This is a genomic window from Neobacillus niacini (assembly GCF_031457145.1).
Lineage (GTDB): Bacteria > Bacillota > Bacilli > Bacillales > Cytobacillaceae > Neobacillus > Neobacillus niacini_J.
The window spans coordinates 115,343-173,013 of sequence record NZ_JAVDVZ010000009.1 but is presented as its reverse complement, the minus strand read 5'-3'; the positions used below and the strand labels follow the sequence as shown (position 1 = coordinate 173,013).

Annotated in this window: 44 protein-coding genes (2 of these 44 running past the window's edge); 31 read left to right on the top strand and 13 right to left on the bottom strand. The window is 38.4% G+C overall.

Features of this window, described 5'->3' with window-relative positions; all coding sequences use genetic code 11:
- The 16 genes from J2Y03_RS19875 to J2Y03_RS19800 all read left to right on the top strand — a co-directional run.
- Nucleotides 1-827: the 3' portion of an ABC transporter substrate-binding protein gene (locus J2Y03_RS19875; protein ID WP_310197256.1), read on the top strand. Its footprint begins 412 nt before the window's first position; 827 of the gene's 1,239 nt are visible here — the last part of the coding sequence; the start codon falls outside the window, past its left edge; it ends in the stop codon at nt 825-827.
- 128 nt (nt 828-955) lie between these two features.
- On the top strand, nt 956-1,903 hold the full coding sequence (locus J2Y03_RS19870; protein WP_310197254.1) for a carbohydrate ABC transporter permease: 948 nt from the start codon (nt 956-958) through the stop codon (nt 1,901-1,903).
- On the top strand, nt 1,900-2,721 hold the full coding sequence (locus J2Y03_RS19865; RefSeq protein WP_310197251.1) for a carbohydrate ABC transporter permease: 822 nt from the start codon (nt 1,900-1,902) through the stop codon (nt 2,719-2,721). Before J2Y03_RS19870 ends, J2Y03_RS19865 begins: the two co-directional genes overlap by 4 nt.
- A 22-nt stretch (nt 2,722-2,743) precedes the next feature.
- Nucleotides 2,744-5,806, top strand: coding sequence for a glycoside hydrolase family 2 TIM barrel-domain containing protein (locus tag J2Y03_RS19860; RefSeq protein ID WP_310197248.1), 3,063 nt, complete (start codon nt 2,744-2,746; stop codon nt 5,804-5,806).
- 73 nt (nt 5,807-5,879) lie between these two features.
- A complete protein-coding gene (locus J2Y03_RS19855; RefSeq protein ID WP_310197244.1) occupies nt 5,880-7,556 on the top strand; it encodes an amylo-alpha-1,6-glucosidase in 1,677 nt (558 codons plus the stop codon).
- Entirely contained in the window at nt 7,557-8,438 is an 882-nt protein-coding gene (locus J2Y03_RS19850) for a DMT family transporter (RefSeq protein WP_310197241.1), read from the top strand.
- 24 nt (nt 8,439-8,462) lie between these two features.
- Nucleotides 8,463-9,461 carry a LacI family DNA-binding transcriptional regulator gene (locus J2Y03_RS19845; protein ID WP_310197238.1) on the top strand — a complete coding sequence of 333 codons (999 nt, stop codon included), beginning with the start codon at nt 8,463-8,465 and terminating at the stop codon, nt 9,459-9,461.
- A gap of 71 nt (nt 9,462-9,532) precedes the next feature.
- On the top strand, nt 9,533-11,227 hold the full coding sequence (locus J2Y03_RS19840; protein WP_310197236.1) for a sensor histidine kinase: 1,695 nt from the start codon (nt 9,533-9,535) through the stop codon (nt 11,225-11,227).
- A 5-nt stretch (nt 11,228-11,232) separates the two neighbouring features.
- Entirely contained in the window at nt 11,233-12,375 is a 1,143-nt protein-coding gene (locus J2Y03_RS19835; RefSeq protein WP_310197232.1) for a response regulator transcription factor, read from the top strand.
- Between the two features lie 143 nt (nt 12,376-12,518).
- Nucleotides 12,519-13,787, top strand: a complete 1,269-nt coding sequence (locus J2Y03_RS19830; protein WP_310197346.1) for an ABC transporter substrate-binding protein — start codon at nt 12,519-12,521, stop codon at nt 13,785-13,787.
- Nucleotides 13,788-13,847: 60 nt separating this feature from the next.
- Nucleotides 13,848-14,627, top strand: a complete 780-nt coding sequence (locus J2Y03_RS19825) for an SDR family NAD(P)-dependent oxidoreductase (RefSeq protein WP_310197229.1) — start codon at nt 13,848-13,850, stop codon at nt 14,625-14,627.
- Nucleotides 14,628-14,687: 60 nt separating this feature from the next.
- Nucleotides 14,688-16,073 (top strand): aminomethyl-transferring glycine dehydrogenase subunit GcvPA, encoded by a 1,386-nt coding sequence (gcvPA, locus tag J2Y03_RS19820; protein ID WP_310197226.1) that lies wholly within the window; start codon nt 14,688-14,690, stop codon nt 16,071-16,073.
- A gap of 29 nt (nt 16,074-16,102) precedes the next feature.
- Nucleotides 16,103-17,677 carry an aminomethyl-transferring glycine dehydrogenase subunit GcvPB gene (gcvPB, locus tag J2Y03_RS19815; RefSeq protein ID WP_310197222.1) on the top strand — a complete coding sequence of 525 codons (1,575 nt, stop codon included), beginning with the start codon at nt 16,103-16,105 and terminating at the stop codon, nt 17,675-17,677.
- 229 nt (nt 17,678-17,906) lie between these two features.
- On the top strand, nt 17,907-19,202 hold the full coding sequence (locus J2Y03_RS19810; RefSeq protein ID WP_310197219.1) for an ABC transporter substrate-binding protein: 1,296 nt from the start codon (nt 17,907-17,909) through the stop codon (nt 19,200-19,202).
- Nucleotides 19,203-19,288: 86 nt separating this feature from the next.
- A complete protein-coding gene (locus J2Y03_RS19805; protein ID WP_310197216.1) occupies nt 19,289-20,206 on the top strand; it encodes a carbohydrate ABC transporter permease in 918 nt (305 codons plus the stop codon).
- On the top strand, nt 20,206-21,036 hold the full coding sequence (locus J2Y03_RS19800) for a carbohydrate ABC transporter permease (protein ID WP_310197213.1): 831 nt from the start codon (nt 20,206-20,208) through the stop codon (nt 21,034-21,036). The genes J2Y03_RS19805 and J2Y03_RS19800 overlap by 1 nt, the downstream gene beginning before the upstream one ends.
- A gap of 145 nt (nt 21,037-21,181) precedes the next feature.
- Here the strand turns inward: J2Y03_RS19800 and J2Y03_RS19795 are convergent, their stop codons facing one another.
- Nucleotides 21,182-21,841 (bottom strand): YesL family protein, encoded by a 660-nt coding sequence (locus J2Y03_RS19795; RefSeq protein WP_310197210.1) that lies wholly within the window; start codon nt 21,839-21,841, stop codon nt 21,182-21,184.
- A gap of 165 nt (nt 21,842-22,006) precedes the next feature.
- Here J2Y03_RS19795 and J2Y03_RS19790 point away from each other — a divergent pair, with 165 nt between their 5' ends.
- The 6 genes from J2Y03_RS19790 to J2Y03_RS19765 all read left to right on the top strand — a co-directional run bounded on the left by J2Y03_RS19790 (nt 22,007) and on the right by J2Y03_RS19765 (nt 31,924).
- The gene (locus J2Y03_RS19790) at nt 22,007-22,954 is read left to right on the top strand and encodes a carbohydrate ABC transporter permease (protein WP_310197207.1); all 948 of its coding nucleotides are present in this window, start codon (nt 22,007-22,009) and stop codon (nt 22,952-22,954) included.
- 216 nt (nt 22,955-23,170) lie between these two features.
- The gene (locus J2Y03_RS19785; protein ID WP_310197204.1) at nt 23,171-24,013 is read left to right on the top strand and encodes a carbohydrate ABC transporter permease; all 843 of its coding nucleotides are present in this window, start codon (nt 23,171-23,173) and stop codon (nt 24,011-24,013) included.
- Between the two features lie 70 nt (nt 24,014-24,083).
- Nucleotides 24,084-25,406 (top strand): ABC transporter substrate-binding protein, encoded by a 1,323-nt coding sequence (locus tag J2Y03_RS19780; protein WP_310197201.1) that lies wholly within the window; start codon nt 24,084-24,086, stop codon nt 25,404-25,406.
- A 120-nt stretch (nt 25,407-25,526) separates the two neighbouring features.
- Entirely contained in the window at nt 25,527-27,341 is a 1,815-nt protein-coding gene (locus tag J2Y03_RS19775) for a sensor histidine kinase (RefSeq protein WP_310197199.1), read from the top strand.
- Entirely contained in the window at nt 27,334-28,923 is a 1,590-nt protein-coding gene (locus J2Y03_RS19770; protein ID WP_310197197.1) for a response regulator transcription factor, read from the top strand. The genes J2Y03_RS19775 and J2Y03_RS19770 overlap by 8 nt, the downstream gene beginning before the upstream one ends.
- 46 nt (nt 28,924-28,969) lie before the next feature.
- Complete coding sequence (locus J2Y03_RS19765) at nt 28,970-31,924, top strand: sugar-binding domain-containing protein (protein ID WP_310197196.1); 2,955 nt, start codon at nt 28,970-28,972, stop codon at nt 31,922-31,924.
- 110 nt (nt 31,925-32,034) lie between these two features.
- Here J2Y03_RS19765 and J2Y03_RS19760 read toward each other — a convergent pair whose 3' ends face one another.
- Complete coding sequence (locus J2Y03_RS19760; RefSeq protein WP_310197193.1) at nt 32,035-32,232, bottom strand: hypothetical protein; 198 nt, start codon at nt 32,230-32,232, stop codon at nt 32,035-32,037.
- Nucleotides 32,233-32,824: 592 nt separating this feature from the next.
- On the opposite strand from J2Y03_RS19760, the gene J2Y03_RS19755 reads away from it, so the two are divergent.
- Nucleotides 32,825-33,340, top strand: coding sequence for an indolepyruvate ferredoxin oxidoreductase subunit alpha (locus J2Y03_RS19755; RefSeq protein ID WP_310197191.1), 516 nt, complete (start codon nt 32,825-32,827; stop codon nt 33,338-33,340).
- Nucleotides 33,341-33,434: 94 nt separating this feature from the next.
- On the opposite strand, the gene J2Y03_RS19750 is transcribed toward J2Y03_RS19755, so the two are convergent.
- Both J2Y03_RS19750 and J2Y03_RS19745 read right to left on the bottom strand, forming a co-directional pair.
- A complete protein-coding gene (locus J2Y03_RS19750; protein WP_310197188.1) occupies nt 33,435-34,466 on the bottom strand; it encodes an alpha/beta fold hydrolase in 1,032 nt (343 codons plus the stop codon).
- 98 nt (nt 34,467-34,564) lie between these two features.
- On the bottom strand, nt 34,565-35,854 hold the full coding sequence (locus J2Y03_RS19745) for an MFS transporter (RefSeq protein WP_310197186.1): 1,290 nt from the start codon (nt 35,852-35,854) through the stop codon (nt 34,565-34,567).
- A gap of 354 nt (nt 35,855-36,208) precedes the next feature.
- Here J2Y03_RS19745 and J2Y03_RS19740 point away from each other — a divergent pair, with 354 nt between their 5' ends.
- The 3 genes from J2Y03_RS19740 (at nt 36,209) to J2Y03_RS19730 (ending at nt 42,326) form a co-directional block, all read left to right on the top strand.
- Nucleotides 36,209-37,423 (top strand): helix-turn-helix domain-containing protein, encoded by a 1,215-nt coding sequence (locus J2Y03_RS19740; RefSeq protein WP_310197183.1) that lies wholly within the window; start codon nt 36,209-36,211, stop codon nt 37,421-37,423.
- A gap of 82 nt (nt 37,424-37,505) precedes the next feature.
- Entirely contained in the window at nt 37,506-37,634 is a 129-nt protein-coding gene (locus J2Y03_RS19735; protein ID WP_310197180.1) for a hypothetical protein, read from the top strand.
- 576 nt (nt 37,635-38,210) lie between these two features.
- Nucleotides 38,211-42,326 (top strand): phosphodiester glycosidase family protein, encoded by a 4,116-nt coding sequence (locus tag J2Y03_RS19730; protein WP_310197178.1) that lies wholly within the window; start codon nt 38,211-38,213, stop codon nt 42,324-42,326.
- 172 nt (nt 42,327-42,498) lie between these two features.
- On the opposite strand, the gene J2Y03_RS19725 is transcribed toward J2Y03_RS19730, so the two are convergent.
- A complete protein-coding gene (locus tag J2Y03_RS19725; protein ID WP_310197175.1) occupies nt 42,499-44,565 on the bottom strand; it encodes an ABC transporter permease subunit in 2,067 nt (688 codons plus the stop codon).
- A gap of 223 nt (nt 44,566-44,788) precedes the next feature.
- Between J2Y03_RS19725 and galE the strand changes: the two genes are divergently transcribed.
- Together galE and J2Y03_RS19715 are read left to right on the top strand one after the other, a co-directional pair.
- The gene (gene galE, locus J2Y03_RS19720) at nt 44,789-45,760 is read left to right on the top strand and encodes a UDP-glucose 4-epimerase GalE (protein WP_310197172.1); all 972 of its coding nucleotides are present in this window, start codon (nt 44,789-44,791) and stop codon (nt 45,758-45,760) included.
- 699 nt (nt 45,761-46,459) lie between these two features.
- Complete coding sequence (locus J2Y03_RS19715; protein ID WP_310197170.1) at nt 46,460-48,553, top strand: sensor domain-containing protein; 2,094 nt, start codon at nt 46,460-46,462, stop codon at nt 48,551-48,553.
- Between the two features lie 50 nt (nt 48,554-48,603).
- Here the strand turns inward: J2Y03_RS19715 and J2Y03_RS19710 are convergent, their stop codons facing one another.
- Nucleotides 48,604-49,062, bottom strand: coding sequence for a GNAT family N-acetyltransferase (locus J2Y03_RS19710; protein ID WP_310197166.1), 459 nt, complete (start codon nt 49,060-49,062; stop codon nt 48,604-48,606).
- A 200-nt stretch (nt 49,063-49,262) separates the two neighbouring features.
- Here J2Y03_RS19710 and purU point away from each other — a divergent pair, with 200 nt between their 5' ends.
- Nucleotides 49,263-50,162, top strand: coding sequence for a formyltetrahydrofolate deformylase (purU, locus tag J2Y03_RS19705; RefSeq protein ID WP_310197163.1), 900 nt, complete (start codon nt 49,263-49,265; stop codon nt 50,160-50,162).
- Between the two features lie 427 nt (nt 50,163-50,589).
- On the opposite strand, the gene J2Y03_RS19700 is transcribed toward purU, so the two are convergent.
- The 4 genes from J2Y03_RS19700 to J2Y03_RS19685 all read right to left on the bottom strand — a co-directional run bounded on the left by J2Y03_RS19700 (nt 50,590) and on the right by J2Y03_RS19685 (nt 54,956).
- Entirely contained in the window at nt 50,590-51,585 is a 996-nt protein-coding gene (locus J2Y03_RS19700) for an NAD-dependent epimerase (protein ID WP_310197159.1), read from the bottom strand.
- Nucleotides 51,582-52,991, bottom strand: a complete 1,410-nt coding sequence (locus J2Y03_RS19695) for a hypothetical protein (protein ID WP_310197156.1) — start codon at nt 52,989-52,991, stop codon at nt 51,582-51,584. The genes J2Y03_RS19700 and J2Y03_RS19695 overlap by 4 nt, the downstream gene beginning before the upstream one ends.
- On the bottom strand, nt 52,991-54,052 hold the full coding sequence (locus tag J2Y03_RS19690) for a glycosyltransferase (RefSeq protein ID WP_310197154.1): 1,062 nt from the start codon (nt 54,050-54,052) through the stop codon (nt 52,991-52,993). Before J2Y03_RS19690 ends, J2Y03_RS19695 begins: the two co-directional genes overlap by 1 nt.
- A gap of 304 nt (nt 54,053-54,356) precedes the next feature.
- On the bottom strand, nt 54,357-54,956 hold the full coding sequence (locus tag J2Y03_RS19685) for an NADPH-dependent FMN reductase (protein ID WP_310197150.1): 600 nt from the start codon (nt 54,954-54,956) through the stop codon (nt 54,357-54,359).
- 256 nt (nt 54,957-55,212) lie between these two features.
- Between J2Y03_RS19685 and J2Y03_RS19680 the strand changes: the two genes are divergently transcribed.
- Nucleotides 55,213-55,548: a zinc ribbon domain-containing protein YjdM gene (locus J2Y03_RS19680; RefSeq protein ID WP_310197147.1), complete on the top strand. Its 336-nt coding sequence runs from the start codon at nt 55,213-55,215 to the stop codon at nt 55,546-55,548.
- A gap of 77 nt (nt 55,549-55,625) precedes the next feature.
- Here J2Y03_RS19680 and J2Y03_RS19675 read toward each other — a convergent pair whose 3' ends face one another.
- From J2Y03_RS19675 to J2Y03_RS19665, 3 genes are all read right to left on the bottom strand, one after another.
- Nucleotides 55,626-56,537, bottom strand: coding sequence for a glycerophosphodiester phosphodiesterase family protein (locus tag J2Y03_RS19675; protein WP_310197145.1), 912 nt, complete (start codon nt 56,535-56,537; stop codon nt 55,626-55,628).
- Nucleotides 56,538-56,702: 165 nt separating this feature from the next.
- Nucleotides 56,703-56,933: a hypothetical protein gene (locus J2Y03_RS19670; RefSeq protein ID WP_310197143.1), complete on the bottom strand. Its 231-nt coding sequence runs from the start codon at nt 56,931-56,933 to the stop codon at nt 56,703-56,705.
- Between the two features lie 156 nt (nt 56,934-57,089).
- On the bottom strand, nt 57,090-57,350 hold the full coding sequence (locus J2Y03_RS19665; protein WP_396954233.1) for an EAL domain-containing protein: 261 nt from the start codon (nt 57,348-57,350) through the stop codon (nt 57,090-57,092).
- 100 nt (nt 57,351-57,450) lie between these two features.
- Between J2Y03_RS19665 and J2Y03_RS19660 the strand changes: the two genes are divergently transcribed.
- Nucleotides 57,451-57,671 carry the beginning of a 2-hydroxyacid dehydrogenase gene (locus J2Y03_RS19660; RefSeq protein ID WP_310197140.1) on the top strand. 742 nt of this gene lie beyond the right edge of the window, so 221 of the gene's 963 nt are visible here — the first part of the coding sequence; the start codon lies at nt 57,451-57,453; its stop codon lies off the right edge, out of view.

Here is a 57,671-nt window from a genome sequence, read left to right as displayed (position 1 = left end):
ATGGCGAAACTTACGGTCTTCCAGTAGGCTATACGACGCATGTTGTTTACTATAATAAAGATTTATTTGATGCTAAAGGGATTGAATATCCAAAGGCTGGCTGGACATGGGAGGATTTACAGGAAACAGCTAAGAAGCTAACAGATAAAGAGAAGAAGGTTACTGGTTTTGCTTTCCCAGGTAAACCGGATCCATACGATTTCGAAATGTATTTATGGGGCAATGGTGCTTCTTATGTTGATAGTAAAGGTAAATTGGATGGCAGTATAAATTCAAAAAAATCAATTGAAACCTTTACCATGTTCCAAAACATGTTGAAAGAGGAAATTGCTATCACCGCAGAAAGCTGGGGTGACACTGAATTCAAGACTAACCGAGTAGGTATGTTTATTAATGGTGCGTGGTATCTTGAAGCGTTTAAAGAAGCTGGAATCAACTATGGTGTTGTTGAAATCCCATCGTTTGGAGATAAACCAAGTGCAAGTATTGTCAGTTCCTCAGGGATTGCAATGTCTAAGGATTCTAAGCATAAAGAAGCTGCATTTAAATTTATGGAGTTTTGGACAGGAGAACAAGCAAATAAAGAACGACTTTCATTTGAACTACCAGTATTAAAAAGTGTAGTTGAATCAGAAAAGCTTCAAGAAGATCCAATTAAAAAAGTCTTTTACACAATGTTAGAACAAAGTGAAGGCCATAACCCAACATCCTTTGTAACCGAAGACTGGAGTAAGTTGTCTGACGATTTAAGCTTAGTCTTTGAACAAATATTTAATCCAAGTACACGTGTTGATCCAGAAAAAGCATTAAACAGTGTCGTCAAGTAAAGCTATGTAAATAGGAGTATATCGGGGGAACACTCTGATATACTCTCATTTATTAAATGTCAGGTTATGAATCAATAGGATTGGAAATCTCATTTTTCAACAGGTCAAACCATTTAAGAGGGAAATATATGTTTACTAAAAAAAACAAACAGAAGAAATTTACCTTAGTCCGTAAAAGAGTGCCCTTTTTATTTATATTACCGTGGATTATCGGTTTTATCGTATTTACATTAGGACCTTTAGCTTTTTCATTAATCATGAGTTTGTTTGATTGGCCAATTGCTGGGGAAGCAAAGTTTATTGGTTTCGATAACTTTATCAAGATGTTTACGGCGGACCCCCAGTTCTATGATTCTCTCAGCATCACTTTGAAGTTTGCGCTAATATTTGTTCCTCTAAACCTCTTGGTTGCTTTGGTGCTGGCTTTACTTATCACTCAGCCTATCAAAGGAATTAAGATATTCAGGACCATCTTCTATCTTCCGGCAGTTGTTTCCGGTGTAGCTGTGTCCATTATATGGGGTTGGATGTTTAACTCTGAATACGGGGTTTTAAATTATATATTATCACTACTTGGTATTGAAGGACCGAACTGGCTGATTGATCCAAAGTGGGCAATCGTAACGATTGTGATTGCTAGTGCCTGGGGAGTCGGTACAATGATGTTGATTTTCTATACGGATATTAAAGGAATTCCAAACGAAATGTACGAAGCTGCTGCTATTGATGGAGCGGGTCCGATTAGACAATTCATCAGTATTACCATTCCTACGATTACCCCAACGATCCTATTTAATGTCATCACTTCTGTCATTGCCGCGTTACAGCAATTAACGTTAGTGTTGCTATTAACTGGTGGGGGACCATTGAAATCAACTTATTTTTATGGGCTATTTGTCTATAACAACGCCTTTAAACATCATGAACTCGGCTATGCAAGTGCAAATGCTTGGTTTATGTTTATCATCATTCTTCTATTGACGATGTTAATCTTTAAATCATCGTCTGCATGGGTATTTTATGAAGCTGAAGTGAAAAAGGAAAAAAAGGAAAAAAAGGGAGGTAAAAGAAAATGAAGATGACGCGAAAATATAAATTCATTATGTATAGCATTCTTGTCCTCTTTTCTCTTTATTTCCTTTTTCCTTTTATATGGGCTTTGATTACTGCTCTTAAATCAGAAATGGAAGTATTTAGCTTTCCACCAAAGTTTATCCCTGACATACCACTATTCAGTAACTTTATGGACGCTTGGAATAGCCAGCCGTTTGGAACCTATTTTAAGAACTCGATGATTGTTACCGTGTTAACAACTATCGGTCAGCTCATCTCCTGTTCCTTAGTAGCGTATGGCTTTGCAAGGTACGAGTTTAAGTATAAGAATTTACTTTTTATGCTGCTTTTATCAACGATGATGATTCCGTGGGACGTTACGATGATTCCACTTTATATGGAATTCAACATGTTTGGCTGGATTAATACATTGAAACCATTAATTGTCCCTGCTTTCTTCGGATCCGCCTACAATATCTTTTTGCTAAGGCAGTTCTTGATGAACATTCCAAAAGATTTAGAAAATGCAGCGAGAATTGACGGAGCAAACGAATTCCAAATTTTTTATAAAATTTTCCTGCCGATCATGAAGGCTCCATTAACATTGATTGCTGTATTAAATATTATTTTGGTTTGGAATGACTACTTAGGACCACTGATTTATTTGAATGATCAATCTAAATATACAATGGCACTTGGTTTAGCTTCATTCCAAGGTGTCCATGAGCTTCAAATTATTCCCATTATGGCGATGACGCTTGTTATGATCATTCCGCCAGTCATCGTTTTTGCCTTTGCACAGAAATATATTGTTGAAGGAATAAGCGGCTCGATCAAGTAATAATAATTCGGAGGAAAAAAACATGCAACGTGAAATGAAGAGGTGGGAAAATATCCATCTTACGGCACTAAATAGGATGCCGGCACATACTGATTTTTACAGATACCGTGCGATGGATGAGGCATTAGAATATAAAAAAGAAAATAGTAAGGGATATACGTCACTTGATGGAGATTGGAAGTTTCTGTTCTTGGAAGCGCCTGAATTTTCACCAGTCAACTTTGAAATGGAAGAATTCGATATTGCAGATTTAGATGATATCACGGTGCCGTCTTGCTGGCAATTAAAGGGTTATGGAAATATGCATTATACAGATGTATTGTATCCTTTTCCGATTAATCCGCCATTTGTGCCACAGGATAATCCGACAGGAATCTATTTCAAAGAAGTTTATTTGGAAGAGATAAATGAACAAGAAAAAATTATAGTTAAATTTAACGGTGTGGATTCAGCCTTTGATCTCTATGTGAATGGCCATCATGCAGGCTATAGTAAAGGCTCGAGAATGCCATCAGAGTTTGATTTAACTGAGTACCTCCGAAATGGAAAAAATAGATTTACAGTTAGAGTTTACCAGTTTTCAGATGGAACCTACTTAGAAGATCAGGATATGTGGTGGCTTTCAGGTATATTTAGAAGCGTGGAATTATATAGACTTAATAAAAACACACTAGAAGATGTGTACATTGAAACGGTTCCAGATGAAGGGTTTAAAGATTTTACGCTAAAATTAAATGGTAGGTTTTTAACTACAGAAGTTACTAAATTGACTGTGAAGCTTTTTCAACAGGAGAAAGAGATTGATTGTTTCTCTGTCGACATTATTAAAGGCGAATTCCAGGCAGTAAGAAAAATGGTTGATCCATTGCTTTGGAATGCAGAAGAACCTAATTTATATCTGGCTGTCCTTGAGTATTCATTAGCAAGTGGAGAAATTGAATTTGTTCCACTGCGATTTGGCCTCCGATCGATTGATATTACCGATAATGAAATAAGGCTGAACGGAAAAAGAATCTTCTTTAATGGTGTGAACCGTCATGATTTTAATCCTAAATTGGGCAGGACGGTTACCTATGAGGATATGCTTCAGGATGTACTCTTAATGAAGAAACATAATATCAATGCTGTCAGAACGGCTCATTATCCGAATAATGATGTGTTTTATGATCTCTGTGATGAATATGGACTCTATGTAATTGATGAAGCAGATCTTGAGTGCCATGGTTTTGAAAACACTGGGAATTATAACTGGATCAGCGACAATGAGTTATGGGAAAAGCAGTATGTGGATCGTGCCGTTAGAATGGTGAAAAGGGACCGAAATCATCCAAGCGTCATTATTTGGTCCTTAGGAAATGAATCCGGACAGGGCAGAAACTTCACAGCCATGTATCAAGCCATAAAAGCAATCGATTCTACTAGATTGGTTCATTATGAAGGAGATCGTCATGCTGCCTATAGTGACATGTATACGACCATGTACACGAGATTAAAGGCACTTGAAGAAATTGGGCAAGATTCCGAAGGGAAAAAGCCGCATATCTTATGTGAATATGGCCATGCAATGGGAAATGGACCTGGCGGGCTGACAGAATACCAAGAAGTGATGAGGAAATATCCGCGTTTACAAGGTGGATTCGTATGGGAATGGTATGACCATGGTATCGAAAGTGTGGATGAAGATGGAAATATCTATTATCTATATGGCGGGAATTACGGCGATTTCCCTACGAATGGAAACTTCTGTATTGACGGACTCGTATTCCCGGATCGGACACCATCACCTGGACTGATTGAGTACAAAAAGGTTATTGAACCGATTGTGACTGAGGCAGCAGACCTTTCTGAGCTAAAAGTTAAAATCAAAAACAGGTATGATTTTAGAAATCTAGAAGGAATTCAGTTAAACATTAAGGTGGTATCATTCACTCATCTAATAGAAGAAAAGAATATGTATCTTCCTTCTATAAACGCACAGGATGAAATCGAATTGACACTGCCAATTAATCTTGCTGAAGCCTTACATTACGATGATGTGCGCATCAAGTTAAGTTATTCAGAACCGAAGAATACACTTTATGCTAGTGTTGGTCATCCTATCACCAGTGAGAGTTTCTTACTTGAAGCAACAAAGGTTAAGAAAATCGTACAGCCAGAAAACTTAGATATTCATGGGAAAATTAGAATCGATGAAACGGAAACACAGCTTGTTCTTGAAAATGATACGTTCAAAACAGTTTTTTCAAAAATTCATGGAGTTCTTGTCTCCCACCAATTAAATGGCGAAGAGATTATTGAAAAGGGACCTGAGCTTACACTGTGGAGAGCTGCCATCGATAATGATATGTATAAGACGAACGATTGGATTAATAAGTACTTCTTGAAAAATGCAAAGGAACAATTTGTTGCTTTCGCTTATCAAATGAATGAAGACTCTGTTGCTATTGAAATCAAAAAATATTTATCAAGTGTTAACCAAGCATGGGGCTTTGAACTACTCTACCAGTATCGAATCACGCAAACAGGGGCATTGAATCTCCAACTAAAAGGCAGTAAAGTCATTAGAGGGAAAGAAATACCTGAAATGCTGCCGAGAATTGGAATTACGATGCACCTAAACAAAGCGTATAATGATGTGACATGGTATGGCAAAGGCGATTCAGAAAGTTATCAGGATAGTAAAAGAAGCCAAAGTATTGGCCTTTACCATACAAGTGTAGAGGAAATGCACACGGATTATGTTTATCCACAGGAAAATGGATCAAGATGTGATACCTCTTTCTTAGCGGTAACAAAGGGGAATCAGTCCATTCTCTTTAATTTTAAAGAAATTAGAGATTTTACCATCCATGACTATGAAACCAGTGCATTAGAAGAAGCAACGCACCGAGGGAAAATTAAAAAGTCGCCATTCAATGTGTTAACCATCGATTATCGACAAAGCGGTCTTGGAAGTAATAGCTGCGGTGAGGAACAACTGCCAGCTTACCGAGTGGGCATTGAAGACTTTGAAATCGCGTTAGAAATTAGGAACGTTCAAAAAGATAATCTTGTAGAAGAAAGCAAGTACTTCAGAGCTAGATAAAATTTCAAAGGCAGGGGAAACCCTGCTTATTTGAAATTTAGCAACAGACTATAAAATGATTGGGAGAAATAGGATGAAATTAGACATTAAAGAAATACCATTTTCGAGATTTGGCTCCTATTTTTGTATCTCACAAGAAAAGGATTCTGTATATATTAGAGACGTGCATGGCGGCGATGATGCACCATCCAAGCTTTTTCAAATCGATATTGTTAAAGATGGAGTGGAACGGGAATTCGAAGTACGTGCTACAGAGATTTCCCTTTCCTTCTATTTAAAGGACCAAACAGAACGTGTGGCGGAAATCATCATTCCTGAGGAAGATGAACTCCATATCGAAGTGCAGGATGTAGAACTTAGGCTGCGAGCGACAAAAGGAAAGTATGATTCTTTAATGGAATTAGAAGATGGAATGTACGAATACCACATCTATCCTATGGAATTAAAATTAATGATCATGAATCTACATGGTGATATGTCTGCCCAAGCACCCTGGAATATTATCGGAAATGATTATATTGATATGCGTTTGAAAAATGGACATTTTGTGATTGAAAGCTATCGAACCGTTTATCTTAAAAAGGAATATCTTCCTTTTAGCCAAGGAAAAGAACAAGTCGAGGTGTATTACAAGGAATGGTTTGATTCCATGAAAAAGGGATATGTGAAAGAAAAATATCAACCTTCCTTAGAAAGAGCTTCTTATATTACATGGTCGAGCGTCGTTCATCCAGATGGAACGCTGAAAGATTATGCAATGTATATGTCGAAGCTGTGGATGTATAATATTTGGTCGTGGGACAACTGCTTTAACGCATTAAACTTAGGAGAACAGTATCCGGAACTCAGCTATGCTCAATTAAAGATTTTCATGGACACTCAAGATGTGTCTGGCGCCTATCCGGATTTTGTGAATGACAAATTCATTTCCTACAATTGTATAAAGCCTCCCATTTTTGCTATTATTTATGAACAGTTAATGGAAAAAAATGATTACTTTAAAGATGAACAGCGAGTAAGAAATGTCTATGAGTCTACAAAAAAAGTCATGACCTATTATGAAAATTATCGTACTTACCAGGGCAGGCTGCCACACTATAAACATGGAAATGATTCCGGCTGGGATAATGCTTCATTATTTCATGTGGGGATGCCAGTAGAAGCACCGGACCTGGCTAGTTTTTTAATTCGTTCGTACGATATCCTTTCCTCGTTTGCAGAAATGTTGGGAGAAAAAGAGGAAGCAGCGAGATTTAAGAATCAGGCAGACACTTTATTTCACCTATTAATGGAGCGACTGTATGATGGTGATGGCTTTTATGGGCGAGTGGGCAAGAATGGTGAAAAAATCGCGATTAGAAGCAGCTTAATCCTAAGGCTGCCAGTATTGATTGGATATCGCTTAGATAAAACTATTATGGATAGCTTGGTGTCTGACCTTGAAGCCAACTTTGAAACAGAATTTGGCCTGGCTACTGAAAGTGTTACGAGCGATTATTACCGCGAAAATGGGTATTGGCTCGGACCAATCTGGGCGCCCGTTACGTACCTGTTTATCCATGCATTAAAGAATAATGGCTACAAAGAGACCGGAAATCGTCTAAGAGATAAGTTTTTAAACCTCACGCTCATAGGCGGGATGGCTGAAAACTTTGATCCGCATACTGGAAAAGGGTTGGTGGATACATCCTTCACATGGACTTCGAGTGTATTTCTGCTGCTATTAGACGATCAGCTTAGGAGGGTTTAAATGCAAAAGTTTATGGGCGAATTAGCCCTTACGATTACAGCGATTATATGGGGAAGCGGATTTGTTGCCAGTGCCATCTCTTTGGAACACTTTACTCCCTATCAGATTTTGGCGGGAAGATTTATAATAGGAACCATCATTTTAAGTGTTATCTTTCATAAAAGACTGAAAAATATTAATAAAGCTACTATAATACAAGGTGCTATAATTGGAATCTTTTTATATTTGGCGTTTGCGCTTCAAACCGTTGGACTTCAATATACGACACCATCTAAAAATGCCTTCTTAACGGCTGTAAATGTCGTGATTGTTCCTTTTATTGCCTTTGTCATGTATAAACGAAAAGTGGATAGGTATGAACTTACCGGCGCTATTTTAGCTATAGTGGGTGTCGGCATATTATCACTTAAACTATCTGCTGGAATTAATATAGGGGATTTGCTGACACTAGGCTGTGCCGTTGGATTTGCTTTCCATATCTTCTATACGGCAAAATATGTAAAAAATTCGGACCCTGTCTTATTAACACTGGTCCAAATGATGACTGCTGCGATTATCGGGATGATTGTTGTCCTATTCAAAGGAGAAACATCCTTTGTTATCGAAAAGGAAGGGATGTACTCACTCCTTTACCTCGGAATTTTTTCTACAACGATTGCGTATTTATTGCAAACCGTTGCTCAAAAAATGATCACAGAAACAAAGGCGGCGATTATTCTTTCCACAGAAGCGTTTTGGGGTATGGTATTTTCCATTGCGATTTTGGATGAAACGATGACCATCAAAATGGTGGTTGGTGCTATCCTTATTCTTTGTGCCATCCTTATTTCTGAAACCAAATTACCTTTTATAAAAAAGAAAAAATTAAAAGAAATAACATAAATAACAAGTAGGTAGGGAGAAATAATGGCCACGATAAAAGAAATAGCCAATTTAGCTAATGTTTCAATTACTACCGTATCAAGAGTGTTGAATTACGATGAAACATTAAATGTCTCACCGGAAACGAGAAAAAGAGTGTTTGAAGCTGCTGAGGAGTTAGCCTATGTGGTGGCTCCAAAGAAGAAGCAAAAGAGCAAATGGAAAATAGGGTTATACGACTCTTTTTCTCTTGAGGAGGAATTGGTTGATACCTATTACTTGTCGATCAGGGTAGCCTTGGAAAAAAAGCTGAAAAGTAAAGGCATTGACTTTTTCAGAATTGACAAGGAAGGCAGTGAGGAGAATCTTAAAAAAATTGATGGAATCTTATGCCTTGGGACCTTCAAAAAAAAGGATATTGAAAAAATAAAAAGTTATAATAAACCTTGTGTCTTTGTGGATTCCAATCCAGACGAATATTATTTTGATTCCGTTGTGATTGATTTCAATTCTGCAACTAGAAATGCTCTTAACTACTTAACAGAATTAGGTCATGAAAATATTGGCTTTATTGGCGGCGTCGAAACCGATATGTACGGCAACCGATTTAAAGATTTAAGGCAGGATGTTTTTGAAAGTTATTTAATAGAAAAGAATATTTTTAAAGAAGAATTGGTAAAAATCGGCGGTTATGATCCGAAGGATGGCCACATGCATCTAAGGGAAATGCTCACATCCGAACCTAAGCCGACCGCAGTTTTTGTTGCGAATGATACGATTGCAGTTGGATGCTATAAAGCTGCTTATGAACTAGGGGTCAAAATTCCTGATGAACTAAGCATTGTTGGTTTTAACGATGTAGCCACAGCGCAGTACATGGTTCCACCTTTAACGACGGTTAAACTCTATACCGAAATTATGGGTGAAACCGCTGTTGACTTACTGATAGAAAGGCTGACCTCGAAAAGGGAAGTCAGCAAAAAAATCACGATCAATACGAAGTTAATTGTAAGAGAAAGTGCTTCAGTACCTCAAAAGAAATAATCTTATATTGGGGTGCTGGGTCACTCTTTTTTTTTCATGTCCACATTTTGTTTCACGAGGTGGAGAATACTTTGAAAATACTTATAACAAAAATAAAAATCTATTCTTTCCTCAGCATTCGTACGAAAATGGTGCTGTTTTTCCTCATTGTTGCCCTGTTTCCATTACTGTTATTTGGATTCCTATCATATGGTAAGTCTTCTGAAATTGTCAATAAACAATTTAATGAATATGAGCAATTTGCTGTTTCTCAACTCGATAAACAAATCGAAAATATCTTTGAGCAAATGTATGTCGTTTCGAAAGATATTAATCAGTATTTATCGGATCCTACCTTGGTCATATTACAGGAAGAAATTCCAAGAACGTATACAGGATTTATTGAAATCAAAAACTTTGAAAGATATTTAGAGGCACATAAAACATATGACACAAAGGGAATCTATTTAATTACCAATACAGGTTATTATTATGGAAATAGTCGCTTGGATATACATACGCTGTTTCAAAAGCCATTTTGGAAAGAGATTAATCGCTTAAAAGAAGGAAATCTCTGGATAGGGTTTTATAATACAGACCATTATTACACTGGTAAAAAGGATGAAAAAATTATCGGACTTGTTTTTCCAATTGAAAGTGATTTTGGGGTGTTGAAAGGAAGTAAACTTTTAATCGAAACAAATGCGGAGGAGCTATTCTCTTATATTAGTTTCCTAGAAAATGAGCTTCACTCTTCTATCACTCTTAAAAATGGTAAGAATCAGGTGGTCTATAAGACAAAAAATGCTCCGAAGGAATTGACAACAGATATTATCTGGAATAACCACTTTGATGCCTATGGATGGGATATCCATGTTCGCATACCTCAAGAATATTATTATCAATCATCAAATGTGATTTTACGTTATACATTAGTGGCCATTTTATTTTCAATCATCCTTTTATCGGTGCTTGCTGTCGTATTTTCTGTTCCGCTTACGAAGGGTATTAAAAGTCTTAATTCCTCGATGAAGCGAGTCAGTGAAGGAAACTTAGATACACAGATAACCGTTACTTCTAATGATGAATTAGGAATTTTATCTCAAAGCTTTAATAATATGGTCAATCAAATTAAGGGGTTAATTGAGAAAATTAGCACGACAGAACGTTTAAAAAGGCAAGCAGAATTAAAGGCTTTTCATTATCAAATTAATCCTCATTTATTATTTAATACCTTAAACTCAATTCAATGGAAGGCTAGGCTCTTAGGTGCAAAGGAAGTTCAAGAGATGATCTACCATTTAACAGAGGTTCTGCATGAGAATTTAAATTTTTCCGATGAGTTAATTCCGATAAAAAAGGAACTCCAGACGATTAAACATTACTTGATGGTTCAAGAGATACGTTATGGCCGAACATTTGAATATAAAGAGATGATTCATGCAGAATGCTTGGACTATTTAATCCCTAGGATGACCCTTCAGCCATTGTTTGAAAATATCTTTTTCCATGCGTTTGAAGATGGCCAAGGAAGAATTGAACTAGTGGTTACTGTAAAACCTGAATATCTAGAACTTACCTTAACCGATAACGGCAAAGGAATGAATGAAGAAACCATTGAAAAGCTTCTCAATCCGAAACATCAGGGCGGAGATGGGAGGGGGATCGGTGTTCATAATGTCGACCAACGTGTACGGCTTCACTTTGGAAATGAGTATGGCTTATCAATCGAATCCGTGGTGGGTATGAAATCAATCTTTAGCATTAAATGGCCGAAAAGGAGATAACGGTGATGATAAAGGTATTAATTGCAGATGATGAACTTATTGTTAGAAAGGGATTAATCGCAACGATCGATTGGGGGAAATTTGGCATGGAGGTAATTGCCGATGCACCTAACGGTCAAAAAGCTTGGGAACTCTTTCTGCAGCATTCCCCCGAAGTAGTAATAACTGATATTGTCATGCCTGAAATGAATGGAATTGAGCTTGCTAGAAACATAAAACAAGATTACCCAACTACCAAAATATTATTGTTAAGCTGCCATCGAGACTTCACTTTTGCACAGGAGGGAATGAATATTGGTGCTTCAGGTTATATTTTGAAAACAGCCTTTGAAGACCAACAATTCGAAGAATACCTTGGACGCATTGAAAATGAAATTAAGCAAGCTAGTATCCAGAATACCTATGATTCATCTAATCTAGCAAAGGAATTCTATGAATGGTTATGTGACTTTGAAAATTCTTTTCCCAAGCTAGTAGGTGAGCTTTTTTCTAATGAGTGGAAATGGATGGAGAATCCATATTATATTTATTTAATTAACGGGCTAAATAGCAGCGAGTTTTTTCATAAGAAACTGTCTTGTTGGGAAAAGCAATTTGCTTTGATTCCTTGCGGGCAGGATCAAGCCTTTATTTTTATCCTGGAAAAGTCAAAAGCAGATTTTGAACATCTTCTAGTTGAGGCTAGAAGTAGAGATTCCTCCATTCGTTGGATGGATCATGGCCCAAATCGAGGAATGAATGAATGGATGGATGGAGTGACAAATCTTTTCCGCAGGTTTAAATTTGAAAAACAATTTAAGTTTTCAATGGAGGATTGGCCATTACCCATTCGCAAGGCTGTTCAAATCATGGTCCAAGATTTAGATCAATCTTTTTCATCTAGCTATATTGCAAATGAAGTGGGCTTAAGCCGAAGTCATTTTAGCACCATGTTTAAAAAGACTGTTGGAGAAAGCTTTATTACCTTTATAGAAAAGCTAAAAGTCAAAGCGGCGTGTGAACTTCTGGAAAATACTTCGCTTCCTTTACAAGATATTGGTGAAAAAATAGGCATTCAGGATGGAAAATATTTTAGCAAATGGTTTAAAAAATGTATGGGTAGAACACCTTCGGAATATCGACAGAACAAAAAGAAGAATGCAGGCTAACAAAATTCCCCATCATTCATCGCTTTAAGAAAATTCAAACAATAGTGCAAAAAGAAGAAGATGATTTTAAGTTCTAGACCGCTTTTATTGAAGTTATAATGAAAGCGGTTTCTGATATCGTGAAAGAAAAAGAGGAACTAGTGATGAAGAAGAAATTCAGGATAACTTTTCTGGCAGTCATTTTAGTATTTGTTATGGCTGCCTGTTCAGACAATCAATCTAGCAGCAGGGCTGATCAAAAAAGGGAGGAAACTAACGAACAAATAGTTCTTCGTTTTGCAACCTGGGATTCAGGAGAAGCACTAAAAATTCAAGAGACAATTGCTAAAAAATTTGAAGAAAAACATCCATTTATAAAGGTGCAGATGGAGGCCTATGGTGATGAGTTTGATCAAAAGCTGACGGCCGCATTTGGGGCAAAAAATCCTCCAGATGTCATGTATATGTGGAATTATCCAGCCTATTTTCAATCACTTGAACCACTTGAAAATTTTATTAAAATAGATCCAAATATCGACTTGAATGATTTTTACCAAGGTCTCTTTAACTATTCGACTATGTATCGAAAACTGTATGGTATGCCAGCCGGGTTTACCACAAGGGTGGTCTATTATAACAAGGATTTATTTGATGCTGCGGGATTAACCTATCCAAAGGATGGATGGACATGGGACGAATTTAAGAGTATGGCAAAGAAACTATCTAATCCTGCTACCAGGCAGTATGGATTTGGGGTAAGACCAGAGCCAGATACGTATGACCTTCAAGGCATTGTTTGGAGTAATGGCTCAAGCTTCATTAGTGAGGATGGAAAGAAAGTCGACAGCTATATGAACAGCCCAGAAACCATCGAAACGATAGAACTATTTGCAGACATGGTCAAGGAAAAAAGCGCAGTGCTTGTTAGCGGTAAAAATCAACAAAGTGGTGAAGAGGTTTTTAAAGCAGGTAAGATTGCCATGTGGGAAAGCGGAATTTGGCCCTTGGAAGAGTTTAAAAAAGCTAAGATAAATTTTGGAACAGTTGAAATGCCTGCATTTAAAGGAAAACCAGTAAGAGGTATTATTTCTTCCTCTGCGATTTCGATTGCAAAGGATTCAAAAAATAAAGATCTAGCATGGGAATTTGTGAAATTCTTCTCCTCTCCAGAAGCGATAAAAATGAGAACAGCTGATTTACCTGTCCGTATCAGCATGGTGAAAGAGTTGAAAACAGATCAGGACCCATTAATTGGGCCATTTTACAAAATGCTAGAAAGAGCGAATGATACACCAGCGTATCTGCTGACTAAGAATTGGGATGAAATCAATCGAAATTTATCGTCCGCTATAAATGCCATCATGCTAGAACAGGATGCGAAAGAATTATTGAATAATGCCGTTATCGATTCAGAGAAATATATGGGTCAGTAAAAAAAGGGTTTAACGATTTTCTACTATAGATCAAATCAACTTTTTTAGGAGGTATTAAGGATGATTACTCAAGATTATTTCGGTTTAGAGGATAAGGTGTGCGTTGTAACAGGAGGGGCATCAGGGATTGGACTAGCTGCTGTAACACTTTTAGCAGAAGTTGGTGCTAAGGTGATTATGGTCGATATTAATCAAGAAAACGGTCAAAAGGCCGTGGCTGAGTTACAGAGGAAAGGATATAGGGTGGAATTCTTACGATGTGATGTAAGTAATGGAAACGATTGTATCGCTGTAAGAGATCATATCGAAAAAAATTACGGTACCATCGATGTTCTTTTTAACAATGCTGGTGTGATCAGAAGAAAAACGGTTGTTGATTTGGAGGAGTCTGATTGGGATTTAGTCATTGATGTCTCCTTAAAAGGAATTTATCTCCTTTCTAAATATTTAGTTCCTCTTATGGCTAGTGGCGGCGGTGGAAGTATCATTAATACCGGCTCTGGTTGGGGGAAAAAAGGTGGAGACCAGGCAGCTGCTTATTGTGCGGCCAAAGCTGGGGTTGTGAATTTAACAAAAGCAATGGCAATTGACCATGGACCGCAAAATATTCGTGTGAACTGTATTTGTCCAGGCGATACGGATACTCCGTTATTACGGGATGAAGCCAAGCAATTACAGTTGAAAGAGGATGATTTTTTAGTATCCTCTGCAAAAGGCAGACCATTAGAAAGACTTGGAACGCCAAGGGATATTGCCAAAGGAGTCTTATTCCTTGCAAGTGACTTGTCAGAATGGGTTACAGGTACAGACCTAATTGTTGATGGCGGCGGTTTAGCCTGATTTTTTGTAAAATTAGAAATTTTAACATTAATCATTTTAACCCACAAGGAGGTAATTTTTATGTCACAGAAGGTACACCCTTATATTCCGAATATGGTGCCAGAAGTACAAGCCGAGATGCTAAAGGTGATTGGCGCTGAATCCATTATGGAACTATACTCAGGCATCCCGGAGGAGCTACAGCTTACAGAAGATCTAAAACTGCCGCCAGCCTTAACGGAGTACGAGCTTAGACGCCATATCGAAGGAATTCTAAATAAGAATACAAGTGCAAAGGAATATTTGAATTTCCTAGGAGCTGGTTGCTGGCAGCACTTTATCCCAGCAGTTTGTGATGAAATTAATCAGCGCTCAGAGTTTTTAACGGCCTATGCGGGGGAACCGTACGAGGACCATGGACGTTTTCAGGCGCTTTATGAGTATCAGAGTTTACTAGCTGAATTAGTAGATATGGATGTTGTAAATGTTCCAACTTTTGATTGGGGGCAGGCGGCAGCTACATCCATTAGAATGGCAGCCCGTATTACCGGGAGGAAAAAAGTCTTATTAGCCAAAACCGTTGCACCCGAACGAAGCAAAATTATCATCAACTACGGAACGCCAGAATTAGAATTTGAATTTGTTCAATTTGATACGAAATCAGGGGCAATGGACTTAGAAGACTTACGAGAAAAATTAACAGAAGATGTTGCCGCCTTATATTTTGAAAATCCATCCTACCTAGGATTTATTGAGGCGCAGGGAACAGAGATTTCTAATCTATTAAAGGAAAACGAAACACTGATGGTAGTTGGGGTCGACCCAATCTCCCTTGGCGTACTGGCACCACCAAGTCATTATGGAGCTGATATTGTTTGTGGAGACCTGCAGCCGCTTGGTATGCATATGAATTACAGCGGCGGCCAGGCAGGCTTCATTGCCTCACATAATGATGTGAAAGTTGTCAGTGAGTATCCATCCCGATTGTTTGGTATTGTCCCTACGGTGAAGGAAGGAGAATACGGCTTTGGAGATGTGGCATATGAGCGGACCTCATTTGCTCAAAGGGAAAATGGAAAAGAATCCGTTGGAACGCAGACAGCATTATGGGGCATCACAGCCGGAGTCTATTTAGCCTTACTTGGCCCAAATGGTATGCAGGAAGTAGGCCAAACCATTATGCAAAATAGCCAGTATGCTGCTCAAGAATTGAATCAAATTGCCGCTGTAACAGGGTCACGTTTATATTCATCATTTTTTAAAGAGTTTATCGTCGATTTTAATCAAACCGGCTTTTCGGTTGAAGAAATTAATCAAAGACTGTTAGAAAAGAAGATTTTTGGTGGAAAGGACCTCTCACTCGAGTACCCTGAGTTTGGTCAATCAGCATTATTTTGTGTAACCGAGGTTCATACAAAAGAAGATATTGACCATTTAGTTCAAGCCATTAAGGATATTTTAGCGTAATAATCGAAAGAAGAGAGGAGCATTCAGACATGAAAAGGATCCAACGAACAAGCAAGACCCGTGATTTTCATCAAGCAAAATGGAATGAACCAATTATATTTGAACTCCATCAGCCGGGGGAAAAGGGTGTGGAGCTTCCGCCAGTAAACGACGAAATTGCATTAGCTGTAGGAGATGGAACATCGTCTATTCCAGCAGCGATGCAGAGGCATAGTAAGCCCAATCTCCCTGAAATTGGTCAAGCACGGGTATTAAGACATTATCTAAGACTTTCGCAAGAAACCCTTGGTTCTGATTTTAATGTGGAAATTGGACAAGGAACCTGTACGATGAAGTACATTCCAAGAATAAACGAGTTGTTAATTCGTGATCCGAAAATGATGGAGCTTCATCCATTACAGAATGAAGATACCGTTCAAGGAATGCTTGAAATTTTCTACAAGCTGGACTTATGTATGAGAGAAATTTCGGGAATGGATTATTTCTCCTTCCAGCCAAGCAGTGGAACGCAAGCACTGTTTGCGATGGCATCAATCGTAAGAAAATACCATGAACAAAAAGGCGAAGGGGATCAGCGGGATGAAATCATTACGACGATTTTCTCTCACCCATCGCAGGCAGCAACGGCAGCCGTAAAAGGCTATAAAATTATAACCTTGCACCCGGATGAGAATGGCTTTCCTGATATTGAAAAGTTAAAAGCAGCAGTGTCGGAGAGAACAGCAGGCTTTGTTGTGGCAAACCCTGAGGATACAGGCATTTTTAATCCAAAAATAAAAGAGTTTACAGATATTGTCCACCAAGCAGGAGGTCTTTGCTTTTACGATCAGGCGAATGCGAATGGCCTCTTAGGAATCACAAGAGCAAAAGAGGCAGGCTTTGATATGTGTTTCTTTAATCTTCACAAAACCTTTGCAGCCCCGCATATGTGCGGCGGACCGGCAACTGGTGCACTTGGTGTGACAGCAGCATTGAAAGAGTTCTTACCGGCACCAATTGTTGAGTATCATGAGGGAAAATATTCACTCCAACACGATTTAGAGCATTCAATTGGTAAGGTTCGCTCCTTCCATGGTGTAGCTCAAACGGTATTGCGTGCCTATGCCTGGATTCGTGCACTTGGAGCCGCGGGCCTTAAGGAAGTAGCAAAAACTGCCGTGTTAAATAATAACTATATGTATCACAAGGTTTTAGCGATTCGCGGGGCGGGTGCACCATATGTCAAAGGACATCGCCTAGAGCAGGTCCGTTATAGCTGGGAGCAGTTAACAAAGGAAACCGGGGTAACAACGGAGGATATTCAGTTAAGAATGACTGATTTCGGTCTCCATTATTGGACAAGCCACCATCCTTATATCGTGAAACAACCTTTTACCCTTGAGCCAACAGAGTCTTATTCGAAAGAGGATTTAGATGAATATATCAATGCACTAGAGCAAATTTCCCAAGAAGCATATGAAAATCCAGAAATCGTCAGAAGTGCCCCGCATAATAGTACAATACATAAAATTGACGAGCAAGATTATTTGGATAATCCGGAGAAGTGGTGCATTACCTGGAGAACTTATTTGAAAAAAACAGAAGCATATAAACTAGTTAACTAGTAAGTACAGCATTTTTTACAAAGGCTCTTTTCTTAAACTTTGTTGCTTTTGGAGATTAAAAGCGCTTGAATGAGCGATGATTTGTTGCAAAATAGCCTTCAATTGTAAGAAAAGAGCTTGCAAACATAATTTCAAGCACAAAAATAGTTTGTTCCGCGTTAAAATCGGCTTTAGGATTTTAACAACATTCTTTACGACTACAGCCTTTATAAAAATAGGGGGTCAAAAAATGAAAAAGTACATGTCGATTATGCTAGTAATGATTTTGCTAATGCTATCCGCCTGTTCCAATTCTACAGCGGGAGATGAAGAGAAAACGGGAGATTCAAAAAATCCAGCAGGGACGATAACTGTATGGGGCTGGGATGTTGCAGCAGCAACGATGGAAGCAGCAGTTGAGGGATTTCAGAAAAAGTATCCTGATGTAATCGTTACGGTAGAGGATTTTAATAGCTCCGATTTATACGATAAGGTAACAGTGGGTCTGGCAGCAAGAGGTTCAGGATTACCAGATGTTGTATTAATGGAGGATGAACGAATTCCTGGATACTTGCACCAATTTCCCGAGGGATTTGTAAATTTGGACAAGCTTGGGTATGACCAATATAAAGATTCTTTCAATCCAGCTAAGGTCGCCGCTGTTCAGAATAAAGACGGGGATTTCATCGCCGCTCCATGGGATATTGGTCCTGCCGGAATGTTCTACCGAGTAGATTTCTTTGAAAAGGCAAATATTGATCCAAATTCCATTCAAACATGGGATGACTACATTGCAGCAGGGAAGAAGATTAAAGAAGCTACTGGTGCGCAGCTATTGCCGATAGATATACCGAACTATGATGGTGTTTTCCAAATGATGATGCAGCAGCAGGGATTATCTTATTTTGATAAGGACGAGAAAATCACCTTACAATCCAAGGAAGCGATCCAAGCCATGGAAGTAATCAAAAAGCTTCATGACGAGGATTTAATCCTAAACAATAAAGGGTGGGATGGAATTGTAACTGCAACCGTAAATGGAAGTGTTGCCACCGTTCCTTATGGTGTCTGGTATGCTGGTACCATCATGGACCAAGCACCAGATTTAAAAGGGAAATGGGATGTGTTCTATCTGCCGAGCTTTGAAGAAGGCGGTACTAGGTATGCGAACGTAGGAGGATCATCTGTGTTGATTCCTTCATCAAGTAAAAATCAATCTGCTGCCTACGCCTTTGTAGAATTCTTTACAACAGATACAGAATCCCAACTGGTAGGTTTTGAAAAATATGGACTTTTCCCATCTTTGAACGAAACGTATAGCGACTCACAATTTACTGCTAATAGCGAGTACTTTAATAATAGTCCGATTTTCAAAAAGTTTGCTGATATTGTTAATCAAGTGCCACAAATTAACGTAAACGAAAACTTTGCAAAAGCAAGCAGTCTTACGAGTCATGCACAAGCTGCCATTTTACTTGAAAACAAATCGGTTGAGTCTGGATTAAAAGGTGCGGGGGAACAATTAGAAAATGAAATAAAAAAATAGATTTTTAGAAAGTTAGAGAGCTGAGTGTTCCAATTTTTCTCAGCTCTCTTATTCTAAAATCCTTAAAGGTTAGGAAGGTGGCTCGGTTGGAGCAAACGGAAAAGGCTGTAAATACGAAAACAAACTTTCGAGTCAAAACGAGAAAAAGTTTATTAACTCCTAAAAATGTCCCATATGTTTTTATTGCGCCAGCATTTTTACTTATATTAATTTTTACCGTTTATCCCGTGATTTCTTCGTTTATCCTAAGCTTTCAAGAGGTACGTGGTCTGGAGAAATCATTTGTGGGTTTTGCTAATTATTCTCGTTTATTCCAAGATCCCGTTTTCTATAAATCTCTTTTAAATACTTTTCAAATTTTGATTGTCCAAGTTCCAATCATGCTCTTTCTCTCTTTACTGATTGCCGTGGGGCTCCACTCTTCTATGTTAAAAGGGAAGGCGTTTTTTCGAATCTCTTACTTTATGCCTGCCATCACAGCGCTTGTTGCTGCGTCGATTGTTTTTATGATTCTATTAGATGAGCATTTCGGTCTCGTTAACTATTTATTATCATTTGTCGGTATAGAACCCATCCCTTGGTTAACAACCCCATTTTGGGCGAAGGTCTCTGTCATCCTTGTTATGACTTGGAGATGGACCGGATATAATATGGTGATATTCTTAGCTGGTTTGCAGAATATCCCGTCTGATTTATATGAAGCGGCAAGTATTGATGGAGCAAGTAAAGTAAAGCAATTTTTCATGATTACGATTCCTCAATTAAAACCTGTATTTATTTTTACTGTTGTCATGTCAACCATTGGCACCCTTCAGCTATTTGATGAGCCGTTTATTTTGACACAAGGCGGGCCAAATAATGCCACGATGACGATAACACTTTACTTATATGAAGCAGGCTTTAAATTCTTTGACTTCGGTTATGCATCAGCGATTGCTTATGTTCTTGTCATCATAACCGCAATCATTTCATGGGTTCAAATGAAACTGGTAGGTGATGAATAATGATACATTCTAAGAAATTATCCACGAAAATAGGGATTTATTGTTTATTAATCGCAGGTGTGCTCTTATCCATTGCACCGTTTTACTGGATGCTCGTCGGTTCTACCCTGCCATCAGGAGAGATTTTTCGTTTACCTCCTAAACTTCTTCCAGGTGATTATTTAGCAAAGAACTTTCAATCGCTGAATGAGTCATTAGGGTTTGCCAAAATCTTTTGGAATTCCTTATTTATTGCCCTCGTTTATACATTAGTTAGTACGCTAATTAGTTCAATGGCTGGGTACGCTTTTGCAAAATTTACATTTAAGGGAAAGAACTTGTTCTTTTTCATTATTTTATGCACATTAATGATTCCTTCTCAGGTGACATTGATTCCTCTATTTGAAATGATGGTTACCTTTAATTGGTTAAATACGTATCAAGCGATCATTTTACCAACGCTGGCATCTCCTTTTGCGATTTATTTAATGAGGCAGAATATGAAGTCGGTCCCAGACTCGATTATAGAGGCTTCCCGTGTGGATGGGGCAGGGGAATTAAAAATATTCTTCACGGTTATTTTGCCTGTAACAAGGCCTGCAATGGCTGCGGTTGCTATTTTTCTTTTTATGTCCCAATGGAATAGCTTACTCTGGCCGCTTATCACGTTAAATTCGAAAGAAATGTTTACCTTGCCTGTTGCGTTATCCAGTCTAATAGGAATGGCGCGAATTGATTATGGTCAGTTAATGTTAGGAACTACCCTATCCACCGTCCCAATTATGATCTTTTTCCTTTTGCTGCAAAAACATTTTATTTCTGGGATATTAGGTGGAGCGGTAAAAGAATAACAGGCCTCCAAAAGAGAAGTAGATAAGAAAATTATCATTAATACCAAGCTGATTATTTGAAAATTGCTGGGGTTTATCGGGGAAAATAGTGGGATTTAAATAAAGAAAGCGTAGAAGACATCGAAATGGATGTCCTCTACGCTTTTTATTTTTTAAATTCTTGATGAAACCTCACTGATTCTATATGTTCTTTCTTATCTTCTACCTTTTTATAGGAGCGTAATGCAGCAATCATGATGAATAAAGCTAATAAGCTGCCGCCGAAAAAAGGGATAATGCCTGGAATATACATGGAGACAAAGTATATGATCATCACACCCGAAATCATCGTAATGGTATTCAGTGGATTCAAAATCATGATAATAAAGGAGTTTTTGAAGAGCTGAACCATTTTTAAATCGAAATGGATATAAGTTGGAATGATATAAAGAACCGTCAGGGAAAAAATAAAAGCTAAAATAAGCAGTGGATAATAGAAAATATGCAGAAACGGATTTGTCGATTCTTGTACAAACTGAATATCCAAATAAAATATAATGAAAATCAGGATAATACTCCAACCTATACTATTACTTTTCCAAAAATCCTTTTTGTAAAAGCTCCAAAACGTTTTAAAAACTGAAGCTTCCTCCCTATTTTGCAGTAAAAGTCGAATGACAGAAAATAATGCAAAGGTTGCTGGAAAGAAACCGCCGATTATTAATCCAAAAATAGTAAATAAAATCCAAAGGATATTTAAATAGGCCAATTTCATTGCCCAATCAGAGAATTTATAGATAAAACCCAACGTGCCATTTGTAGGCATTCTATCCCACCTTTCAAGGTTTTAATTCATTATACTGACTTTCTTTTGGTCTATCAATAACACTTCAAAAGAGGTAAATATATTCCTAAACAGGTCAACAGAGTCCATTATCGTGTGAAAATTATGACACTATAATGAATAGTATCAAGGGGGTGAAAGAAGGTTATGGATAATCAAACTACTATAGCCACCGTTATTAAAAATAAAAAAACGAGTAAAAGAAATAGAGTGCGCTTTCATAAATGGAGGGAGTCTTTACCGGGTTATGTATTTATAGCTCCTATGGTAATCGGAAGCTCTATCTTAATTCTTTATCCGATTATTGCTTCCTTTGTGTTAAGTTTAACAAACTGGAATTTTGTTTCAGGATTCGAGGGTGCCAATTTTGTAGGTCTTGATAATTTCATTACGCTATTCCAAGATAAGATATTTTTGAAAGGGCTTACGAACAACTTTATTTTACTATTGGTTGTTCCAATTGGTTTATTCCTATCGTTACTGCTGGCAGTTTTTATCAACAAGAAAATCTATTTAAAAGAGACCTTCAAGGTCATTTATTTTCTGCCGTATATTTCAAGTACAGTAGCGGTAGCACTGGTTTTTCAAGTATTATTCCATCCGTCAGAGGGACCCATTAACCAATTCTTAATGGCACTGGGAATTTCCAATCCACCGCATTGGATTGCAGATGTCAACTGGGCATTGCCATCTGTTATGATTATTATCATTTGGACCTCAATCGGTTTACAATTGATTCTTTATCTTGCAGCACTACAAAACATTCCGAAAGAGTTATACGAGGCAGCTGAGATTGATGGAGCATCGGCATGGTATCAATTTAGAAAAATTACCGTACCACTCGTAACGCCGACCACCTTTTTACTGCTCATCCAAGGGATCGTTCATACGTTCAAAGTATTTGATTTGATAAAGGTTTTAACCAATGGGGGACCCGCAAATTCAACAACCATACCCGTTTTTTACCTCTATCAACAAGGGTTTGAAGAGTTAAAAACTGGTTATGCTTCAGCCATCGCTGTTGTGTTGTTCATTATATTAATTGCGTTTACAGTGATTCAATGGTTTGGACAGAAAAAATGGGTTAATTATTAAGGCTGTTTTCGTAATGATTGTTGTTAAAATCTTAAAGCCGATTTTAACCTGAGATAGTTATTTTGCGCTTTAGAATTTAGTTTGCAGGCTCTTTTCTTATTAAAATTATTCTATTTTCTGCAGAAACTTAGCACAATCAAAATTTTGTTCCAAAAAGCTAGAAAGTTTAAGAAAAGAGCCATTATTAATAGTTTCATTTCGGAAAGGAGGGGTTAGATGGAACAGACAATAAAAAAGTTAGATTTTCATAAAATCCTAACAACCGTTATAATCGGAATTTGTGGAATTGTATTTTTGTTACCATTTATTTGGATGGCGTCTGCCTCCTTTAAATTAGAGGAAGATGTATTAAAATACCCAATCGAATGGATTCCTTCCGTATGGAATGCGGTCGAAAATTACAGTCAAGTTTGGTTTGGAGAGAAACCGTTTGCATTATTTTACTGGAATTCGATTAAAATAGCGGTTCTTACGACGATTCTCTCTGTTGCGGTTTCCAGTGTAGCGGCCTATGCCTTTGCAAAGGTAAACTTCAAGGGCAGGGATTTCCTTTTTATGGTGGTCCTAGCTACCTATATGGTTCCGCCCCAAGCGATAGTTGTACCACAGTACCTTTTGTATTCCACGGCAGGGTTAATTGATACACACCAAGGGTTAATTTTACTAAATAGTTTTAGTGCATTTGGAACCTTTATGCTCAGGCAGTTTTTTATGGGAATTAATGATGAAATTATAGAATCAGCAAAGATGGATGGCGCAGGCCATTTTAGAAGCTTTTTTAGTATAGCGCTTCCATTGGTTCGCCCGGCGATTGCCACTTATGCGATTTTGCGTTTCATTTGGACATGGAATGATTATCAAAATCCACTCATCTTCTTACGGTCTGAATCCCTGTATACGATTCAAATCGGTATTCAGCAGTTTGCAGATGCACATGGATCTATCTATTCCTTAATGATGGCAGCTGCTGTTTCTGCAATCGTACCATTGTTAATTGTCTTTATCATTGGACAAAAACAAGTAATTGAAGGTCTTTCTATGGGCAGTGTCAAAGGTTAAAGAATGGTCGAAAGTATGTGGAGTTTTTTCACAAAGTAAAATGGCTACATATAAATAAGGGGGAATAAAAATGAAGCGTAATTGGTTTATGCTGATGATTAGTGTGTTGTTGGTGCTTGTTTTAGCTGCATGTGGGAATAAAGAGGAAGCAAATAGCAGCAGCAAAGAGAAGAGTGAAGATGTAACGTTAAAGTTCTATACATGGATTAATGAAGAGAATGGGAACTGGAATAAGACCGTTGAGGCGTTTGAAAAAGAACATCCTGGCATTAAAGTAGATGTCAATGTGCTGGTAGAAAACATGAATTCCGCCGACTATTTAAAGAAATTAGATTTAATTGCAGCCTCCGGAGATACAATAGATGTCATGATGCTATCGAATTCTAGGTATCTATCTCAAAGGGTATCCACCGGTATGATTGAGCCTTTAAACAAATATTTTGATGATGAGAAGCTAAAGGTAGAAGAAGAATATGATATGAGTGTAGTTCCTCCATCCGCAGAAGGTGAATACTTCGGATTACCTGGTAAATTTAATAAGTACCTGATCATGCTGAACAAGGATCATTTGGATAAAGCTGGATTGCCTGTTCCAACAGATTGGACTTGGGATGAGTATAAAGAATACGCTAAAAAATTAACAACGGAAGACACTTTTGGTTCGTACCTTCACACTTGGCCGCATCATCATCATACGATGAAATTGCTAAGTCAAACGGAAGGAACACAGTTGTTAAAAGAAGATGGTTCTTCTAATATGGATGATGACATGGTGAAAGCTTCATTAAAATTACGTTATGAATTAGAAAATGAAGATAAATCTTCTGTACCATATACGAATACTATTTCACAGAAGCTTGATTATCGCCAAATGTTTTTCTCTCAAAAAGCAAGTATGGTTCCGATTGCTAGTTATATGGTGACAGAATGGGGCGGATTTACGCCAGAATTTAATATCACATGGGCACCATGGCCAAAGAATAGTGAAAGCGATTCATTAAATGCCTTTTCTACTGCAGATATTATGTCTGTCGGCAAAAAGTCAGAGCATAAAGATGAGGCGTATAAATTTATTCGCTGGTTGACAACAGAAGGGATGCTCGTACAGAATAAATCAATCCCTGCATGGAAACAGATTGATTTGAATGAAGTATTGAAAAACTTAGCAGCCAATACAATCAAGCCTGAAGCAGTTGATATTGAGGCCCTAAGCTATGTATTAGAGAATTCTATTTCATCTAAACAATTCCTTCCTGCATCTTATTTAACAGAAGCATATAATGCCTTTAATGTAGAAGCCGAATTGTATTTGTTAGGTGAACAAGATTTAGAAACAACTGTGAAAAAGGCTAAACAAAGCGTACAAGCCGTCATTGACGCCAATCAAAAATAAATTTGTTTCGTTAATGATCCTTTTATAGAATAGAGAGAGAGAGCGATCTCTCTCTCTTAACTTTTTTTGCGTCATTCCTACTAACTATTTGTAAACATCCTAGAGGGGGGATAGGTAAATATGAAATGGATGTCACACATCATCGGCAGTCTTCCGCTAAGAAGACGTTTAATCATCGCGTCTGTCATTTGTTTACTCCTGCCCTCTATGGTTAACTTTTTGTTATCCAATAAATTAATCAAAAATAGATTGGTTCAGCAAGCGGTGAATCAATCAGAAGATAGCTTACAAACTCTAAATTTAGATATTTCGAAGTATTTTGATGAAATGTTGTATTTGACCAATTATATCCAATTTGACACTGACATCAATTCGATCTTAAAACAAAATCTAAACAAACATCGGTCTACTCCTGAGTTAAAAGCCCTAAGCACGATTGAAATATCAAGGAGTCTACAAGGTGTCACGGATTTTTTTAATCCATTCTATTTGACGATTTTAACAGACAGCGAGTACTACTACACGAACTATTCTAGTTATGAGCATAATACTGAGCTTTTCTTCCAGGAAGAATGGTATAAAAAAATGAAGGATGGGAACGAGTATGGAACCTTCTGGATAGGTGTCCAACCTACTTATATTCATTCTGAAAAAAAGAAAAAACCTTATCTTCTATCTATTGCTAGAGTATTAAGACTGTCTGAAACATCTAATGCAGTAGCTTTGATTAGTATAAATGAAACACAAATAAGCTCCCTTTTTAAACAAATTGCTTTAGATGAAGGCCAGGAATTAATGCTGCTTAATTCTGATGGGGTTATTTTAGCCCATAATAATACGGGCCAAATACAAAAGAAAATCCTCTTTGATGAAAAAAGTGGAAGCGAAAACGATAATGCTAGTATTGTCCACTATAAGAATAAAGATTATCTGATGGTCAGCTATCCTTTTTCCTATGCAGACTGGACGCTTGTCAGTATGGTTCCATATGAAAATGCCATTGGAAGCGTTAATCAGGTGACAAAGAATACTTTGATTTTGCAGCTCATTTTTTTCCTCCTTTTTCTTATCATTCTTGTCATCCTTGTTAAAAGGCTGACCAAACCTGTTACTCGATTAAGTTCCGTGATGAAGGAAGTTGAAAATGGAAACTTGAAACTTCGTTCAGGAATGAAAGGCAAGGGAGATATTGAGCAATTAGGTCATTCATTGGACAAAATGATGGACCAAATAGAAAACATGATAGAACAAATCAAAAAAGAAGAAAATAGTAAGCGTAAAGCGGAGCTGGAAATGCTGCAGGCGCAAATTAACCCTCATTTTTTATTCAATATGTTAAATTCACTTCGGCTAAAAATATTGATAGATGGAAATGAGGAAATGGCTAAATTGATTCAGTCACTTTCTTTGCTGCTGCGGATGACGATTAACAGAAATAATGAGTTTATCCCACTAGATAAAGAGATTGAAGTGATTGAACATTATATTAAATTAATGAATTTTAGAGGCAAGTATAATTTTGAAATCAAAAAAGAATGTGAATCCAACACATTAGTGGAACAAGTCCCTCGGTTTTTCCTTCAGCCCATCATTGAGAATTCCATTATTCATGGATATAAACAAAAGAGTGGAATTATTCTCATCTCTACAAGGATGGAAGACGAGTATTTGCTGATTCAGGTAAAGGACAACGGGAAAGGGTTCCATCCCGAAGATTTGATGATTTTTAAAAGTACTCTTTTAACGACGAAATCAACGAACAAATTAAATAAGAATAAATCCTCGTTTACCGGTATCGGCATAACCAATGTCTATCAAAGGATGTTATTAATTTATGGTGAGAAATTCCATATGGAAATAGAGAATCAACCTTTAGGCGGAGCCATTATTACCTTTTATATACCAAGGAACCAGGAGGAATTGGAAAATGTATAAAGTGATTCTCGTGGATGATGACTATCATGTTTTAGAATTTCTAGATTCAAAGATTCCCTGGGAAGATTTGGGGTTTTCTATCATGGGTCTCTATCAGGATGGGGAACAGGCACTTCAATCTATCGGTGAGGAATATCCGGATGTGATCATTACAGATATTGGTATGCCGATAATGAATGGGATTGAATTGGTGAAAAATATAAAAAAGTTGAATTTAAATACTCATTCTATCTTCTTAACCTGCCATGATGATTTTTCTTATGTGCAGCAAGCATTGAGGTTGAATTCCTTTGATTATATCTTAAAAGAAACGATTGATACGGATAGTTTAAGGGATATATTACTGAAATTAAAGGAAAAACTTGATAAACAGAAAGAAGTTTCGACGGAAGTAAACAACATGAAATATTTGATTAAGGAAAATATTGCGGTTTTAAGAAGCAGATTTTTAGAAATGTTATTGGAAGAAAAGTATGAGGATATTTCAAATTGGCTGAAGATCCATGAAACGAAATTGGGGATTGACTCATCTTTTAAAATATGTAAACCTGTCATTTGTTATATTGATCACTATTCAGAACTTCGGGCATCCTATTTATCCAATGATTTACTAAAATTTTCCCTTAATAATGTCATTACAGAGACCATAAGTAAAACAGGAAAGAGCTTTAGTATCCATTATAAGGAATCCATGTTTTTTATTTTTTATTCAGATGTTTCCGAGGAAGATGTCGAAAATTCTTTGATTGAGTTAAATATGAATTTAGGAAAGTATGTTAGGAGCAGTATGACAGCGATTAAAGGGTCATTGTGTGAATTTCCTAAAGGTTTGACAAGTCAATTAAAAATACTGATCGATACTTCTGATCAAAGGTTTTATATGGAACATGGATCGATTGCAGAAGTGGAGCAGCACCCTTTTACAGCTGAAATTTCCTTAGTTCCATATAAGGATTCGATTCAAGAGTTTAAATCTTTACTTTTACACGAAGGGCGGATTGGTTTGGAAAAATCCATTGAAAAATGGATGCTACTGATTGCTGAAAAGAAATATCAGCCTAAAGTAGTGAAAGAATGGGCCCTTAACATATTGTTAGATCTGGAACGAATGATCAGTTCGCAGCGAAATGGTGAATCGAACCTTCCTGAGACGGTGGATAATGAACAGGTTCTGCAGGCTGAAACGATAAAACAACTTGAGAGATTGCTACTAGCAGATTTGGAAAAGGTTCAAAGAGCGATTAAATATATCCATGATCAGCCGAAAAATACAGAAGTCTTACGCGCTCAAAAATATGTGTTAATGAATTTAGATAAAAAAATTACTTTGGGAGAGGTCGCAGAGCATCTTCATTTAAACCGGAGTTACTTTAGCAGATTATACAAAAAAATTACTAGTGAAAACTTTTTTGATTATGTGAATCGAACCAAAATGGAGAAAGCCAAAGAGTTAATCGAGAATACGAATGAACCAATTGAAAATATCGCTTATCGATTAGGCTTTGATGATAAAAGTTACTTTTTAAAAACCTTTAAAAAATATTTTGGATTATCTCCAAAATTTTATAAAATGACGCGGTAAAGAATAGTAAGCTTTAAAAGTTAGAGAACTAGGTGGGGATGTAGTTATGATAGAAAGAAAGAATGGAACAGTCATGCTCGAACAAAATGAATCTTTCCTAGCAGAAAATTCTGCTAAATTAAATTTTAATTCTGAATGGAAATTTTGGCAGGAGGAAGCGGTGGCAGCTGCACAACTTCCAGAGTTTGATGATTCAAATTGGTCAATCGTCAGCACTCCACATACGTTTAATGACGTGGATACGTTCGATAATTTTATGGAAGGCGGTCATAATGGCGAACGAGGGATGTTTACTGGGAAGACCTGGTACAGGAAGGGTTTTAAACTAGATCAAAAATATGTGGACAAAAAGGTTTTCATCGAATTTGAAGGAGTTCGCCAAGCTGCCGATGTGTACATAAACGGTGCCAAACTGGAAGGGAAAAGTGAAAATGGTTTTATTCCATTTGGCTACGATTTAACTCCATTTTTACATTTTGGTGAAGAGGAAAATGTGCTTGCCGTCATGGTGGATAACACGTTTCCCTATATCGCGGAAGGTACCGAAGCGGATGTCCTTAGCTGGCATGATTCCCATTGGCATCCCACACATGGCGGGATTTACAGAAATGTTTATCTTCATATAAAGGATAAACTGCACATCACCCTGCCATTATACAGTTTCTTAAAAACGCAAGGTACGTATGTCTATGCATTTGACATTGAGCGAGAATCTGCCAATGTGGCGGTTGAAGCAGAAGTAATCAATGAGTATCCCACTTCAAAAAAGGTTGAATTTTTGGCGGAAGTGATGGACCGTGACGGCAAAGTGGTACTTACGGTGAATGAAAGCAGGGAGTTAGCGGCAGAGGAAAAGTTCGTATTTCGGATAACGGGGCAACTGGCCAATCCACATAGGTGGTCAACTGATTATCCTTATATCTATACCGTTAGAACCTTAATCAAAACGGACGGAAAAGTGGCAGACTCCTATAATACGCCACTTGGAATTCGAACGTTCGAATTTACCAATGATCAAGGATTCTTTCTCAATGGTCAACCGGTGAAATTAAAAGGCTGGGGGCAAAGACCCACCAATGAATGGGCAGGTTTAGGAACCGCTTATCCCAACTGGATGCATGCTTTTATTTTTCAATTAATGAAAGAGGCTGGCGGGAATTTTATTAGATGGGGACATTCTGCAGGTTCACCAGTGGATATCGAGGCCGCAGATCAATTCGGTCTGATTACGCTGCAGCCAGGTGTGGATGGGGAAGGCAGTACGGTTGGCGGTGTGTATAGCGATGTCGCGTATAAAATTAGATCGAAAGCCTTTCGTGATTTGGTGATTTATTATCGTAATAGTCCTTCGATTTTACTTTGGGAAGGTGGAAACCAAAGTGTACCTGAGAAAGAAGCACAAACGTTAAAAGACATCGTCGATACTTGGGATCCTATGGGCATGCGCGCTTATGCTCACAGACGAAGTAATTTGATAATGGCGGACTATATCGATGTTTCCATTGGTACGGAAGGAAGCTGGGAGTTGAAGAAGAAAGGTAAGCCTGTGATTGAGGGTGAGTATAACCGGGAAGAAGCTGCCAGACGGGTATGGGACCGATATACGCCAGGATACGAAGATTACCAAACAGCACCTGGGTCGGCCTATAATCTGACATCGGAAGAATTCGCTCGAAATCAAGCCAAGCATTTTGAGAAAATTAGTGATCGGGCCCATTGTGGCGGCGCGAACTGGATATTCTCAGATTCTACTAGTCATGGACGCGTCTATTCGGAAGTGTCTCGGGTCAGTGGTCAAGTCGATGGTGTCATGCTGCCAAAAGAAGCCTTTTTTGCCACAAAGGCGATTTACCGAGAGGATCCACAAGTCCATATCATTGGTCATTGGAATTATCCGGAAGGAACTGTTAAGGACATTTACGTCATATCTAATGCAGAACGTGTTGAATTATTGGTGAACGGAATATCAAAAGGATTCGGTTTGAGAAGTTCAACCTATTTGTTTACGTTTGAAAATATCAGTTGGGAGCCAGGGGCGATAAAGGCTGTTGCGTATAATCAAAGTAATGAAATAGTGGCTGAGCAGGTCAAAAAAACAGCAGGAAAACCTCAAGCGGTCAAGCTCACAGCGATAACAGGTCCTGAGGGGCTAAAGGCAGATGGATCCGATATTGTCTTAATCGATGCGGAAGTGGTGGATGAAGAGGGTCAACGCGTTCCAACTTTTGAAGGTCGGATTGATTTTGTGCTGGAAGGCGAAGCGATTTGGCGAGGTGGCTATAACAGTGGCAAAGAAGCATCAACCAATCACACTTACTTAGATATTGAAGCTGGTATCAATCGGGTAGCCGTCCGTTCCACACTTAATCCAGGAAAGATTAAGGTTTCAGGATTCATAGAGGGGCTTTCGTCTGATTCGGTTATCGTTGAATCTATTTTTGTACCGTTTGAAGCTGGAATTTCCTCTGAACTTCCTGGTTTACCAGAATATGAGCTAGAGAAAGAGCCTGCAATTGGTGATGGGCCAGTCGAACTCTTAGTGGCAGATGAAATCGAACCTGAAGGGTCGTTGCTGATTGCTGATTTTTCCTATTCAGGTATATACGAACCTGGGGGCATAATGGTTAACGTTCAGAATGGTGATCAAATTTACTTTGATCGAGGAAATGAGTTCCAATCCCTGCCAGAGAGTTTAATAGGCAGTGATTATATTCAAGTAGCGAACACCGAAAATAACTATAAAGCGTTAGACCTTATCCACTTTACCGTAACTCAGCGATCGAAAGTATCTGTTGCACATGATGACCGGCTCATTCGACCAGATTGGCTGACAGAGGAATATTCAGAAACACTTGAAAAAATTCTCGTAGATGGTGTAGTACATACCGTGTTTGAAAAAACAGTCGAAGCCGGCACCACCTTAACCCTTGGCGGAAACCAGGAACATACTAATGAAAACAACTGTAACACGTACATTGTCTTTGTAAAAGCAGTTTGGTAACACTGATTCCGGCGAAACGGGACACGGTGATAGGCGCTGCTCGTGGATAGCCATTGAAAAGGAAAAGAGAGCGAAGGGATTCGCTCTCTTTTTGATGCATGCATATAAAACTATCTTCTTTTTCCTGCTAAAGACAGTAACCCCTGGATGATTAAGACAAGGGAGAATAAAAGGATGGCTAGGATACCAATAAGAACGACTAGCGGGCTAAGCGGTGCGAAAAATCCTGTTAACGGTACTCTTAATAAGGCAAAACCAGCGATGATACAGAATAAATATAAAAAAGGGCTGCGATCCAACACACTCATCGTCTGCTCACTCCTTTCTAGGATTACTCAATTCTATTCCGGAAGTGAGTGAGGTATTTGTTAAAAGAATAAATCAGGGCAAAGTTACTAGGTTATTGGAAGAATACCCTAATAGCATGGGCTGGGGGTGTAGTTCGTTCAAATAGGTAATCTTATTATGATTAATCTTTGAGAAGGGGGCCTTGAGGACAAACCGCTGGAGCTCGAGCATGGGATTGGTCCTCAATAGGGGCCTTGAGGACAAACCGCTGGAGCTCGAGCATGTGATTAGTCCTCAATAGGGGGTCTTGAGGACAAACCGCTGGAGATCGAGCATGTGATTAGTCCTCAATAGAGGGTCTTGAGTACAAACCGCTGGAGATCGAGCATGTGATTAGTCCTCAATAGGGGTCTTGAGTACAAACCGCTGGAGATCGAGCATGTGATTAGTCCTCAATAGGGGGTCTTGAGGACTAATCACAGCATGAGAGCAAGAGGATTAGTCCTCAATAAGCGGTCTTGAGGACAAACCTCCAGAAGCAAGCACGTTTCAAAAAAGTTAAGTGATGACTGGAAGGAGCAAATTTCAGATGCCAATTCTATCCTGCGAAAAATGGATATGGCTCCTTTTACCATTCAAGATGAAAAGTTAGAATTGGAAAAAAATGATTCCTGTTCAAGGCGAGAAATATTTTCTCTTTGGGGCAAGGAGGGAAAATCACTGGTTAAACAAGTGACCCCAGCAAAATGGAGATTCAATCATTCAAATTTGGAATTGGCGCGCTATTATCCAGACTATCAATTTTACACTGTGGTGGTTGATACAAAAAAGTGCAGCCTATGTCGTGTTTGTGAGGCACTATGTCCAAAGCAATGTTTCAATATAGCGGATGACGCTTTTCTGATTTCACCACAGGCATGTTCGCATTATCAGCTGTGCAGTGATGCATGCCCGGAAAATGCTATTACCATAAACCACCAGGTTTCTAAAGCATTGTCAACCACACATGAAACGTTTTTAAACACATGTGAGGGTTGTGATACAAGCTTTAGAACGCTTTCTAAGCATGATAACAAATGCCCTGTTTGTGCAAGAAGGAAAGCTGGTTATTTACACAGTAAAGCATAATCAACACCGCCTTCTCATTAGGAGAAGGCGGTGTTTTTGAGTTTACCTTCTTTTTCTTACTAAACAAAGGACCCCTATATTTGTTCAATTATATTTATTTAATAAATGTATCGGACATCCATTCATAAAATTTTTCCTTCTCTTCAAATTGTGGATAATGAGCGGATTGCTCAAAAGCAATAAATTCCTTTTTATCGGCTTCAATCCTATCAAAATATTCTTTTGCTACATTAGATGAAGTCATATAATCATATTTACCCATAACAAAATAGAAAGGAATATCAAGTTTTGTTACGATAGTAGGTAATGGATTTTCTAATAGATCATTTAACAACATCTTTTGAGAATAGCCCATCCCAACGTTATAACGGAATACATCTAATAAGTTATACTCACTGCTGAGTAAAACACTTATGTTATCATCACCAAGGTCATCAATCATCCTTGAACTCCCACCATATTTACTAACATAATTTCGTGGGACAACCGTTTCGCCATTTTCGATTTTCTCCGTTAATCCTTGCAGACTTAAAACATCATCCGTATTTCCTGCCTTTTGAGCCTGTTCAATACTGTAGTTCAAACTATCAATCTCACTTTCTCTTATATCACTCATCTGCCCAATGCCAATATATGCTTCATATTTTTCAGGAGCTAGATAGGCAGCTTGGGTTGCAATATACGTACCAAAAGAATGGCCCATCAATATAACCTTTTCATGACCAAAACGTTCTGAAATATAATCCGTTAAAGCCAATAAGTCTTCTACCAATAAATCTGTTGAAAGATTAGAATAGTCCTCAAAAAAATGATAGGATTTCCCGCTTGCTCTTTGATCGTAATGAACAATCGTGAAATTGGTTTCCAATAAGTCTTGGTATTGATCGGCATACGGCATTTCTGGAGTTCCAGGTCCTCCATGTACAACAATAATAACTGGATTATCCTTATCATTGCCGCGTATCATCATTTCGTGATTACTTCCATTTATCTCTACTTTTTCCAATACACTAATACTGTTCTCACCTTTTATGCGCTGAGTCCATGTGGGAGAAAAAAGTCCTATCATTAGTACTATGAAAATAACTACTCCAATAAATTTTATTGATTTTTTCATCCTGTTCATATAACACCCTTCTACTTGTATTTTAACCAGAGGATGATGGCTACGTGACTGATTTCTAGAATTACCGGGAAAACCAGTCACATAGACACCCCAATCATCTAGAACGCTTCCGCATTTTTCTTCACTACTTTTTCCGCTGCAAGCTCCGGATGAACCCTTCGTATGACAGATGGTCTTAAAAGAGTAAGGACTACACTCACAAATAATCCAGATGACAGGAGCAAAATCCATTCGGCAGGGAAGACATCGTACAGAAATCCATATATCACCATTCCTAATGGTGATAAAGCCATGGCAACAGTTTCAACGAGGGAAAATACACGCCCCTTAAATTCGTCAGCAATTTGTTTTTGCATCATCACTTGGGTTGGGGTATTGACGAAAACAATACACACTCCTAAAACAAATTGAAGAAGAATGTAGTATCCAAACATGATGTTATAAGACATCTTGAAGAGTAAAGGTAAAGTGGTGCTTCCCATTAAGACACCCATGAGGATAATTCCCCTTTTTGAAACCAGCAACGGAAATTTTATCTCCTTCCGAACGGAAAGGTAAATCGATAACAGCAGCATGCCAACTGCAAAGGCGCCTTCTGTAAAACCAAAGTGCTGGGAAAGCATTTTTAATTTTTCGATAAGAATAAAGGAATATCCAACCTGATAGGCACTGAATAGGAAATTAACTAACAATGCAATCCAGATAATGGTCATTAACATCGGCTGTAATTTTAAATAGGATACACCTGCCTTCATTCCTTGCCACATGGATTCTTTCGCTTTTTCAAATGTATCCGCCTTTTGGGTGACAAACAAAGTGAAATTCATCGTTGTATCGAGAATAATGGCAACACTGGAAGCAGCCATATAGAAAATGAGGAACAGCGGCATGGAAATCACTCCATACAATAATCCTCCAACTGCTGGAGAGGCAATTGCCGCAAAAGAAATCGACATTTGGTTTAATGACATGGCTTTTTGAATTCTTGCTTCGTCCACAAGACCTGTAATGGACGAGGTGAACGCTACGCTTGAAAACATGGATGTAAGGGACAAAATGCAGGATGTGATATAGATAGCGGTTAAGGATAATCCAGAGGTGATACTGACGATTAATAATCCGCCAATGGCTAAGGTGGTTGCGATTTGTGAGATGATGGCGATTCTTTTCCGTGGATATTTATCAACGATATAGCCTGCAAATGGTGCTGCGAGGGTACGTGGAAGTATATTGCAAATAAGATTCAAAGCAAAACTTTTCGCAGATCCCGTTGCCTGTAAAATATAAAAACTAATCGCAAAGGAATAAACCTGTGAACCAAAGGATGCAATCAGTTTGCTTATGGTAAAAGTCCAAAGATGGTATGTGGCCTTTTTCAATTTATTCATAAAATCTCCTCATTCCGTTAGGATATTTTCAAAAAGTTTAATTTAATTAAACAAAGCATAACATGAAGTTTTTACCAAATCAATAGGTAAGTTTAATTAAATTAAACAAATTTTAAGATGAGATGTGATTGTGCCCGAAAGGTGATAGGGAGTGGAATTTGGGTAACAATCAGCTGATGATTATGCCCGAAAAGTGCTGGGAAATGGGAATTGGGTAAAAATCAAGGCAGAATTGTGCCCGAAAAGCAGGAGGAACTAGAAGTTCGGTAATAAAAGAGATGCTTGCATCTTCCAAATTAGGGGTAAGTTTAATATAATTAAACAAATGGTAATTTTGGAGGAGGGGCTCCATTCATGTTAGGAGACCGAATACGTAAATTAAGAAAGCAGAAAAAGCTGACGCTTGAAGCACTGGCAGGGGAAGGGCTGACGAAAGGGATGCTCAGCCTCATCGAGAACAATAAAGCGAAGCCTTCGATGGAAAGCTTGGCTTATGTTGCTGAGAGGCTGGGCGTTGAAGTAACTGATTTATTGGAGGAAATCAGCACACAGGAAGTAAGGGGAATTCTTGAACAGGCTGAAAAGTTATATAATCAAAAATCTACTGAACAATACAAAGTACTACTAACGTTGATTGAACCCTACATAGAAAAACTCACACAAGGCTATGAATCAGCACGCTTGTTGGATATCTATGCCCGCAGTCTTTACGAAGAAAAATTGGCTGGCTGGGAGGAATTGATTGAACAGGCAGCAACCATGTATGACAAGATGAATTTAACAGCCAACCGGGCACAAATTGCAATTTTTCGTTCAATGGTGAATTTTATTCAACATGAGTATTCAAAGGCATTGGAGATTTTAGTAAGGGAACGAACGGAGATTGAATTGAACCATGTCTACATCGACCCGATGACACGCGTGGATTTTGATTATCATGAAGCGATTTTACATTTTGCTATTGGTGACAATAAGGCAGCGAGTGCGGTGATGGAAAGTGCCATTCATTTTTCAAAAGAGCACCGAATCTTTTATCGTATTAATGATTTATACAGACTTGGTGCAGGACAGGCTCTGATGTTTAATGATGAAGAAAACAAAGAGTTGTACTTACGGAAGCTAAAACAATATGGAGAATTTGCGGATGATTTACCATCTATTCTTATTCATGATCTTATTACTGTCATGTCTCTGAACACTTTGAATCAGGAGTATGCTAAGGCACTTGAAATCATTGACCATTACTTAACGGATCCAAAAGTGAAGGAAGTAGTTGAGGATTTGTATATTATTGAAAAAGGAAAAGCCCTATACGGTCTTGGGCAATTTACGGATGCCATTACTCATTTCGAAAAAGTAGAGACACCAACCACCACGCATCATCCGTTTGATTTGGCACTCTTTTATGTTCGATATTCCTATATAGCACTTTGCCTGAGAGAACTTGGAGAAAGGGAAGAAGCTCTTCAAGCGGCCCAAATAGCTGTAGAGAATTTCGAAACTCTTCCCGATTCCCCTTTTAAGGAATTTGTTAAAGAGACCCTTGAGGCAATTGAAATGGATTCATGAAGCCTAAAAACAGCAATAATCAAAAGTAATACTATCTCTTTTAAAATCATTCCAACGCCATAACGCGGCGCGCGCAAGAGAAATGTCTTATGCTGTGCCATCAAAGGAATTTGCCCCAAAGGTTTCGGACGAGCTTGTTGAGTTTGCTGAAAGTCAAGGGATGTCCATACTTGAAGCAGCAGCCTTTGAGCGCCACGGACTGAAGATTTAAAACATTCTACAAAATAATCGATAATCAGATGTAAGCCTAAACTTGGAGGGCTTACATCTTTTATTTTGCTTTTTGCAAAATAATTTAAGTTAAAAAATCCGCAAAGCAATAAATGAGACATGATTTCTTTATAAAACCTTTACAAGTCTATAACATCTTGGACATATTCTATTAACAATACAACGTTACTATGTAATTAGAGGGGATAGCATGCGTGGCTATCACGGTATTGGGCGAAGGAGGAGCCTATACTTTATTTGTCTTTTTATTCACATTACAATCAAACAATATACCGCCTTCGGAACCCCCCATACTTACATCCCAGCTTTTTGCTGATTAATTGTCCATCTCAGACGGACAAAACGTCCAATTTGTCCACGCGCGGTGAATACCTTTTAGGTATCACCGCGCGTGACAGGCACCGTTTTTAATCTACATCCATCCTCCCATCCATAGGTCCTTTATCCCGTTTTTTACCTTTTGTGAAATTCTTAACATTAACTAAATAGTAAATTAACAATCTTTAAATATTATAAAGTGAACGTGGTTTTTCAAACATAATAATGGAGGCGCTTTATGAGGCAATTTTGGAAAAAGAGGGTTTTACCGATTACCCTATCATTCGCTCTGGCAAGTAGTATTATTTCACCTGGCCTTACATCTGCTTTAGGTACATTTGATTTAACTTCTTCCCTTGTTCAAACTCCTATTAACCTGTATCAAGCAGAGCTTGCACCTGGTGTGAAGGAAAAGCATTACAGTTTTGAAGGGAAAGACGGAAAAAAGATTGAGAGTTTTGTAGTAGATGTAGATGTACATAATCCTAATGTCTCGATTGAATCAGGTACGCCGAATGACGGAACCGCCTATGGACTTCAGTCCGTTAGAAAGCAAGCCGAAGCCGCAAATGGGGACAACCATAAAGTGGTCGCTGCGGTAAACGCAGATTTTTATAATATGGCGACAGGTGAACCGAATGGGATTGTCTATAAAGACGGACAAGCTGTAAAAGCTCAGAATGGGACCTGGAGATTCTTTGGGATGACCAAATCAGGTGAAGCTGTGATTGGTTCCGCCGCTGAATATGATGCAATGAAAGATCAATTACAAGAAGCTTTAGGCGGAAATGCTATCCTTGTAAAAAATGGCCAAATCTATCAAACTCCACAAACGGGCGCAGATAAAGAGCCGCGCACTGCTGTTGGGATTAAAGCAGACGGTGATGTATTTTTTGTGGTGATTGACGGAAGACAAGAACCGTATTCTACTGGAATTTCTATGCCTGATTTGGCGCAGTTAATGATTGATTTAGGGGCAGTCGATGCTTTAAACCTTGACGGCGGCGGTTCTTCAACCTTCCTATCTCGTGAACTAGGCGGAGATCAATTCGAGTTAGACAACAAGCCATCAGACCGTTCGGAACGTAGTGTAGCGAACTCTTGGCTGATTGTTACAAAAGAGCCATCTGATCATGTTTTTCATGCTGCTCATATTGAATCGTATGATCAATCCTATACCCCTGGCGCTACGATTCAATTCACTGCCAAGGGAAGAGATAAATCAATGGCATCAGCCGATCTGCCAGCATCCGGTCTATCGTGGGCGTTATCGGATTCCTCCTTCGGCAGCATTGATGAGAATGGTAAATTTACCTCAAACGGCAAAACAGGTCAATTTCATGTTCTCTTGAACTATCAAGGTACGGAAGTTGGCAAAAGCATCACAGAAATAGCCAAGCCTGATGAATTGTCTTTCACCTCATCGGAATTGACGGTTGCTAGAAATAGTGAAACCAACTTAAACTTACTAGCAAAATTTCAAAAAAGGAATGTAGACTGGAGTTTACAAGATATTACGTTTGAAATCCCTGAAGGTATGGGAACCATTGATGAATCGGGTGTGCTTCACACAGGAGATAAAAATGTGTCAGGTATGATTACAGCTCATTTGAAGGATTCCACTCTCACCGCCCAAATAAAGGTGACGGTTGGAAAGCTTCCTGAAGTCCTATTCGATTTTGAAAAAGATCTTGGAACCTGGAAAACATCCACCGCTAACCGCGGGGAAAAAGTCTCACTTAGTCTAGCAAAATATCCAGCACCTGTTCGTTTTGGCAGTCAATCATTGAAAATGGATTTTGATTTAACAAATGCACAATCCGGTACCACCCTTGGAGCTTATACAGGGCCTGGTGCGAACACCCCCATAAACGATAATCCATCAAGCATTGGAATGTGGGTGTATGGAACGCCGGAAGCACAAGGATACTGGCTGCGGATGATGATTGTCGATGGAAATGGCAAAAATCAAAGCATAAATCTTACAGGGGAAAAACCGGGGATTGATTGGACAGGCTGGAAATACATCGAGGCTGAAATACCTGCCAGCTTTACAGGTCCATTCAAATTACATGCGACACAAGCAGTTCGACTAATGTCTACAAAATCAGGAATCACTGGTCCAATGACAAAAGGGTCAATTTATATTGATAATATCAGAGCCGTATATGGTGAAAAATTCGATGATTTAAATCCTCCTGTGATTCAAGCAATAAACGTAGAAGGTCAAGAATTTACCACAAATGCGGTTAACGTTAGAGCAAACGTGAATGAATATGAAGATGATCCTTTTAAAACAGGTATCGACTGGGATAAAATTAGTATTTTCATAGATGGAAAGGATTTTTCCAAAAAGGAAGGTCATTTTTCCTATGATATGGACGGTTCTATCTCATTAAGCGGCCTAAAATTTGCTGACGGGACTCATAAAGTAATACTCATGGTTCCTGATAAATTTGGAAACCAAGCAATTAAAACCGCCTATTTTACCGTGAACACTGGTTCAGCAAAGGTTGAAATCACTAAAAAACAAGAGCAAGCTTTGCTTGGTGATGTGTTTGAGCTTGTGGTGAAAGCAACGAATTCAGCGGAAATCACTGAATCTGCCATTAAATTGCAGCTCGATCCAGACTTTCCGGTAGAAGATGTTATTTTTTCAAATGGGTTTGACACTAGTACTTCAGGTTATGATCGATTAACAGGCATTCTTTCATTAAATCTTGTGAATGGCGGTCAAACAGCTACTGCTGTTGACGCAGTAACCATTCAGGTCCGAATTCCTGAAACCACACAAGAAGGCAGCAAGCTGAGTTACGAAATAGCAGAAGCCAGCTTAAGCTACTCTACACCGAAAGAAGCGAGCTTCGTCACCACTTTTTCAATGGAACCAACGAGCGTAGAGGTCAAAGGTGCCTTTGATATAGTGGCAGAACCGATATTAATTGGGAAGCCTGCTGTGATTACGGTGAAAAATAGCGAATTAATCAGTGGCGCGGAAGTCTTCGCCATCACCGCTGGTAGCAAGGAGCCTGTTTTACTAGGAAAAACAGACGAAAATGGTTCACTTCGTGTCGATTCTATTACCAATGTAGTCGAGAAAATTTCCTTGTATGCAGTAAAGGATGGCAAGTACTCTTTTAAATTGAAAACACAAACATACCCTTCCCTCGCTGCAGCAAAGGAAATTAAAAATGTGATTTCAACGCCAACTGGCGACCCGTATAAAGGAAAAGGCTTCACCTGGATGTCGAGTCCGCTCTCGAATGACAAAACCGTTATTCAAGTTGCTAGAAAGAAGGATTACGAGAAGAAGGGTGAGCTTTCACTTGAAACAGTCACTGGTTCTTTTAGCAACCAAGTGTTCTCTGGTGAGCAGGATATTACGAAAAACGGAATCGTTCGAGTGAATGAAGTAACATTAACTAAATTACAACAAGGTACTACCTATGTTTATCGTGTTGGTGACGGAGAAAACTGGTCAGAACTACAAGAATTCAGCACATTAAAAAGAAAGCAAACGTTCGAATTTGCTGTTCTAGGTGACACCCAATCCCCTGCTGATTTAAGTCTTTTCAATCAAATCCTTAGTGATTTAAATAAAAAAGACTTAGCCTTCATGATTCATGTCGGAGACCTGATTGATGAATCAGCGAAATTTAAACAATGGGATGAAACATTAGGAATCATGAGTGAATATAACAAAATTCTTTCCACAGACCTTGTTGCGGCTCTAGGAAATCATGAGTACATGGGAGATGCCGACGGACACTTAGCAAAGTCGATTTTTAACTCACCCGAAAATGGACCAGCAGCTGACAAAGGCGGAACATATTCGGTTGACTACAATAACATCCATATTAGTGTATTAGGCTTTACAAGCGATGCCGAGACTCTGAACCAGCAGCTCGAGTGGCTGAAAGAGGATATGAATAATTCCGACAAACCGTGGAAAATCCTTGTGACACACAAGCCTCCATATTACACAAATCCGTTTGGCGGAAATGAAAACATGAAGGCAAAACTACCGCCAGTTGTGGATGAATTAGGAATTGACATCGTCTTCTCTGGTCATGACCATTCTTACGGCAGAACGAAGAAATTAAAGGACGGCAAAGAAGACCCGAATGGTACGGTCTATGTAGTTGCTGGTACCACCGGTAAAAAACACTATGACGCAGTGGCAGATGAAAAATTTGACTATGTCAACATGGATAATATCGCCGTCTCCATGCAGGCAAAAGTAGACAAAGATCAAATCACCTTCTCCACCATCACCTCAGAAGGTGATACAATCGATGAATTTACCGTCATAAACGAAGACTACTTCGATGAAGGCGAGATACTCACAGAGTAAAAAAACAGTACCAGGCAATAATACGGTATTTATAGATAGGACACTTGAAAAAGAGTGTTTCCACTTTTCTCTTTTTTAAAAATCTGAGAAAATAGGTCTCATGAACAAAACAACATTCAAATAAAAAAGATCTCCCATTACAGCAGTGAAATTCTGCACCGGGAGATCTTTTTTACATGTTGCGTTCAATGGTATTAAAGCATTCCTTTGTGATGGGAGCGGATTGAACCTCTTTTGCTTGTTTTTTTGCCCTTTGTTTACGAACTCTCGGAGCTTTGTATAAAACGCCAACTTTTACTTGCTGAACTTCTTTCACTCCCTGGATAATGAGCTGCATGGCAAAGATTGCAAGTATGAAGGCAGCTAAAATCCACAAGTACCAGTAGCGGCCAGAAGCAATGGTGGTTCTTCCTAATTCACCAATTAATCCTGACCATTCATGGGTCATCGACATGGGCGGATCTGCCCCCATCGGATCATAGCTAAGTTTTGTCCCGCCAAAGAAAAATTTAAAAATCCCTAAATGAATAAAGATTAATAAAACTTGGATAAATTGGGTTCCCAATAAGATCGTTACACGGGGCCCAATATGCGGGAATATATGCCGCCAGAATAGATGGAATTTGCTGCCGCCTAAAGCTCGCGCACTGGCAATAAATTCATAATCCAGAACTCGCTTTATTTCTTTTCCTAATAAAACGGTTGTCAACGGAACTACCAGTATGGTCAAGATAAACATCTCAAGTAAAATACGTTCGGTAAAGGTATAGGTAAATTCATAGCCAAAACCGGTAAAAGCAGGCATTAAGATCGGCGCGAGTAAGATGTATGCAATTAAACTCAAAGGCAGAAAATGAATGGAATCTACCAGTTTTCCAAGCCAATGCTGGGTGCGGGGCCCTAGGTGAAACGCATAAAATACCCCAAACAAAAGGCCGCCAAGAACGCGTAATAAGGCGATTAACAAGGCAAAAATCAACGTATACTTTGCACCAATGACTAATTGATCAAAAAGGCTGAACCCTAATTTGTCAGAACCAAAGAAAAACGGCTTTGTAGGTGCATGCGGTGGCGCTCCAAGCAGTTTTACACCGTCCTCTGAGTAATGCAGCCGGACTTGATCAACATGATTATCAGTAGTAACAGAATAAATCAGACTGTAACTGATGGCCACAATAAAAAATAAAGCTCCAAGTGCAAACTTCCAATTTTTCATGTGTCGGCCAAATAAAAACAGGGAAGAGATAAACGGACGAAAAGGTGACAATTTTCGCAGATTGATAGATTTAATTAAAAAAAGGACATTCTCAAGTGACAGCTTTGCCCATTCCAGGATATTGTGAAAATGCCATTTCTGCCACACGGAACCTCGTCTTTTTTCGTATGATAGTGATTGATCTTCTTTTAGCCAAAAATCAATCAATTGGAATAAGAAGTAGAATGGCGAAAAAATAAGGGCGAGTGTTACGAATACGGTTATCGGTTGAAAGTTATCAAGTAAGTAGTGCGTCAGCCCGTGGACATTAAACACTCTTTCGATAATAAATTGACTAGAAAGGGTTCCCCAAATAATAATCTTCATATGGTGAAACGAAATCGGCATGATATTTTTTATCACATGCTTAACTAATATATTGAATTTATTTATCCCTTTACTTTTAGCAAAGGTGACATAAACCTTTAAAAACTCTTCCTCAATCATCAGTAGCAGAATCTTGAACATGGAGACCAGCGGCAGTATGGCTAACGTGACGATTGGTGCAAAATAGGCTTTTTCTTTAAAGCTGGCAACACTAAATAAATCAACGCCAAACTTCTTAAAGATAAAAATAGATAATACCTGTAATAGGGTGGCGACAATTAGGTCTGGTACTGACTCCAAAACATCAAGCACCTTTTTTATCGGTCGAAGCACAAACGCAGGCAAGAAGGCCGATCCAAGTGCTAGGAGAAACGCCACACTAAAACCTATTAATAGTGCACCTGCTAAAATTTCCATGGAATAAACAAATGCCGGCCACATGATTTCCATCATTGGCGCACCGCCTGCTTTTGAAACCTCCATCTTATATACCCATGATTCAGGCTTAAACATGTCTTTGCCAAAGGCAATCAATTGCTCAAAGTATCCAGGCGAATCAGAGATTCCTCTCGTTGAAAAATATTGTGGGAAAATACTTACACAAAAGATGGAAATCATCCCTAGTAAGTAATATGTAATTAATCTAACAATCTTCATATTATCCCCCTATTTTTGTCTCTTTATATTACTACATTTGTATAGTAGAAGAGTATCATATAAAGGAAATTATTTTCTAGATAGTCCACCCTTTCAACCTAACCAATTTCCAATTATTTCAATATATAAGATTTGGACGCATGTTGGATATAATTTGTTACATAGATTTGTGATAAAATGAGAATTACGGGTAAAATTTTTTTTACATAAGGAGAAATGAACTATGATTCTTGTCATTGGCGGTGCTGGTTATATTGGCAGTCATCTTGTAAAGGAGTTAGTGGAAAAAGAAGAGGTTATTGTATTAGATAATTTATCGACTGGTCATCGTGAAGCTATTGATAGCAGAGCGATTTTTGTTCAGGGTGATCTTGGAAACGAGGAAGACCTGCAAATGATTTTCTCCAGTTATCCCATTAAGGCGGTCATGCATTTTGCTGCCTTTAGCTTGGTAGGAGAGTCAGTGGTTGATCCTCTAAAATATTATCAAAATAATGTAGCAGCTACTCTAACTCTTTTAAAGGTAATGATGAAAAATAATGTAAAAAACTTTATTTTCTCTTCAACTGCAGCAACATACGGAATACCGAATGTTGAGATTATCGATGAACAAACGGTAACATCACCGATTAATCCTTATGGCCATTCTAAATTAATGATTGAACAAATTCTTGCTGATTTTTCAAAAGCCTATGGCTTGCGTTATGTGGTTCTTCGTTATTTTAATGCAGCAGGTGCACATGAATCTTCTAAGATTGGCGAGAGCCATGATCCAGAATCACATCTAATTCCGATTATTCTTCAGCAGTTATTAGGCCAGCGCGAAAAGGTTTCTGTATTCGGCTCTGATTATGATACACCAGACGGAACGTGTATCCGGGATTACATCCATGTTACTGATTTAGCCAGCGCTCATATCCTTGCACTGGAGGCATTATTAACGGAAAAGAAAAGCACAGAAATCTATAATTTAGGGAATGGTCTTGGTTACTCGGTAAAAGAGGTTATTGAGACATGTGAGAGAGTAACTGGGGTAAACGCAAATGTTGAAATGGCTGATCGTCGTGCTGGGGATCCCGCTAGGCTGGTTGCTTCATCGCAAAAAATTTATAGTGAATTGGGCTGGAAAGCGGAGCGAAACTTGGAACAGATTATTGCAGACGCATGGAAATGGCATAAAAATCAACAGTATTAATAAAAGGCTCTTTACTTAAACAAATACAGCTTAATTAAAAAACCTTGTCTACAGAAGCAGGCAAGGTTTTTTGCTACGTATATTAAAAATTTTAAAAAATCAAACGTATAATTAATTTGATCCAACCGAAAAAAGCAATCCATAATGGGACACTTAAAGAAGTCCCCCAAACTAGCCCATAAGCGAAATTATCCTGCTTGTCCATGAAATCCACTCCCTGTTTATAGTTGTAGATTACCTTTCGTTTCCCGATTGTATTCATTTATTATATTTGAAAACGTTTTCATTAACAATGAATCGAATGGATTATTTCACAGTGTTAATCTTGGAAAATAATTTGTCTATATAATAGCAAGAAGAGAAAGAGAAAAAAAGAAAAGCATGTCATAAAAGACTACTTTTTTTTCGACTTTTTCCTTTCAAAATCATCCTTTTGTCGACAGTATACTTCTAGAGATAGACATAGGTTTATTTTACAAAAGGGCTTGCAGGAGTTTTAATTAAAGGCTGTTTTTGTAATGATTGTTGTTAAAATCTTAAAGCCGATTTTAACGTGTAATTAGTTGTAGAATTCAAAAATAATGTCTAGATTTGTTGATATCTATCACATCCTTTTCTAGCAGTTTAGTATATGGTCACTGTAGTAGGAAAGTTGGAAGAGTGTTTGATTCTCAGTGTTCTGCGGAAAGGAGTATTCTTTTGAGATATGAGATCAAAAAGACAGATTTTAGTTCTTTCATTGAAGTTTGTAAGCCCTTACTATCAGGTGTTCCCTATCCTTGTTATTTAATGGATTTGGAAGGCAGTATTGTTTTTTCGAACCAAGCTGTTCAAGAATTAACCGGTTATAAAAGACATCGTGATTGTCAACGGAATTTTGTTTCGCTATTAGAAGAAGAAGAGATTGATAGGACAATCGAGCATATTAATGCTGTTCTAAAAGGGGAGAGGTTGAGCTTCCAAACCAATCTTCGACATCGGAACGGTAATAGATTGGCAGTAGATATTCTTTCCATCCCTGTGGAAGTTGATGGAGTGATTCTTGGTATTTGCGGCTATATAACTAATGTAGTAAATGATAAGCATCATAGTTATCTTTCTACTCGTAGTAATTGGGATAATATTTTCACTGGCATCGAGATTTGTTTGTGGTCCTTGGAGGCGAAAACCATGGAAACGATTTCGATTTCGCCAGTATGTGAGACCATTTTTGGGTATCATGAAGAGGAGTTTCTTAAGGAATCTGGTTTGTGGGAACAGCTTGTCCTGCCGGCTGATAAAAAGGGTGCCTGCAAGCATTTGGAGTTGGCTAGGAAGGGGAAATCCTCACTGCATGAATACCGTATTGTTACCAAAAGCGGTGAGCATAAATGGTTGTCTGATTTTATCGTTCCTGTTTTTTCTGATTATTCCTATGGGCCTCTTAAAATGGACCGGATTGTAGTGGATATTACAAAGCGGAAAAAGGCAGAGGAGCAGTTAACTTTTCTAGCCTTTCACGATTCCTTAACGGGTCTGCCGAACAGACGGAAATTAGATCATGAGCTCCATAAAGCGTTAACGGAGGCAAAGGAAAAGAAAAAGTTGGTTGGAATCTTATTCTTGGATCTAGACCGATTTAAATATATTAATGATTCCCTTGGCCATAAAATGGGGGATAAAGTTTTACAGGTGATTGCAGCGCGTTTGAAGGATAGTTTGCGAAATGATGATGTTATTTCTCGTCAAGGCGGAGATGAGTTTGTCCTTTTGCTTAAAAATCTGGCAACGAAAGAGGCCCTTCATGAAACGGCAGCGCGGCTAAACGGAATCATTGCTGAGCCTATTAGGCTGCTGGGAAATGAGTATGTCCTCCGTGCAAGTATTGGGCTGAGTATTTTCCCTGATCATGGGTTTGAGGCTGAAGGATTGGTTCAGAAGGCGGACCATGCTATGTATCTGGCAAAGGAAAGCGGAGTGGGAATTCAGCCCTATGAAGCGGGAATGTCCACCAGTCTTTCACGAAAGTTGCTGCTTGAACAATATCTTCATAAAGCCATTGAAAAGAATGAATTGTACTTAGAGTACCAACCGATTGTCGATGTTTATGGAAAACAAGTGATAGGGTTGGAGGCACTTCTACGATGGAATCATCCTGTTTTAGGGGCGATATCACCTGGAGAGTTTATCCAAATCGCAGAAGAGTCAGATTTAATCATCAAATTAGGCAACTGGGTGTTGGAAACTTCCTGCAGGCAGCGTAAGCAATGGGTTGAAATGAACTTGCCGCCTTTTTATGTTTCGATTAATGTGCCAGCTAGACAAATCAATCTTGAGTCATTCTTGGAAAGTGTCAAAGGAGCTTTGGAGCGCTATCAGTTGCCATCCAATCTCCTAAAGATTGAAATCACAGAAAGAACAGCAATGACAAATGTCCAGAAAACCTTAAATACGATAAAAGAATTACAGGATATGGGCGTCGATATCATTCTCGATGATTTTGGTGTCGGCTATTCTTCAATTAGTTACCTTGTTCAATACCCGTTTAATACGATTAAAATAGATAAATCCTTTATTGAAGGGTTAGATAATAAAAATCAGCGATCCATCTGTCGAACTTTGGTCGCAATGGGAAGAAATCTAGGAATGAATGTGGTAGCAGAGGGCGTGGAAGAGTTGGAGCAATATCAATTCTTATGCAGTATTGGCTGCCATAACATGCAGGGTTACTATTTTAGCAGACCAACGAGTGTTGAATTGATTAAGACATTTTTTATTCCGGAACAGAAGGGCATGCAGGAAAAATTTCAATAAATATTAGTTTAACAGAGAGGCCGTTGACCTGGATTGTCGACGGCCGTTACCTATGCGCTAAAATTCTTAACCATTGTCATAAAATCAGTTGATTCTCTAGTAAACTTCATTTTTTTAACAAATCCAAGTTTTGTATAAAGATGGATAGCCCGTTCGTTGAATACAGCAACGGTTAAACGTATGGAATCACCCTTATAGGTTTCTTGAATATAGGAAAGGATAAACGAGAAGAACGCAGCACCGAAACCTTGACCTGTTAAACCAGGATTCATACCAATTCCTATATCATTTATATCCTCCGAATAGGCACCCATTGTATAACCGTATGGAACTTGGGCGGCACTTCCGATACAAAAGAAGCCAACCAGTTCATTGCTTTGATTAACTACGGCATAATAAGGATGATCTAGTAATTCTTTAAGAGATTCAGAGCTTTCTTCATTATTGTAAAAATCATAGGGTGCTTCGTACTTCCAAGTTAGGATTTGTTTTGCAAATTCCTCCTTCATATCACTAACAACTACTGCATTTTTCTACCCCATTCTTACATTTAGTCAAAGCAAAACCGTTACGAAGGCCAACCTCCTTTTTTAGAAATTTTATCATTATTTGTTTGTGAATTCGAATTTGTGAAATTTTTCAAAAAACTTCGCTTAAATGGCCAGTCTCCTGTATAATCTTTTTTAATATTAATAGAGGAGATATAACCATGAATTCATATATAAGGGATCAGATTCAGTCATTTCAAAAAGTCAACCAGAATCGGGGACGATTATTAGTCAGCTGTCCGGACCAACCTGGTATTGTTTCAACAATCTCAAACTTTTTGTTTTCCTATCAAGCTAATATCATCGAATCCAGCCAGTATTCAACCAACCCAGAAGGCGGAGTATTTTTTATCCGAATTGAATTTGAATGCCCAGGGTTAAAGGAAAAGGCGAAGGATATGGAAGAACGGTTTGCTGTTATTGCTGAGCAATTTTCAATGGAATGGAAATTAACCCATGTGTATCAAGTGAAAAAGGCTGCTATTTTTGTTTCAAAGGAACTTCACTGTCTGCTCGAGCTGTTATGGGAATGGCAAAGCGGCGATTTAATGGCGGATATTGCACTTGTGATTAGTAACCATGAGGAAGCAAGAGATGCCGTTGAAAGCTTAAACATTCCGTTTTATTATATTCCTGCAAATAAAGATATTCGTGCCCAGGTGGAAGTCCAGCAGCTTCAATTGTTAAAAGAGTATGAGATTGATTTGGTGATTTTGGCCCGCTATATGCAAATTTTAACACCTGATTTTGTTGCTGCCAACCCAAACAAAATCATTAATATTCACCATTCCTTTTTACCTGCATTTGTTGGGGCAAGACCCTATGAACGAGCACATGCCCGTGGTGTAAAGTTAATTGGAGCAACCTCTCATTATGTAACCAATGATCTTGATGAAGGTCCGATTATTGAACAAGATATTGCTCGCGTCGATCATCGTAATGATGTCGACAATTTGAAGAAAATTGGACGTAGAATAGAAAGAAGTGTTTTAGCACGTGCGGTAAAGTGGCATATCGAGGACCGGGTTATTGTCCATCAAAATAAAACGATTGTTTTCTAATATTTGGAGCTTGTTAAAAAAAGAGGATGACTCCATTATTGAGTCATCCTCTTTCCTATAGACTAGCTAGTAGGTGTGGGCAGTAAATTTCTGGAGATTAGTCCTTAAGAAGGCGTCTTGAAGACAAAACTTAAATTCTCAGCTTTAGATTAGTCCTTAAGACGGGGTCTTGAAGACAAAACTCAAATGCCGAGCTGGAGATTAGTCCTTAAGAAGGGGTCTTGAAGACAAAACTTAAACGGCCAGCTGGAGATTAGTCCTTAAGAAAGGGTCTTGAAGACAAAACTTAAATTCTCAGCTGGAGATTAGTCCTTAAGAAGGCGTCTTGAAGACAAAACTCAAATGCCGAGCTGGAGATTAGTCTTTAAGATAGGGTCTGTAACAAATTCAGTCAGATAGATCCCCTCTGATGAGAGGGGATTGCTTTTTAAGAATGATACTTTTTATACCATTCTACGAATTGACCTAACCCGATTTCTAATGGAGTTGCAGGGGAAAACCCTGCAGCCTTTTGCAAATCAGTAATATCCGCATAGGTTACTTTAACATCTCCAGGCTGCATCGGGAGGAATTCTATTTTTGCTTTTTTGCCTATTAGGTTTTCTAAGGTGTTAATAAAATCCATCAATTTCACAGGGCTATTGTTACCGATATTATAGATTTTGTAGGGTGCACGACTCGTACTGGGATCTGGATTTCTGTTTTTGTCTGGTACAGGAGGATGATCGAGTAGTTTGATCATCCCTTCGACAATATCATCAATAAACGTAAAGTCTCTGCGCATGTCGCCATTATTATAAGCTTTAATACTGTTTCCTTCGATAATATCCTTTGTAAAAGAATAGTAGGCCATATCGGGCCTTCCCCAAGGACCATAGACGGTAAAGAAACGAAGACCGGTGGTGGGTATACTAAATAAATGGCTATAGGTGTGCGCCATTAATTCATTCGCTTTTTTGGTTGCTGCATAAATACTTATCGGATGATCAACAGCGTCTAGGGTAGAGAAGGGGGTTTTTGTATTTGCTCCATAAACGGAACTGGACGATGCGTAGATTAAGTGCTTCACTTGATGATGTCTGCATGCCTCAAGAATATTTACAAAACCAGCTAGGTTTGAATGAACATAGGATTGTGGATGGGTGAGACTGTACCGGACTCCAGCTTGAGCTGCTAAATTAATCACAATCGGGATACTATGATTCTCAAAAAGTTTTGCTATTGAATCATAATCAGCCAAATCAATTTTGTGAAATTTGAACTTTTCATTTGCTTCTAATAATTTTAGACGCTCTATCTTTAACCGAACATCATAATATTCATTAAGGTTGTCCACACCAATGACATGATAATTGAGATCCAACAAACGTTTAGAAAGATGAAACCCAATAAAACCTGCCGCACCTGTCACTAGGATGTTCATTTTATTCTATCCGATCTTTTTTTACGATCATTCTCCCTACCATGCTCTTTGCTTCGATTACGATTCTTTTTATCACCGTTATCTCTTTTGCCGCCATGTTCCCTTTTTTGACTGCGGTCACGATCACGATTATGCCCTTTTTTATGGTCACGACCCTTATCACGATCTTTACCCTGGTCCTTGCCCTTTTTACGTTTAGAATCTGTTTTCCCTTCAATGTTAATGATTTCTAATTGAGCTTCTTCATCTGTGAGCGGGATAGGTTTTTTTGTCCATTCTGCATGGGTGGCAGGATCAAGAACTTTTACTTGCTCTAGAAAGGCGTCAAGGAAACCTCTTTCGTGAAGGTTTTGAAATAGCTCTAATGGTCTTTTTTGTATCCGAGAGTACGAGTATACATGGTCAACCATTTTAAAGCCATTATTTGTTACAAAAACATGCCGTAATGGGGCATCGATTTGTTTAAATCCTGCTTGTTTTTGCGATGTTAAAATCTTTAGTAAAAGTTTGCTCACAACCGGTGGAAGGGCAGATTGTTTTTTTAGAAAGGTGTTTAGATCAGGCCCACTTAAATATTCCATTACCACATAATTATTGCCTGTTTCATAGACCTTTGGAATAAATGAAAGGTCCTGATGGGAAAGGAGAACATCCTTTTCCTGTTCACAATGTTGGGTTTTTGGATAGATTTTCACGCACTTATTCTCTGAAACACGGTAGACTGCACCTTGGTGGCCAGCTCCAATTAATGTTTGCGAGATGGCGCTGTCTACTTTTACTCCTTCACCATCTCCTCCCGGATCAACGGGAATGTTTCGATAATCCATTTTATTTTCATTAAAATATGCCTGCCACATTTCATAGGTCTTTGGTTCAAGCTTTTTTACCCGAGATAGGAAGGATTCCTTTAGCAGCATCATATTTAAATCTCTTAATAATTTAAGCGGTACTGGGTGAATTCGCTTGAAGGCATTTACGTGGTCAATTAGTTTTAGTTCTTCATTTTCAAGAACGAAAATATGCCGTAATGGGGCATCAACCATCGTGAATTTTGCCTTTTTCATTTCGCCTAAAATATCAAGAAGTTTCATGGCAATGGATTCTGGAATATAAGTGCAATTCCGGAGATATTCCTTTAATGTAGGAGCATTAAAGTAGTCAATGACGTTATAGTTATCCCCGTATTCATATAGTCGTGGGAAAAAGGATAAGTGCTGTCCTGCTTTCAGTGCTTCCCTTTCCATCTTGGCTTGGAGAGGACTGGTATAAATTTTTACACAACGATCCTCTGATAGTTTAAAGACTGCTCCTTGTGCACCCATTCCAATTAGATGATAGCCAGTGGGGTTATCAATTTCTAAGGTTTTGATACCTTTCGTTACTTTGATTGATTTAAAATCTGCCATCATAATCCCCCTAACAATTCATCATAATAGTTGGCTTGAAGTAAGAGCTGCTTATTCTGGTCAAAGTTTTTCTCTACTTTTTGACGTGCAGAAACGGCATAGTTTTCCCACTTGTTTCGGTTCAATAACATGAATTCTAAAGCTTGTGCCAGATGATCGACATCGTTTTCCCTTACTAATATTCCATCCTGGTCATTGGTGATGATTTCGGGAATACCGGCATGGTTAGTGGAAAGGACGGGAATGCCGGTTGCCATAGCCTCTTTGATCGTATTTGGAATCCCTTCTATATCTCCATTTGATGCGGTTAAGCTTGGGGCGCAAAATATATCAGCTTGTCCCATTAGCTCAGGTATTTGACTTTTTGGTACACGATTTAATAAACGAAACGAAGTACCTAAATTTAACTGAGTGGCAAGAGAATGAATGTAGCCTTCCAGTTCACCGCCGCCAATAATAGTTAGTGTAGCCTTTGGAAATTTTGCTTTAATCTTTTCAAATGCCTGCATGAGAATATGATGACCTTTCTTTTCTACTAATCTCCCAATGGAAAAAATGTTTTGTGTGCCTTGTAGGTTTGGCGACCGATAGGGGAAAAGGTTGAGGTCGACTCCTCCATACAGGACTCTAATTTTATCGGCAGGGCATCCCCAAAGGTTAATTCGATGTGCTAAATGCTGGCAAACAGGAAAAAAGCGTTCTCCTTGCTCAAAAAGCCTATTCATGCCATCTACATAGCCAACAGGCTGATTGGCAAGGGTTGCATCTCTCCCTCGAAAACTTGTAACCAGCGGCAGGTTGGTTTCTTCTTTAAAAGGTTGAAGTAATAGACCTAATTGACCATGGTGTGCGTGAATAAGAGATACATTATGCTTTTCTACATATTTTTTTGGTGAAAATATCTCACTATAATAGTGAACCTTCTTATTGAGAAGAGGTAGGTTGACCACATACTTAGGCTGTCTGACCAAATGTAAATAATCATAGCCAGGAATATCGCGAATTTGAGGAATATATTGAGTCGGGTCAACTCTTAGATTCATATGGATAACTTTTGACAATTGCCATTCTCCTTTCAAAAACTTATATTCTTTAAAACTAAGGTATGCAAGTTGAAAGGGGAGGCTTGGACAAATTGGAAAAAAACAAAAATGCGCCAGAGTCAGAATTAGACTATGGCGCATTTTTTATTAAATAAATAAGCTTAGAAGTAATACAATTCCAAGACCAACGATGGAGTTTACGAATAAGAGAAGACCCCCATGAAATAATAATTAGTTGTGGAAATGGTTGATTGTAATCAGTTTTACAAAATAATAAAACCCCCGACTGTTGTAGTCAGGGGTTTAAATGGTTATTTATATATTATCGGATTGTTTTTAAAGCGCCGCTCCAAGCGTTTACTTCATCAAGCATTGCAGTCATATTCGTTTGGTGAAGATCTGCTGGTTTGAATACAGATCCGTTTTCAAAGTCTGTGAATAATGACAATGTTGGATGTGTACGAACATCAGCAACCTTTAATTCGCCAAGGATTCCACGTAAGTGTTCAGCAGCACGAGCTCCGCCAGTTGAACCATAGCTTACGATACCAGCAGCTTTGTCGTTCCAAGCTTCACGTGCAAAGTCAAGAGCATTTTTTAAAGCACCTGTAATACTATGGTTGTATTCTTGAACAACGAATACGAAGCCGTCTAAGCTAGCAAGTTTTTGGTTCCAAGCAGCGATTCCTGGTTCAGATCCATCAGTTGTACCTAAGAATGGCAGTTTGTAATCTGCGATATCAACGATTTCATAATCTGCATCTCCGCGTTGGTCAGCGATTCCTTTTACCCATTCGCCTACTTGTGGACTTACACGTCCATCACGTGTGCTTCCTAAAATAATACCGATTTTTAATTTTGGATTTGTCATTGTTTCTTCCTCCTTAGATGTAGTACCAAATAATTTGTTTAAAAAACCCATGCTGTGCACCCCTTGCTGTTATTTTTAAATCTATATAGGTTTTTAATTTCCATTTACCTTGAATTAAAACATCGTTAAATAATTTATTTTTAATTCGAGATAAATATAATACAGATTTCATTTCTTGTCAACAAAATTAACTTTTTTTTTTTACTGAATGTTTTCGCTCAAGAAAGATGTACTACAATAAGTGGAATCTTTATGGAAAATCCACTATACTTGGATAGGATATTTCAAGGAGAGGAGTAGATTCAAAATGTCGAGCTTGCCAAATTGCCCAAAATGTAATTCTGAGTATACATATGAAGATGGAAGTTTATTGATTTGCCCGGAGTGCGGTCATGAGTGGAGTTTAGAAGCTGCAGCTGTGGAAGAAGAAAGAATTATTAAAGATGCAAACGGAAATGTTTTAAGCGATGGAGATACGGTAACGGTTATCAAGGACCTTAAAGTAAAAGGAAGTTCATCGACACTAAAACAAGGTACGAAGGTGAAAAATATTCGCCTAGTTGATGGAGACCATAATATTGACTGCAAAATTGATGGTTTCGGAGCGATGAGTTTAAAGTCAGAATATGTGAAAAAATTATAAAAAATCGGCGCTCCTTTTATTGGGGCGCCTTACATTTTTCTTTAATGAGAAAGGGGGGAGAGGATCCCCCGCAGCTCTTATTTAAAAGTGGGAGCGATGGTATCGATTCGGTTAGTCCATATCCCGCCGCTATAGTTGGAAGGCAGCCTTTTTAAATCATTAGGGTTATCAAATCCCTCTGACCAGCCTCCATCACCGGCAACCAAAATCACCCGAGTACCAACGCTGTCCATCCGATTTAGGAACTTTTCCGACCAGCCCCATAACCATGGGGCGAACTTTTCGGGAATATGCAATTGAGTCTTCTCACATGAGGTTGGGATGTAACCTGTCCATCCGACCGCGAAATAAGGTAGCAAGCAGCTTTTTAACGTAGCCTTTGACATGACGCGAAGGTCCGGAAGTTCCTCTTTTATTGTGGCAATCGGCTGGTCTCCGCCATAAACGGTCATTTGATTTAAACGTTTTTCTGGCAGTTTCGCTAAAACTTCAGCTAATTGTCTTCCTTCCTCGGGGTCATCACTTTTAATATGAATTAGCAATGATTCATCTAGAAAATGAGTTAATACTTCATCCAGCGATGGCATGAGACCAACACCTTTACCGCGAAACGGATAGGTTTGTCCATTATCCGCGGTGTACCCATACCCAATATCAAGCTGCTTTAATTCTGCCATTGTGTATTCCTTTGTCGTACCTTCGGTGTTTGTACGACAGTCAAGTGTCCAATCATGAAAAACAGCAAATTGGCCGTCTTTTGTCGGTTTAATATCCAATTCAACGACATCCGCACCATTTTCAAAGGCTGCCTCCATCGAAGGTATGGAGTTTTCCAAGTATGGGTGCTCAGGTGGGTGAATTCGCTCAGCTGTACACGTATTCCCGGTAATTCCCTCCATACTAAAGGTTTGTCCAAGTCCGCGGTGAGCAAGAAGCAAAGGATCAGCATCACGATCCTTCGTAAAAATCGAGCTGTTGTTAAGAAACATAAATAAGGACAATAAGAGGATAAAAATAAGTACTCTTTTTAGTATCTTTTTCAGCGTTAACTCCTCCATTAATTGAAATACAAGATAAATAACGTAATAGTATAAATACTACATAATTTATCATAACAAAAAAGCTGATTGAAAAGATTCAATCAACTTTCATATTTATATTCTCTTTTTTATATCTTCCCTAATGGATTCAATCAGTGTATCCGATAAATTTGCTGGAAGGGATGCACCGTCCACAAATACCCAGGAATTCATGATTTCAAGGTCTGCTTTTTTAAAGGTAATGCTGTAATCCTCTTGATTATGGGAAAACTCAGCGGTAACGTATTCCTCACTATCGAAATCATCATCAATAATCATGTTTGTAATTTCATATGTATTCACCATACAGTCTCCTTTTAGCATGCTATAAAAATAGAGTTTCCTTACACGAATTGTTTATACATAGTATTTCATGGAAAGTAAATGTCTAGCCGGTCTTCTTTGTTTTTTAGTGTGTAGTAGTTTGACTTGGCGGTTATCTCTTCAATGAGGTGACAGGCATCACATTTGGTCAATCAGGATTTTGGTGGACTTGCTATTTTCAATCATGGCACTTAGTTGTGTAACGGTTAATGGTTTGCTATAAAAATCCCCCTGAACCACATCACAATGGAGTTCTTTTAAATATAGAAGCTGCTCTTTTGTCTCGATTCCTTCCGCGATAACAGATAACTTTAGGCTATGCGCCAAACTAATGATGGTTTCTACAAAAGCTTTATCTTGATGATTTTTGATGATATCTTGATTAAATGGTTTCGGGATTTCATTCCAAATTATTTCCTTGTCATTGATTCCCTAAAAAAGCGGTGAGGTGTATCCTTTAAGTAAGTCTATCAGAAAGCTAAGGGAGTTGATGACCAACATGAAACCAAAAATCTATATAACGCGGAAGCTGCCAGACCTTGTTGTTGAAAAAATGAGAGAAGTTTGTGAAGTGAAAATGTGGGATAAAGAAGAGGAGCCGGTGCCTAGAGAAATTCTTGAAAAGGAAATTCAAGATGTTGAGGGTCTATACTGTTTATTAACTGAGCGGATCGACCAGCCTCTATTAAATTTAGGAACAAGGCTAAAAATTGTAAGCAA

What these genes read in the sequence shown, in the direction of transcription:
- J2Y03_RS19870 (WP_310197254.1), top strand. Translation starts at nt 956, where the DNA reads ATGTTTACTAAAAAAAACAAACAGAAGAAATTTACCTTAGTCCGTAAA.
- J2Y03_RS19865 (WP_310197251.1), top strand. Translation starts at nt 1,900, where the DNA reads ATGAAGATGACGCGAAAATATAAATTCATTATGTATAGCATTCTTGTC.
- J2Y03_RS19860 (WP_310197248.1), top strand. Translation starts at nt 2,744, where the DNA reads ATGCAACGTGAAATGAAGAGGTGGGAAAATATCCATCTTACGGCACTA.
- J2Y03_RS19855 (WP_310197244.1), top strand. Translation starts at nt 5,880, where the DNA reads ATGAAATTAGACATTAAAGAAATACCATTTTCGAGATTTGGCTCCTAT.
- J2Y03_RS19850 (WP_310197241.1), top strand. Translation starts at nt 7,557, where the DNA reads ATGCAAAAGTTTATGGGCGAATTAGCCCTTACGATTACAGCGATTATA.
- J2Y03_RS19845 (WP_310197238.1), top strand. Translation starts at nt 8,463, where the DNA reads ATGGCCACGATAAAAGAAATAGCCAATTTAGCTAATGTTTCAATTACT.
- J2Y03_RS19835 (WP_310197232.1), top strand. Translation starts at nt 11,233, where the DNA reads ATGATAAAGGTATTAATTGCAGATGATGAACTTATTGTTAGAAAGGGA.
- J2Y03_RS19830 (WP_310197346.1), top strand. Translation starts at nt 12,519, where the DNA reads ATGAAGAAGAAATTCAGGATAACTTTTCTGGCAGTCATTTTAGTATTT.
- J2Y03_RS19825 (WP_310197229.1), top strand. Translation starts at nt 13,848, where the DNA reads ATGATTACTCAAGATTATTTCGGTTTAGAGGATAAGGTGTGCGTTGTA.
- gcvPA (WP_310197226.1), top strand. Translation starts at nt 14,688, where the DNA reads ATGTCACAGAAGGTACACCCTTATATTCCGAATATGGTGCCAGAAGTA.
- gcvPB (WP_310197222.1), top strand. Translation starts at nt 16,103, where the DNA reads ATGAAAAGGATCCAACGAACAAGCAAGACCCGTGATTTTCATCAAGCA.
- J2Y03_RS19810 (WP_310197219.1), top strand. Translation starts at nt 17,907, where the DNA reads ATGAAAAAGTACATGTCGATTATGCTAGTAATGATTTTGCTAATGCTA.
- J2Y03_RS19800 (WP_310197213.1), top strand. Translation starts at nt 20,206, where the DNA reads ATGATACATTCTAAGAAATTATCCACGAAAATAGGGATTTATTGTTTA.
- J2Y03_RS19795 (WP_310197210.1), bottom strand. Translation starts at nt 21,841, where the DNA reads ATGCCTACAAATGGCACGTTGGGTTTTATCTATAAATTCTCTGATTGG.
- J2Y03_RS19790 (WP_310197207.1), top strand. Translation starts at nt 22,007, where the DNA reads ATGGATAATCAAACTACTATAGCCACCGTTATTAAAAATAAAAAAACG.
- J2Y03_RS19785 (WP_310197204.1), top strand. Translation starts at nt 23,171, where the DNA reads ATGGAACAGACAATAAAAAAGTTAGATTTTCATAAAATCCTAACAACC.
- J2Y03_RS19780 (WP_310197201.1), top strand. Translation starts at nt 24,084, where the DNA reads ATGAAGCGTAATTGGTTTATGCTGATGATTAGTGTGTTGTTGGTGCTT.
- J2Y03_RS19775 (WP_310197199.1), top strand. Translation starts at nt 25,527, where the DNA reads ATGAAATGGATGTCACACATCATCGGCAGTCTTCCGCTAAGAAGACGT.
- J2Y03_RS19770 (WP_310197197.1), top strand. Translation starts at nt 27,334, where the DNA reads ATGTATAAAGTGATTCTCGTGGATGATGACTATCATGTTTTAGAATTT.
- J2Y03_RS19765 (WP_310197196.1), top strand. Translation starts at nt 28,970, where the DNA reads ATGATAGAAAGAAAGAATGGAACAGTCATGCTCGAACAAAATGAATCT.
- J2Y03_RS19760 (WP_310197193.1), bottom strand. Translation starts at nt 32,232, where the DNA reads ATGAGTGTGTTGGATCGCAGCCCTTTTTTATATTTATTCTGTATCATC.
- J2Y03_RS19755 (WP_310197191.1), top strand. Translation starts at nt 32,825, where the DNA reads ATGGATATGGCTCCTTTTACCATTCAAGATGAAAAGTTAGAATTGGAA.
- J2Y03_RS19750 (WP_310197188.1), bottom strand. Translation starts at nt 34,466, where the DNA reads ATGAACAGGATGAAAAAATCAATAAAATTTATTGGAGTAGTTATTTTC.
- J2Y03_RS19745 (WP_310197186.1), bottom strand. Translation starts at nt 35,854, where the DNA reads ATGAATAAATTGAAAAAGGCCACATACCATCTTTGGACTTTTACCATA.
- J2Y03_RS19740 (WP_310197183.1), top strand. Translation starts at nt 36,209, where the DNA reads ATGTTAGGAGACCGAATACGTAAATTAAGAAAGCAGAAAAAGCTGACG.
- J2Y03_RS19735 (WP_310197180.1), top strand. Translation starts at nt 37,506, where the DNA reads ATGTCTTATGCTGTGCCATCAAAGGAATTTGCCCCAAAGGTTTCGGAC.
- J2Y03_RS19730 (WP_310197178.1), top strand. Translation starts at nt 38,211, where the DNA reads ATGAGGCAATTTTGGAAAAAGAGGGTTTTACCGATTACCCTATCATTC.
- J2Y03_RS19725 (WP_310197175.1), bottom strand. Translation starts at nt 44,565, where the DNA reads ATGAAGATTGTTAGATTAATTACATATTACTTACTAGGGATGATTTCC.
- galE (WP_310197172.1), top strand. Translation starts at nt 44,789, where the DNA reads ATGATTCTTGTCATTGGCGGTGCTGGTTATATTGGCAGTCATCTTGTA.
- J2Y03_RS19710 (WP_310197166.1), bottom strand. Translation starts at nt 49,062, where the DNA reads ATGAAGGAGGAATTTGCAAAACAAATCCTAACTTGGAAGTACGAAGCA.
- purU (WP_310197163.1), top strand. Translation starts at nt 49,263, where the DNA reads ATGAATTCATATATAAGGGATCAGATTCAGTCATTTCAAAAAGTCAAC.
- J2Y03_RS19700 (WP_310197159.1), bottom strand. Translation starts at nt 51,585, where the DNA reads ATGAACATCCTAGTGACAGGTGCGGCAGGTTTTATTGGGTTTCATCTT.
- J2Y03_RS19695 (WP_310197156.1), bottom strand. Translation starts at nt 52,991, where the DNA reads ATGGCAGATTTTAAATCAATCAAAGTAACGAAAGGTATCAAAACCTTA.
- J2Y03_RS19685 (WP_310197150.1), bottom strand. Translation starts at nt 54,956, where the DNA reads ATGGGTTTTTTAAACAAATTATTTGGTACTACATCTAAGGAGGAAGAA.
- J2Y03_RS19680 (WP_310197147.1), top strand. Translation starts at nt 55,213, where the DNA reads ATGTCGAGCTTGCCAAATTGCCCAAAATGTAATTCTGAGTATACATAT.
- J2Y03_RS19675 (WP_310197145.1), bottom strand. Translation starts at nt 56,537, where the DNA reads ATGTTTCTTAACAACAGCTCGATTTTTACGAAGGATCGTGATGCTGAT.
- J2Y03_RS19670 (WP_310197143.1), bottom strand. Translation starts at nt 56,933, where the DNA reads ATGGTGAATACATATGAAATTACAAACATGATTATTGATGATGATTTC.